Source organism: Paracoccaceae bacterium, assembly GCA_019454225.1.
GTDB lineage: Bacteria > Pseudomonadota > Alphaproteobacteria > Rhodobacterales > Rhodobacteraceae.
In genome coordinates this window covers 725,344-782,236 of record CP075370.1, presented here as the reverse complement: position 1 = coordinate 782,236, position 56,893 = coordinate 725,344, and the positions used below count along the sequence as shown (strand labels likewise).

General features: G+C 67.7%; 53 protein-coding genes (2 of these 53 running past the window's edge). 20 read left to right on the top strand and 33 right to left on the bottom strand.

Going from position 1 to position 56,893, the window contains the following annotated elements; translation table 11 throughout:
* The 5 genes from KF887_03730 to KF887_03710 form a co-directional block, all read right to left on the bottom strand.
* On the bottom strand, positions 1–454 hold the 5' portion of the coding sequence (locus KF887_03730; GenBank protein QYK42251.1) for a DUF3035 domain-containing protein. Its footprint begins 62 nt before the window's first position; 454 of the gene's 516 nt are visible here — the first part of the coding sequence; its start codon is at positions 452–454; its stop codon lies off the left edge, out of view.
* Positions 455–504: 50 nt separating this feature from the next.
* Positions 505–996 (bottom strand): signal peptidase II, encoded by a 492-nt coding sequence (locus KF887_03725; protein ID QYK42250.1) that lies wholly within the window; start codon positions 994–996, stop codon positions 505–507.
* 6 nt (positions 997–1,002) lie between these two features.
* On the bottom strand, positions 1,003–2,592 hold the full coding sequence (gene purH / locus KF887_03720; protein ID QYK42249.1) for a bifunctional phosphoribosylaminoimidazolecarboxamide formyltransferase/IMP cyclohydrolase: 1,590 nt from the start codon (positions 2,590–2,592) through the stop codon (positions 1,003–1,005).
* A 21-nt stretch (positions 2,593–2,613) separates the two neighbouring features.
* Complete coding sequence (locus KF887_03715) at positions 2,614–4,353, bottom strand: heparinase II/III family protein (protein ID QYK42248.1); 1,740 nt, start codon at positions 4,351–4,353, stop codon at positions 2,614–2,616.
* 97 nt (positions 4,354–4,450) lie between these two features.
* Positions 4,451–5,713 carry a methyltransferase domain-containing protein gene (locus KF887_03710; GenBank protein QYK42247.1) on the bottom strand — a complete coding sequence of 421 codons (1,263 nt, stop codon included), beginning with the start codon at positions 5,711–5,713 and terminating at the stop codon, positions 4,451–4,453.
* Between the two features lie 76 nt (positions 5,714–5,789).
* Between KF887_03710 and KF887_03705 the strand changes: the two genes are divergently transcribed.
* The gene (locus KF887_03705; protein QYK42246.1) at positions 5,790–5,969 is read left to right on the top strand and encodes a DUF1674 domain-containing protein; all 180 of its coding nucleotides are present in this window, start codon (positions 5,790–5,792) and stop codon (positions 5,967–5,969) included.
* Positions 5,970–5,976: 7 nt separating this feature from the next.
* Here KF887_03705 and KF887_03700 read toward each other — a convergent pair whose 3' ends face one another.
* Positions 5,977–6,873 (bottom strand): LysR family transcriptional regulator, encoded by an 897-nt coding sequence (locus KF887_03700; protein ID QYK42245.1) that lies wholly within the window; start codon positions 6,871–6,873, stop codon positions 5,977–5,979.
* An 86-nt stretch (positions 6,874–6,959) separates the two neighbouring features.
* Here KF887_03700 and KF887_03695 point away from each other — a divergent pair, with 86 nt between their 5' ends.
* From KF887_03695 to KF887_03675, 5 genes are all read left to right on the top strand, one after another.
* The gene (locus KF887_03695; GenBank protein QYK43419.1) at positions 6,960–7,781 is read left to right on the top strand and encodes a S49 family peptidase; all 822 of its coding nucleotides are present in this window, start codon (positions 6,960–6,962) and stop codon (positions 7,779–7,781) included.
* Positions 7,782–7,785: 4 nt separating this feature from the next.
* Positions 7,786–7,965, top strand: a complete 180-nt coding sequence (locus KF887_03690) for a hypothetical protein (GenBank protein ID QYK42244.1) — start codon at positions 7,786–7,788, stop codon at positions 7,963–7,965.
* A 91-nt stretch (positions 7,966–8,056) separates the two neighbouring features.
* The gene (locus tag KF887_03685; GenBank protein ID QYK42243.1) at positions 8,057–8,839 is read left to right on the top strand and encodes an SDR family oxidoreductase; all 783 of its coding nucleotides are present in this window, start codon (positions 8,057–8,059) and stop codon (positions 8,837–8,839) included.
* Positions 8,840–9,148: 309 nt separating this feature from the next.
* Positions 9,149–11,038 carry an excinuclease ABC subunit UvrC gene (gene uvrC, locus KF887_03680; GenBank protein ID QYK42242.1) on the top strand — a complete coding sequence of 630 codons (1,890 nt, stop codon included), beginning with the start codon at positions 9,149–9,151 and terminating at the stop codon, positions 11,036–11,038.
* A gap of 169 nt (positions 11,039–11,207) precedes the next feature.
* Positions 11,208–13,007, top strand: a complete 1,800-nt coding sequence (locus KF887_03675) for an NAD(P)/FAD-dependent oxidoreductase (protein ID QYK42241.1) — start codon at positions 11,208–11,210, stop codon at positions 13,005–13,007.
* On the opposite strand, the gene KF887_03670 is transcribed toward KF887_03675, so the two are convergent.
* Positions 12,995–13,699 (bottom strand): hemolysin III family protein, encoded by a 705-nt coding sequence (locus tag KF887_03670; protein ID QYK42240.1) that lies wholly within the window; start codon positions 13,697–13,699, stop codon positions 12,995–12,997. The genes KF887_03675 and KF887_03670 overlap by 13 nt on opposite strands.
* Positions 13,700–13,810: 111 nt before the next feature.
* Here KF887_03670 and ppk2 point away from each other — a divergent pair, with 111 nt between their 5' ends.
* The 3 genes from ppk2 (at position 13,811) to KF887_03655 (ending at position 16,456) form a co-directional block, all read left to right on the top strand.
* Positions 13,811–14,731, top strand: a complete 921-nt coding sequence (gene ppk2 / locus KF887_03665; protein ID QYK42239.1) for a polyphosphate kinase 2 — start codon at positions 13,811–13,813, stop codon at positions 14,729–14,731.
* A 302-nt stretch (positions 14,732–15,033) separates the two neighbouring features.
* Positions 15,034–15,351 (top strand): winged helix-turn-helix transcriptional regulator, encoded by a 318-nt coding sequence (locus tag KF887_03660; GenBank protein ID QYK42238.1) that lies wholly within the window; start codon positions 15,034–15,036, stop codon positions 15,349–15,351.
* Between the two features lie 55 nt (positions 15,352–15,406).
* Entirely contained in the window at positions 15,407–16,456 is a 1,050-nt protein-coding gene (locus KF887_03655) for a permease (protein ID QYK42237.1), read from the top strand.
* A gap of 229 nt (positions 16,457–16,685) precedes the next feature.
* Here KF887_03655 and KF887_03650 read toward each other — a convergent pair whose 3' ends face one another.
* Complete coding sequence (locus tag KF887_03650; GenBank protein QYK42236.1) at positions 16,686–17,378, bottom strand: hypothetical protein; 693 nt, start codon at positions 17,376–17,378, stop codon at positions 16,686–16,688.
* A 155-nt stretch (positions 17,379–17,533) separates the two neighbouring features.
* On the opposite strand from KF887_03650, the gene KF887_03645 reads away from it, so the two are divergent.
* Positions 17,534–18,916 (top strand): amidase, encoded by a 1,383-nt coding sequence (locus tag KF887_03645; GenBank protein QYK42235.1) that lies wholly within the window; start codon positions 17,534–17,536, stop codon positions 18,914–18,916.
* Positions 18,917–18,948: 32 nt separating this feature from the next.
* On the opposite strand, the gene KF887_03640 is transcribed toward KF887_03645, so the two are convergent.
* From KF887_03640 to KF887_03615, 6 genes are all read right to left on the bottom strand, one after another.
* A complete protein-coding gene (locus KF887_03640; GenBank protein QYK42234.1) occupies positions 18,949–20,112 on the bottom strand; it encodes a Gfo/Idh/MocA family oxidoreductase in 1,164 nt (387 codons plus the stop codon).
* A gap of 73 nt (positions 20,113–20,185) precedes the next feature.
* A complete protein-coding gene (locus KF887_03635; GenBank protein ID QYK42233.1) occupies positions 20,186–21,070 on the bottom strand; it encodes an SMP-30/gluconolactonase/LRE family protein in 885 nt (294 codons plus the stop codon).
* A gap of 31 nt (positions 21,071–21,101) precedes the next feature.
* Positions 21,102–22,478, bottom strand: a complete 1,377-nt coding sequence (locus KF887_03630) for an MmgE/PrpD family protein (GenBank protein ID QYK42232.1) — start codon at positions 22,476–22,478, stop codon at positions 21,102–21,104.
* A gap of 11 nt (positions 22,479–22,489) precedes the next feature.
* Positions 22,490–23,848 (bottom strand): MmgE/PrpD family protein, encoded by a 1,359-nt coding sequence (locus tag KF887_03625; GenBank protein QYK42231.1) that lies wholly within the window; start codon positions 23,846–23,848, stop codon positions 22,490–22,492.
* A 16-nt stretch (positions 23,849–23,864) separates the two neighbouring features.
* Positions 23,865–24,509, bottom strand: coding sequence for a GntR family transcriptional regulator (locus KF887_03620; GenBank protein QYK42230.1), 645 nt, complete (start codon positions 24,507–24,509; stop codon positions 23,865–23,867).
* 170 nt (positions 24,510–24,679) lie between these two features.
* Positions 24,680–25,282: a glutathione S-transferase N-terminal domain-containing protein gene (locus KF887_03615; GenBank protein ID QYK42229.1), complete on the bottom strand. Its 603-nt coding sequence runs from the start codon at positions 25,280–25,282 to the stop codon at positions 24,680–24,682.
* Between the two features lie 296 nt (positions 25,283–25,578).
* Here KF887_03615 and KF887_03610 point away from each other — a divergent pair, with 296 nt between their 5' ends.
* Positions 25,579–26,835, top strand: a complete 1,257-nt coding sequence (locus KF887_03610; protein QYK42228.1) for an MFS transporter — start codon at positions 25,579–25,581, stop codon at positions 26,833–26,835.
* 41 nt (positions 26,836–26,876) lie between these two features.
* On the opposite strand, the gene KF887_03605 is transcribed toward KF887_03610, so the two are convergent.
* Genes KF887_03605 through KF887_03595 form a run of 3 tightly spaced genes read right to left on the bottom strand, consistent with a single transcriptional unit; the run spans position 26,877 to position 29,374 of the window.
* Positions 26,877–27,818 (bottom strand): dihydrodipicolinate synthase family protein, encoded by a 942-nt coding sequence (locus tag KF887_03605; protein QYK42227.1) that lies wholly within the window; start codon positions 27,816–27,818, stop codon positions 26,877–26,879.
* A gap of 3 nt (positions 27,819–27,821) precedes the next feature.
* Positions 27,822–28,532: a ribonuclease activity regulator RraA gene (locus KF887_03600; GenBank protein ID QYK42226.1), complete on the bottom strand. Its 711-nt coding sequence runs from the start codon at positions 28,530–28,532 to the stop codon at positions 27,822–27,824.
* Between the two features lie 56 nt (positions 28,533–28,588).
* A complete protein-coding gene (locus KF887_03595; protein ID QYK42225.1) occupies positions 28,589–29,374 on the bottom strand; it encodes an SDR family oxidoreductase in 786 nt (261 codons plus the stop codon).
* 95 nt (positions 29,375–29,469) lie between these two features.
* On the opposite strand from KF887_03595, the gene KF887_03590 reads away from it, so the two are divergent.
* Positions 29,470–30,330: a LysR family transcriptional regulator gene (locus KF887_03590; GenBank protein QYK42224.1), complete on the top strand. Its 861-nt coding sequence runs from the start codon at positions 29,470–29,472 to the stop codon at positions 30,328–30,330.
* Positions 30,331–30,348: 18 nt separating this feature from the next.
* Here the strand turns inward: KF887_03590 and KF887_03585 are convergent, their stop codons facing one another.
* The 12 genes from KF887_03585 to KF887_03530 form a co-directional block, all read right to left on the bottom strand.
* Positions 30,349–30,960, bottom strand: a complete 612-nt coding sequence (locus KF887_03585) for a 4-carboxy-4-hydroxy-2-oxoadipate aldolase/oxaloacetate decarboxylase (protein ID QYK42223.1) — start codon at positions 30,958–30,960, stop codon at positions 30,349–30,351.
* A gap of 66 nt (positions 30,961–31,026) precedes the next feature.
* Entirely contained in the window at positions 31,027–32,826 is a 1,800-nt protein-coding gene (locus KF887_03580; GenBank protein ID QYK42222.1) for a thiamine pyrophosphate-binding protein, read from the bottom strand.
* Between the two features lie 47 nt (positions 32,827–32,873).
* Positions 32,874–34,334, bottom strand: a complete 1,461-nt coding sequence (locus KF887_03575; protein ID QYK42221.1) for an aldehyde dehydrogenase family protein — start codon at positions 34,332–34,334, stop codon at positions 32,874–32,876.
* A gap of 86 nt (positions 34,335–34,420) precedes the next feature.
* Positions 34,421–35,179 carry an SDR family NAD(P)-dependent oxidoreductase gene (locus tag KF887_03570; protein ID QYK42220.1) on the bottom strand — a complete coding sequence of 253 codons (759 nt, stop codon included), beginning with the start codon at positions 35,177–35,179 and terminating at the stop codon, positions 34,421–34,423.
* Between the two features lie 25 nt (positions 35,180–35,204).
* Entirely contained in the window at positions 35,205–36,269 is a 1,065-nt protein-coding gene (gene ugpC, locus KF887_03565; GenBank protein QYK42219.1) for a sn-glycerol-3-phosphate ABC transporter ATP-binding protein UgpC, read from the bottom strand.
* Between the two features lie 40 nt (positions 36,270–36,309).
* A complete protein-coding gene (locus KF887_03560; protein QYK42218.1) occupies positions 36,310–37,650 on the bottom strand; it encodes a hypothetical protein in 1,341 nt (446 codons plus the stop codon).
* Positions 37,647–38,498, bottom strand: coding sequence for an ABC transporter permease subunit (locus KF887_03555; GenBank protein QYK42217.1), 852 nt, complete (start codon positions 38,496–38,498; stop codon positions 37,647–37,649). Before KF887_03555 ends, KF887_03560 begins: the two co-directional genes overlap by 4 nt.
* Complete coding sequence (locus KF887_03550) at positions 38,495–39,229, bottom strand: ABC transporter ATP-binding protein (GenBank protein ID QYK42216.1); 735 nt, start codon at positions 39,227–39,229, stop codon at positions 38,495–38,497. Before KF887_03550 ends, KF887_03555 begins: the two co-directional genes overlap by 4 nt.
* Positions 39,230–39,254: 25 nt before the next feature.
* On the bottom strand, positions 39,255–40,205 hold the full coding sequence (locus KF887_03545; protein ID QYK42215.1) for a sugar ABC transporter permease: 951 nt from the start codon (positions 40,203–40,205) through the stop codon (positions 39,255–39,257).
* Positions 40,206–40,314: 109 nt separating this feature from the next.
* Positions 40,315–41,724, bottom strand: coding sequence for an extracellular solute-binding protein (locus tag KF887_03540; GenBank protein QYK42214.1), 1,410 nt, complete (start codon positions 41,722–41,724; stop codon positions 40,315–40,317).
* A gap of 64 nt (positions 41,725–41,788) precedes the next feature.
* Complete coding sequence (locus tag KF887_03535; GenBank protein ID QYK42213.1) at positions 41,789–42,619, bottom strand: carbohydrate ABC transporter permease; 831 nt, start codon at positions 42,617–42,619, stop codon at positions 41,789–41,791.
* A 559-nt stretch (positions 42,620–43,178) separates the two neighbouring features.
* Positions 43,179–43,493, bottom strand: coding sequence for a hypothetical protein (locus KF887_03530; GenBank protein ID QYK42212.1), 315 nt, complete (start codon positions 43,491–43,493; stop codon positions 43,179–43,181).
* Here KF887_03530 and KF887_03525 point away from each other — a divergent pair.
* Positions 43,492–45,210 (top strand): ABC transporter ATP-binding protein, encoded by a 1,719-nt coding sequence (locus KF887_03525; protein QYK42211.1) that lies wholly within the window; start codon positions 43,492–43,494, stop codon positions 45,208–45,210. The genes KF887_03530 and KF887_03525 overlap by 2 nt on opposite strands.
* On the opposite strand, the gene KF887_03520 is transcribed toward KF887_03525, so the two are convergent.
* Positions 45,207–46,130 carry a polysaccharide deacetylase family protein gene (locus tag KF887_03520; GenBank protein ID QYK42210.1) on the bottom strand — a complete coding sequence of 308 codons (924 nt, stop codon included), beginning with the start codon at positions 46,128–46,130 and terminating at the stop codon, positions 45,207–45,209. The genes KF887_03525 and KF887_03520 overlap by 4 nt on opposite strands.
* An 87-nt stretch (positions 46,131–46,217) precedes the next feature.
* Here KF887_03520 and KF887_03515 point away from each other — a divergent pair, with 87 nt between their 5' ends.
* From KF887_03515 to KF887_03490, 6 genes are all read left to right on the top strand, one after another.
* Positions 46,218–47,510 (top strand): hydantoinase/carbamoylase family amidase, encoded by a 1,293-nt coding sequence (locus KF887_03515; GenBank protein QYK42209.1) that lies wholly within the window; start codon positions 46,218–46,220, stop codon positions 47,508–47,510.
* A 124-nt stretch (positions 47,511–47,634) separates the two neighbouring features.
* Complete coding sequence (locus tag KF887_03510; GenBank protein QYK42208.1) at positions 47,635–49,269, top strand: ABC transporter substrate-binding protein; 1,635 nt, start codon at positions 47,635–47,637, stop codon at positions 49,267–49,269.
* A 37-nt stretch (positions 49,270–49,306) separates the two neighbouring features.
* Complete coding sequence (locus tag KF887_03505) at positions 49,307–50,260, top strand: ABC transporter permease (GenBank protein ID QYK42207.1); 954 nt, start codon at positions 49,307–49,309, stop codon at positions 50,258–50,260.
* Positions 50,257–51,141 (top strand): ABC transporter permease, encoded by an 885-nt coding sequence (locus KF887_03500; protein QYK42206.1) that lies wholly within the window; start codon positions 50,257–50,259, stop codon positions 51,139–51,141. The genes KF887_03505 and KF887_03500 overlap by 4 nt, the downstream gene beginning before the upstream one ends.
* A gap of 3 nt (positions 51,142–51,144) precedes the next feature.
* The gene (locus tag KF887_03495; protein QYK42205.1) at positions 51,145–52,200 is read left to right on the top strand and encodes an aminotransferase class I/II-fold pyridoxal phosphate-dependent enzyme; all 1,056 of its coding nucleotides are present in this window, start codon (positions 51,145–51,147) and stop codon (positions 52,198–52,200) included.
* The gene (locus tag KF887_03490; GenBank protein QYK43418.1) at positions 52,188–53,156 is read left to right on the top strand and encodes a D-2-hydroxyacid dehydrogenase; all 969 of its coding nucleotides are present in this window, start codon (positions 52,188–52,190) and stop codon (positions 53,154–53,156) included. Before KF887_03495 ends, KF887_03490 begins: the two co-directional genes overlap by 13 nt.
* Here KF887_03490 and KF887_03485 read toward each other — a convergent pair.
* Both KF887_03485 and KF887_03480 read right to left on the bottom strand, forming a co-directional pair.
* A complete protein-coding gene (locus KF887_03485) occupies positions 53,150–54,028 on the bottom strand; it encodes a 3-keto-5-aminohexanoate cleavage protein (protein ID QYK42204.1) in 879 nt (292 codons plus the stop codon). The two genes, KF887_03490 and KF887_03485, sit on opposite strands and share 7 nt — an antisense overlap.
* Positions 54,025–55,422: an amidohydrolase family protein gene (locus KF887_03480; protein ID QYK42203.1), complete on the bottom strand. Its 1,398-nt coding sequence runs from the start codon at positions 55,420–55,422 to the stop codon at positions 54,025–54,027. The genes KF887_03485 and KF887_03480 overlap by 4 nt, the downstream gene beginning before the upstream one ends.
* A 79-nt stretch (positions 55,423–55,501) precedes the next feature.
* Between KF887_03480 and KF887_03475 the strand changes: the two genes are divergently transcribed.
* Positions 55,502–56,431: a polysaccharide deacetylase family protein gene (locus tag KF887_03475; GenBank protein QYK42202.1), complete on the top strand. Its 930-nt coding sequence runs from the start codon at positions 55,502–55,504 to the stop codon at positions 56,429–56,431.
* A 10-nt stretch (positions 56,432–56,441) separates the two neighbouring features.
* Here the strand turns inward: KF887_03475 and KF887_03470 are convergent, their stop codons facing one another.
* Positions 56,442–56,893, bottom strand: partial view of an aminotransferase class V-fold PLP-dependent enzyme gene (locus tag KF887_03470; protein ID QYK42201.1) — the final stretch only. Its footprint extends 817 nt past the window's final position; only the last 452 of its 1,269 coding nucleotides appear in the window; its start codon lies beyond the right edge, outside the window; the stop codon is at positions 56,442–56,444.

Genomic DNA, 56,893 nt, shown 5'->3' with positions numbered 1-56,893 from the left:
GTTCGGCGTCCTGGTCCAGCGCCTGCGGCTGGTAGGCACGGATATAGACGTTCAGGCCGAACAGGCGTTCCAGCGGACGCCCGCGGTTCCTGCCACGAAACTCCAGATCCTCGGCGGCAAGCTGGTCGCGGATGCCGGCGCTGCGGCCATAGCGCCCGGCGTGCGACATCAGGCCGGCATCGCCGCCGACACCCGCGCCCGGGCGCCCGCCCAGGGCGGCGATGGCATCGTCGGTCGGGTTGGGATCGGTCAGGTTGGTGCCGCCGGGCGCCGGTTCCGGCAGTTCGGCAAAGGACGGCGGCAGGGACAGCGGCTTTGGCGGCAGGATGGCAAACTCATCCGGACCGCTGGTCGTGGAACGCAGGTTCATCAGGCGCGGTTCTCCGCCATCGCAGGCAGCAAGCAGCATCACTGCCCCGCCCGCCAGGCCCAAGCCGAACCGTCCTGCCCGCATCGTCCGCTCCTTGCCGTCCTGCCGTGTCTTAGCCTATCGCCCGGGCCGCGTCACGGGGTCTTTCGCCCTTCGGGCGGCGACCTGCCGCCATCCGCGAACAGGACAAGGCCGATCGCCCCGGCAAAGATCGCCGCATCGGCGACGTTGAAGGCAAAGGGATTGTCGATGCCGCAGCAGGACATGTTGAGGAAATCGGCGACCGCGCCGTACAGCACGCGGTCCACGACATTGCCCAGCGCACCGCCCACCAGAAGCCCGGCCGCAAGCTGCGCCCGCAGGCCATGCCCCCCCCGGCGCATCCACCAGACAACCCAGACGCAGATCGCCAGCGCCAGCAGGATCAGCCCCCAGCGCACCGCCTGGGCATCGTTGGCGAAGAGGCCGAAGTTGACCCCCCGGTTCCACGCCATGCGGAAGGTCAGGAAGGGTGGCCAGACGTCGATCACCAGCCGATCGGCAAGCCCCATCCACCAGACCACCGCGATCTTGGTGGCCTGGTCCAGTGCAAAGGTGGCGATGGCGACAAGCGCGAGAATCCGCATGGCGGGTCAGTGCCGGAAATGCCGCTGGCCCGCGAACACCATGGCCAGCCCGGCGGCATCCGCCGCTGCGATCACCTCGTCGTCGCGCATGCTGCCACCGGGCTGGATGACGGCCGTGGCGCCGGCCTCGGCCGCTGCCAGCAGGCCGTCCGCGAAGGGGAAGAACGCATCCGATGCCACCACGGACCCCTGCGTGGGCGGTGCCGCCAGACCCAGCGCATCGGCCATGTCCTGCGCCTTGCGGGCGGCGATGCGGGTCGAATCGACACGGCTCATCTGACCGGCACCGATCCCGACGGTGGCGCCGCCCCGGGCGTAGACGATGGCGTTCGACTTGACATGCTTGGCCACGGTGAAGGCGAACAGCAGATCGGCCATCTCGTCCTCGGACGGGGCGCGCCGCGTCACCAGCTTCAGATCGGCCCGGGCGATGCCCCGGGCGTCGCGGTCCTGCACCAGCAGGCCCCCCGCCACCTGCCGCAGCGACAGCCCGGGCGCACGCGGGTCGGGCAGCCCGCCCGTGGTCAGCAGGCGCAGGTTCTTTCGGGCCGCAAAGACCGCGCGCGCGTCATCGGTGGCCGAAGGCGCGATCACCACCTCGGTGAAGATCTCGGTGATCCGCTCGGCCGTCGCGGCATCAAGTTCACCGTTCAGCGCCACGATCCCGCCAAAGGCCGACACGCGGTCACAGTCGTAGGCGCGGGCATAGGCCTCGGCCAGGGTGGCGCCGCGGGCGACGCCGCAGGGGTTCGCGTGCTTGATGATGGCACAGGCCGGACCCTGCGCGGGGTCGAACTCGGCGGCCAGTTCAAAGGCTGCGTCGGTGTCGTTGATGTTGTTGTAGGACAGTTCCTTGCCCTGCCACTGCCGCGCCGTGGCGACACCCGGGCGGGCGCTGCCATCGGTGTAGAAGGCGGCCGTCTGGTGCGGGTTCTCGCCGTAGCGCAGGCTCTGCGCCAGTCGCCCGGCGAATGCCCGGCGGCGCGGCGCCGTCTCGGCCAATGCACCGGCCATCCAGTTCGACACCGCGGCGTCATAGGCTGCGGTGCGCCCGTAGGCGGTCAGCGCCAGCCTTTGCCGGAACGCCATCGTCGTGGCCCCCTGGTGCGCGCGCATCTCGTCAAGCAGCGCGCCATAGTCCTCGGGGTCGGTGACCACGGCCACGAAGGCATGGTTCTTGGCGGCCGCGCGGATCATCGCGGGGCCGCCGATATCGATGTTCTCGACGCAGTCAGCGTAAGAGGCGCCGCGTGCCGCCGTCGCCTCGAACGGATAGAGGTTCACCACAAGCAGGTCGATGGGCCGGATGCCGTGGGCCGCCATGGCCACCAGATGCTCGTCATCGTCGCGCAGTGCCAGAAGGCCGCCATGCACCATCGGATGCAGCGTCTTGACCCGGCCGTCCATCATCTCGGGGAACCCGGTCACCTCGGCCACGTCGACGACGGGCAGTTCGGCCATGCGCAGGGCCTTGGCGGTGCCGCCGGTCGAGATCAGTTCCACCCCCCGGGCGACCAGCGCCCGTGCCAGGTCGATTAGGCCGGTCTTGTCGGAAACCGATATCAGCGCACGGCCGACGGGAACGGGATGGGACATGGGCAATCTCCGGTGGCGCGGTCAGGCGGGGAACGGTGTGTCATCCCGTTCCAGGTCGCGGATGGCGAGCGGAGTATCCTGAGCCTTCGCCAAGGTCCAGCCGATCAGGACCTCGGTTCCGTCGGTTTCGCCCTGGATGACGATCTGCCGCGCCGGGCGCGGGTGAAGGCGCCCGCGCTCCAGATAGACCGAAGGTTCCAGCGCCAGCCCGCGCGCGTCGGCGGGCCGGAAGATCCACACCTCGCCGCTGCGCAGCGCGATCGAGACGGCGGTGCCGCCCATGTCCAGCGCGACATCGGCGTCGGGATGGAGGTGGAACCGCAGCGCAAAGGTCAGGGGCGCACCCTGCCTGCGCCGCAGCGCCGCCGACAGCGCGGCCCGTTCGGCAGCCGTGGTCGGGCCGAGCGAATCCTGCCCCACCAGCCGCCGCCCGTCGGACGAAAGCCACAGGTTGCGGCCATGCGTCAGACCATGGGTGCGCGACCAGCCGTCATGCGCAAGATAGACACCCGGACCCTCGGCGCCGGTCGTGTGGCGCGCCATCACCACATGCGCGCGTTCGGTCAGCGCGTCGCCCAGCCCCCGGCCGAAACGGGATGACGAATACCCCTCCAGCGCCAGGGTCGAATGGCTGGCCGTCGCGCGGCCCGCCCGCCGCCAGTCGCCGCCGAAGGCATCGCCCGAACCGCAGCTGACGATCACGGGGCGCCGACCCGAGGTCAGTTCGAAGGCCAGGGTCGAGGCGTGCGCCGAGGTGCCCGCGCGGCCGCCGGGCGGATCGGCCGCATCGACGATCACGCTGGTGCGCCCGCCCGACAGCCGCAGGAACCCCATGGCCGGGCCGCCGCCCGCCTGCCCCTTGATCCCCGAGGCGGCCAGCGCGGCATCGAGCCGCCCCTCGGCGCCGCGCCCGCCGCCGTGGAACCGCGCTAGCGATCCATCGGCATGGCGCAGCGTGCGCAGGCAGGGGGTGATGCGCGCCATCGCGTCGCCATGGGCGGCGGGCAACACGCGCCCCGCCTCGGTCAGGGCCTGGGCCGCCCATGTCAGGAGGCTCAGCACCTCGAGCAGGTGCTCGGGGTTGCGGGCCGGAATGCCGCCCTGCGCGTCGATGACCGCATCGCATTCGGCGGCCAGCGCGGTCAGGGCAGCGCCCACCTGCGCCTGCGTGCCGGTCAGGGCAAGCGCGGCATAGATCAGGCCGGTCAGCGCCTCGAACCGTGGCAGGCCCGGTGCCGTCGCGTCCCATCGCAGGTCGAGAAACGCCACCTGTGCCGACAGCGCGGCGAAGAACGTGCGCGCCTGGTCCGGGCTGCGCCCGGCCAAGAGGAAGATCGCGTGGTTGATCAGCCGGATCAGGCGCCGACCGGTCAGGTCGGGCACCCATCCCGGCCCCTGCCCGCGGCCGAAGCGATCGATCCAGTCCCATGTCCAGTCCTGGGCGCGGGCCCGTGCCAGCGCATCGCCGACCGCCGCGAGGTCGTCCAGCCAGGTGAAGCCATGCGCCTCGGCCTGCGCGGCGGGGTCTGGCGGGGCAGCATCCCAAAGGCTTTTCGCCGGCGCCTCGATCAGCCGGCCGGCGAGCAGGAAATGGCCGGAAATCAGGTGTCGGCCCCGTGCATGAAGGCCGATCGACCGGGGCTCGGGCTGGCTGACAAAGCCGGTCGCAGGTGTCACGCGGGCGGCGGCCCGGGCGGCGCGGCGGTTGGCGCGTGTCCAGGACCAGCGGGCGAAAGCCTCTGCCCATGCGTTGCCAGCCATGCCCTGATGCCCCTGCCTGCCCGGTTCCCGGATCGCGCGGCACGATAGCGGCATGCCGTGTCGCTGTCATGGCGGTTCTGTCCCGCCGATGCCCGTCTCAGTCCACACGTCGCAGCCGGACCATGTAGAAGCCGTCGATCCCGCCACGATCCGACCAGTGGTCGGGTCGCAGGCGCAACGCGCCGTCGCCGGTGAACCAGGCCGGTTCGAGGCCGGGCAAGTCGGGGGGCTCGACCCGCAGATGCGGGTGGCGGGCAAGGGCCGACGCCAGTTGCGCCTCGCCCTCGTCGGGCAGGAGCGAGCAGGTGCAGAACACCATCCGCCCGCCGGGGGCGAGCATTCCTGCCGCGCGGTCGATCAGCGCGGCCTGCAGCGCCACAAGGTCCGGCAGGTCGGAACCGTCCTTGACAAAGGGCAGGTCCGGATGGCGACGGATGGTTCCGGTGGCCGAGCACGGCGCATCCAGCAGCACCGCGTCGACCGGCGTGGCAGGCGACCAGTGCAGCGCATCGGCAACCACCACATCGGCAGAAAGCCCCGTGCGCGCCAGATTGTCGCGAAGACGCGCCAGACGCGGGCCCGAGATGTCGACCGACGTGACCTGCGCCCCCGCCGCCGCGAGTTGCAGGGTCTTGCCACCGGGGGCGGCGCAAAGATCGGCCACATGCTCGCCGGGCCGCACGGCCAGCAACCGGGCGGCCAGTGCCGCGCCCGCATCCTGCACCCAGAAGGCGCCGTCGGCATAGCCGGGCAAGGCGGTGACCTGTGTTCCCGCAGCCAGGCGCAGACTGCCGGTCGGCAGGGTCAGGGCGCCGGGGATCGCGGCAACCGCACCGGGGCGCAGCGTCAGGTCGATGGGCGGCGGCGCGGATTGAACGGCCTCCATCGCCTCGACCGCCTTGCGGCCCCAGGCAGCGACGAGCGGTCTGCGCAGCCAGGGCGGCAGCTTCTGCGGCGGGCCGAGGTCGGGCCCCACGGCCGCCACCTGCCGCAACACCGCATTCGCGAGCGCGGCAAAGGCCGACGTCCGCCGCCCGTGGCGCAGGCTGTCGACCAGCGCATTCACCACGCCATGCGGCGCGGCGCCCCCGGCGATCTCGATCACGCCCAGGCGAAGCGCGTTGCGCACGGTGCGGGGCGGCGCCTTGCGCAGATGCGGCGCCAGCACCGCATCCGCGCCCGCCAGATGCCGCAGCACCGTGGCGGCCAGCCTTTGTCCGCGCGCACGGTCGGCAGGCGAAAGCCCTGCCATCGGTCCGCCCGCCGCATCCACCGCCTCTTGCAGCATGCGGCCTTCGCCCAGTACCGCGTCGAGCAGCGCCACCGCCGCCGCCCGTGCCGCCATGCCTTCTGCCGCCATCCGCCGCACCGCCCGTGCTTGAGTGCCCGAGCGACCGGCGTATATCAGGGATGCGACCGGAACAAGGAATGCCCGCATGGCCGACGACCCCGACGCACCGCTGCCCGCCGCCGCGCAGCGCGCCCTGGCGGAAGCCGAGGAACGCCGCAGGACCGCCGCCGCACGCGACCTTCCGCCGGAACTGGGCGGACGGAAGGGCCCGGAACCCGTGCGCTATGGCGACTGGGAAAGGAAGGGCCTGGCTGTCGATTTCTGAGGCCGGCTCAGCCGCCAGCGACCTTCTGCGCCACATCGACCAGCGCCTTGACCATCGGAATGGCCGGATCGCGCGGCAGGGTGACAAGGCCGACCAGATGCTCGGCCTCGGGGTCGACAATCGGAACGGCGCGCAGGTCGCCACCGCCCGTGAACATCGCCGCCAGGCTTTGTGGCACGACCGATGACCATCGGCCGCTGCGCACATGGGTGACCAGCGCCATGGTCGAGTTCGATTCCACCCCGGCCGTTCCCCCCGCACCCGCCACGAACCCGGCGTCGGACAGCAGCGTGTCGACGATCCGTCGGTTCTGCATCTCGCCGGTCAGCAGACACAGCGACTGGCCCGCCACCTCGGCCCAGGTCACCCGGCGGCTCGCGGCAAGCGGATGGTCCGCGTGGCAGAGAAAGCGGTAGAACTCGGTATACAGCGGCACCTGCGCCACCCGGCCCAACGGTTCATTGTCCAGATAGGTCACGCCCGCGTCGGCCGAGCCATCGGCAAGGTCGGCCAGGATCTGCACGGAGGTGCGCGAAAGGATGCGCAGGCGCACCTGCGGATGGCGTTCCGCGAAGGGCAGCGTCAGCCGGGTCGCCATGGGAAGCGCCGTCGGGATGACCGAAAGCCGCAGCAGCCCCGACAGGCCCGACCTTGCGGCGCGCGCCTCTTCCTTCATCGCGCGGGCATCGGCCAGGATGCGCCGCGCCCAGAGCAGCGCCCGCTCGCCCTCGGGGGTCAGCCCGCGATAGCGCGACCCGCGCACCACAAGCTGCACGCCCAGTTGATCCTCGAGCGCACGGATCGCCGACGACAGGGTGGGCTGCGCCACGCCGCAGGCGATCGCGGCGCGGCCGAAATGGCCTTCGCGCGCAAGTTCGACGAACATCTCCAGACGATCCAGCATGGCAAAGCCATGGCAGGAACCGCGGCCCGGGGCAAGAAATGCGGGGCGGGCTTGTGGCGCAGGGCGGGGCGGCCTATGTCGCGCTGATGCGCATGACCCTGCCGTTCCTGTCCAGACCCCCGCTGGTGCCGGTGATCCGGCTGACCGGCACGATTGCCGCCGGTCGCAGCCTTTCGGGGGCGCAGCTGTCCGACGCGGCGCTGGCGCCGCTGATCGAGCGTGCCTTTGCGAGGGGCCGCGCCGCGGCGGTTGCGATCGTCGTCAATTCACCGGGCGGTTCGGCCGTCCAGTCCAGCCTGATCGCCGCCCGCATCCGCAGGCTTGCCGATCAGCACAAGACCCCCGTCCATGCCTTTGTCGAGGATGTCGCGGCCAGCGGCGGCTATTGGCTGGCCTGCGCGGGCGATGACATCTGGATCGACGAAAGCTCGATCGTCGGGTCGATCGGGGTGATATTCGCCTCGTTCGGGTTCCCCGAACTGATGAAGCGGCAGGGGATCGAGCGGCGCGTGGTCACCGCGGGGCGGTCGAAATCGCTGGCCGATCCGTTCCAGCCCGAAAAGCCCGAGGACGTCGAACGTCTGCGCGCCTTGCAGGCGCCGATCCACGCCGCCTTCATCGCCCATGTGAAGGCGCGACGCGGCACCCGCCTGGACCAGTCGGCCGACCTGTTCAACGCCGATGTCTGGGTCGGACAGCAGGCCGTGGACCTGGGGCTGGCCGATGGGCTTGGCCATGTGGTGCCGCGCCTGAAGTCGCTTTATGGCGACAAGGTGCGCATGGTGCCGATGGGCCAGCGACGCGGCCTGTTCCAGCGCCTGAGCGGCGCATCGTTCGGCGCGGCCGCCGCGCAGGGTGTTCTGGCCGAGGCCGAGGATCGCGCGCAATGGGCGCGGTTCGGGTTGTGACGCGGTGATCCAGGCGGTTGCGATCTTTCTGCTCGGCATGGGCGCACTGGCGGTCTGGTCGCGGTTCCGCCGCCCGCCCGCCCGTCGCGGCCCGCCCAGACTGTCGGCCCCTGCGCTGTGCGGACGCTGCGGGCGGCTGAACCCGCCGGGCAAGGCCTGCGCCTGCACCGGGCGAAAGGGCTGACGGGGCGGGTTGACGGGGCGGGTTGACGGGGCGGGTTGACGGGGCGAATGGGCGCCTATCTCTGGTGTTCCGGACGGCGGGGGGGGTCTACATGCAGCCCAGGGCATTGGTGACAGGCGCGGCACAGCGGCTGGGGCGGGCAATGGCACTGCACCTGGCGGGGCGCGGGTTCGACGTGGCGGTGCATTATGCCGGTTCGGCGGATGCGGCGGCAGATGCGGTGGCAGACATCGTGGCGACGGGGCGCCGTGCGGTGGCGTTGCAGGCCGACCTTCTGGACGAGGCGCAGGCCGATGCCCTGGTGCCCCGGGCGGCGGCCGCCCTGGGTGGTCCGTTGACCTGCCTCGTCAACAATGCCTCGATCTTCGAGCATGATACGCTGGCCAGCGCCACGCCGGAAAGCTGGCACCGGCACATCGGGTCGAACCTGCGCGCACCCTTCCTTTTGACCCAGGCCTTCGCCGCACAGGCGCCCGACGCGGACATCGACGAACAGGGCGAGCCGGTGGCCACCGGCCTGGTGATCAACATGGTTGACCAGCGGGTTCTGAAACCGACCCCGGAATTCATGACCTACACCATCGCCAAGATGGGCCTCTGGGCCTTTACCCGCACGGCCGCGCAGGCCCTTGCGCCGCGCATCCGCGTGAATGCCATTGGCCCCGGCCCCACCCTCCGGGGTGCGCGTCAGTCGGCCGGACATTTCGCCCGGCAGCGCGCCGCGACCGTGCTGGAACGCGGCGCGGACCCGGGCGACATCTGCGCGGCGCTGCAGTATTTCCTTGATGCGAAGGCGGTGACCGGACAGCTCCTGTGTGTCGATGGCGGGCAGCATCTGGCCTGGGCGACGCCCGATGTCCTTGGGGTTGAATGACCCCGCGTCAGTTGCGCTGCGCGAGTTGTCCACTTTTCGCATCTCGGTCACGCGGCCGTTACAAGACCGTTGATTTTCATGGATTTTCGGCTCCGCGCAAAAATCTTTTGTTTCTTTTCAGATGCTTGATAAATCGCTTAAAAAATGAGCAAGTCAGCGAAGCGGGCCGAATACAAGGGAAATCCGGACACGCGAAAAGGTTTCCAACATATTTATCCACAGGTTCCGTGGACAGCTTCGCGCTTGCGTCCGCGCACGGATCATTGCAGCGAAGACGGGAATCGATGACTCGGGCACGGAGGTTTGCAGATGAACGGCGACACCACGCCTGACCCGGCGGCAGGGCAGCAGACGGGTCTGACGGGGCACGCGCTGATCCAGTCGTATCTGCGGTCGCTGGACGGCTCGCCCGGGGTCTATCGCATGCTGAACGCAGCCTCCGAAGTTCTGTACGTCGGCAAGGCGCGGAACCTGAAGGCGCGTGTGTCGAACTATGCGCGGCCCTCGGGCCATTCCGGACGCATCGCGCGGATGATCCGCGAAACCGCCGGCATGATGTTCCTGACCACACGCAGCGAGACCGAGGCGCTGCTGCTGGAACAGAACCTGATCAAGCAGCTCAAGCCGCGCTACAACGTGCTGCTGCGCGACGACAAGTCTTTCCCGAACATCCTGATCGGCGGCGAACACCCGTTCCCGCAGATCAAGAAACACCGCGGCAAGCGGTCGGAAAAGGGCCACTACTTCGGCCCCTTCGCCAGCGCCGGCGCGGTGAACCGCACGCTGAACCAGTTGCAGAAGGTGTTCCTGCTGCGCAACTGCTCGGACGCGATGTTCGCCAGCCGCACACGCCCCTGCCTTCTGCACCAGATCAAGCGGTGCGCCGCCCCCTGCACCGGCCGGATCGACGAGGCGGGATATGCGGCGCTTGTCGCGGACGCCCGCCGGTTTCTGGAGGGCAAGACCACCTCGGTGCAGGCCGATCTGGCCAGAGAGATGGCCGAGGCCAGCGAGTCGATGGAATTCGAACGCGCCGCCGCGCTGCGCGACCGCATCCGCGCGCTGACCCAGGTGCAGCAGACGCAGGGCATCAACCCGCGCGGCGTGGCAGAGGCCGACGTGGTGGCCCTGCATCTGGAGGGCGGACAGGCCTGCGTTCAGGTGTTCTTCATCCGCGCGAACCAGAGCTGGGGGAACCGCGATTTCTATCCCCGCACCGGGGCCGGGGCCGAGGAGCCCGAGATCCTGCAGGCGTTCCTGGCGCAGTTCTACGACGACAAGGAACCACCCCGCCTGATCCTGCTGTCGCACGGGGTCGAGGACCCTGACCTGATGGGCGAAATCCTGTCCGACCGTGCCGGGCGCCGCGTCGAGATTGCCGTGCCGCAGCGGGGCGAAAAGGCCGAACTGGTGGAAAACGCCGCCCGCAACGCCCGCGAAAGCCTGGCGCGCAAGATGGCCGAAAGCGCCACGCAGAACACGCTGCTGGCCGGCCTTGCCGAGGCCTTCGACCTTGACGCCCCGCCACGCCGGATCGAGGTCTACGACAACAGCCACATCCAGGGATCGGATGCCGTGGGCGGCATGATCGTGGCCGAGACCGAGGGGTTCCTGAAATCGCAGTACCGAAAGTTCAACATCAAGGGTGCGGCGGGCAAGGCGGGCGACGATTTCGGCATGATGCGAGAGGTGCTGACGCGCCGCTTCGAACGCCTGCTGAAGGAGGATCCCGAGCGCAAGTCCGACGCCTGGCCCGACCTTCTGCTGATCGACGGCGGCGCGGGCCAGATCTCCGCCACCGCCGAGATCATGGCCGAGCTCGGGGTGGATGACATCGCCTTTGTCGGCGTCGCCAAGGGCATCGACCGCGATGCGGGCAAGGAAGAGTTCCACCGCCCGGGCGAGCCGCCCTTTGCCCTGCGGATGAACGACCCCGTCCTCTACTTCATCCAGCGCCTGCGGGACGAGGCGCACCGCTGGGCCATCGGTGCGCATCGCGCCAAGCGCGCGAAGGCGGTCAGCGCCACACCGCTGGACGACATCCCGGGGGTCGGGGCCGCACGCAAGAAGGCCCTGCTGGCCCATTTCGGCAGCGCCAAGGCGGTGTCGCGGGCGGGGCCGTCCGATCTGATCGCGGTGGAGGGGATCAGCGAATCCCTTGCCCGCACCATCCACGACTTCTTTCACACCCGCGGCTAGCGCGGCCGAGGGGCAACCCTACGCCCTTGGTCCTATTGCGTCGGCCCCGAAAGCCGGGGAACGCTGCGACGATCCGCACAACCAGCGCGCGCCAGGCATCCTGTCGATGCCGCCCGGCAGATGCGCGCGGAAGCCGCGGCCGCAGGGCACACCGGACAGGGAGGCATGGATGCTCGACACGACCGTTCAAGACGAGGTGACAACGCTGCTCGCCGAATTCGGCAAGACGCTCGAGGCAGGCGACATCGACCGTGCGCTGACCTTCTTCCAGGATGATTGCTACTGGCGCGATCTCGTCACCTTCACCTGGAACATCCATACGGCCGAAGGAAAGACGGGCATCGCCGAAATGCTGCGGGCGACGCTGGCGACCACCGCGCCGACCGGCTGGCGGGTGGCCGAGGGCGAGACGGCAACGGCGGATGGCGGGTTGACCACCGCCTGGATCGCGTTCGAGACAGCGGTGGCGCGCGGCTACGGGCTGATCCGGCTGAAGGACGGGCTGATCTGGACGCTGCTGACCACGATGGTCGAGCTCAAGGGCCATGAAGAGCCGAAGGGCTTTGCCCGCCCGCTGGGGGCCAAGCATGGCGCGGACAAGCACCGCCCGACCTGGAAGGAGGAACGCGAAGCCGAGGCACGCGAGCTGGGCTATACCCGGCAGCCCTATGTTGTGATCGTGGGCGGCGGCCAGGGGGCCATCGGCCTGGGCGCGCGGTTGCGGCAACTGGGGGTGCCGACGATCATCGTCGAGAAGAACGACCGTCCCGGCGACAGCTGGCGCAACCGCTACAAGTCGCTCTGCCTGCATGACCCGGTCTGGTACGATCACCTGCCCTATATCAAGTTCCCCGAGAACTGGCCGGTCTTCAGCCCCAAGGACAAGATCGGCGACTGGCTGGAGATGTACACGCGGGTCATGGAGTTGAACTACTGGACCCGCACCACCTGCAAGTCCGCGAAATACGACGAGACCACAGGGGAATGGACGGTGGTCGTTGACCGCGACGGCACCGAGGTTGTCTTGCGCCCGAAACAGCTGGTTCTGGCCACCGGCATGTCGGGCAAGGCCAACATGCCGACCTATCCGGGGATGCCGACGTTCAGGGGCGACCAGCACCATTCGTCAAGGCATCCCGGGCCCGATGCCTACAGGGGCAAGAAGGCGGTGGTGATCGGGTCGAACAACTCGGCCCACGACATCTGCGCGGCGCTTTGGGAAAACGACGTGGACGTGACGATGGTGCAGCGGTCGTCCACCCATATCGTGCGCTCGGACACGCTGATGGATATCGGGCTGGGCGCGCTCTATTCCGAGAAGGCCGTCCAGTCGGGCATGACCACCGAGAAGGCAGACCTGATCTTTGCCAGCCTGCCCTACCGGATCTTGCACGAGTTCCAGATCCCGCTCTACGAGAAGATGAAAGAGGTCGATGCAGACTTCTATGCGGGACTGGAGAAGGCCGGCTTCTGGCTGGACTGGGGCGCCGACGGTTCGGGCCTGTTCATGAAGTACCTGCGCCGGGGTTCAGGCTATTACATCGACATCGGGGCAAGCCAGCTGATCATCGACGGCAAGATCAAGCTGGCCCATGGCAACGTGCGGGAAATCGTGCCCGACGGCGTGGTGCTGGAGGACGGCACGCATCTGGCCGCCGATCTGATCGTCTATGCCACCGGCTACGGGTCGATGAACGGCTGGGCCGCCGACCTGATCGGGCAGGATGTGGCCGACAGGGTCGGCAAGTGCTGGGGCCTGGGGTCCGACACGCCCAAGGACCCGGGGCCCTGGGTCGGCGAGCAGCGCAACATGTGGAAGCCGACGCAGGTCGAGGCGCTGTGGTTCCACGGCGGGAACCTGCACCAGTCGCGCCACTATTCGCAATTCCTGTCGCTGCAACTCAAGGCCCGGATGGAGGGCATTCCGACGCCGGTGTTCGGCCTGCCGCCGACCCATCACAAGGGCTGAACCGCCCCCCGCACCATCCCGGCAGCACCGCCTGCCGGGGTGGCATCGGACACCACCGTCACCAAGACCGCGGCATAGAACACCGCCGTCGCCGCCAGCACGAAGACATGCCAGACCGTGTTGTGGAAGGGCAGCCGATCCCAGAGATAGAAGGCGACCCCGGCGGTGTAGATCAGTCCGCCCGCCACCATCAGCGTGACGGCGGCGGGCGGCAGGGCCGCCATCAGGTCGCCCCCCGCCACCACGCCGACCCAGCCCATCGCAAGGTAGAGGCCGATCGCCGTCCAGCGGAACCGCCGGGGCGACACGAGCTTCAGCGCGACCCCGGCCAGCGCCGCCGCCCAGACCCCCGCCAGCACCGTGGCCCCCTGCCCCGAGATCAGCGCAAAGGTGGTATAAGTTCCTGCAATCTTGAGATAAATCGCCGAGTGATCGAGGCGTTGCAGCAACCAGGCCCAGTCTGGCCGTGGGATCATGTTGTAGAGCGCCGAACACAGGATCATCAGGGCAAGCGTCGCGCCGTAGACCGCGGCGCCCAGCAGCGCGGGCGCATCGCCCCGCAGCATCGCCGTCAGGACGATCAGCACGGGCACAGCCCCCGCCACCAGCGCCAGCCCCGCCACATGCACCGCCGCGTCCGACATGTATTCGGCGCGGGCATGGGCGGAACGGGGTGCGGGGGGTTGGGTCATGCGGCCACGTTAGCGGCGGTTTCCGGCAGGGCAATGACACCCGCGGGGCGGGACGTTGCGGCAGCGTCACAATTCCGTGCTGTGGTCGCCACGATGACCGGAGGGACTGCGATGGACGAGACGACAGGCGGCGGGGACTGGAGCGACTGGCTGGCGGCCGAGCTGGCCGACCTGCTGGACGAGGACCACGAGATCGAACTGGAAGATGCGACGCTGTCGCGCGAGATCTCCAGGCTTTACAAGGACAGCCATCCCGATGCGATGGACCGCCGCAGCTATCTGGCGAACCTGATCCGGCTTCAGTCCGAGCTGATCAAGCTGCAGGACTGGGTGGTGCATCACCGCAAGAAGATCGTGATCATCTTCGAGGGCCGTGACAGCGCCGGAAAAGGTGGCGTGATCAAGCGGATAACGCAGCGGCTGAACCCCCGGGTGGTGCGCACGGTGGCCCTGCCCGCGCCATCCGACCGCGAGCGCACGCAGTGGTATTTCCAGCGCTATGTCCCGCATCTGCCGGCCGGCGGCGAGATCGTGCTGTTCGACCGGTCCTGGTATAACCGGGCCGGTGTGGAGCGGGTGATGGGATTTGCCGACGAGACGCAGGTGGAACAGTTCTTCCGCGACGCGCCCGAGTTCGAGCGGATGCTGGTGCGTTCTGGCGTAACCCTTGTAAAGTATTGGTTTTCCATCACCGACGCGGAACAGCAGATGCGGTTCCTGATGCGCATCCACGATCCGATGAAGCAGTGGAAGCTGTCGCCCATGGACCTGCAGAGCCGCGTCCGGTGGGAGGGCTATACCAAGGCGAAGGAAGAGATGTTCGCCCGCACCAACATCCCCGAGGCGCCCTGGTACATCGTCGAGGGCAACGACAAGAAGCGCGCGCGGCTGAACTGCATCGACCATTTCCTGGGGCTGATCCCCTATGCCCCGGTGCCGCATGACGAGATCACCCTGCCTGACCGGGTGTTCAACCCCGACTATGAACGGGCCGTCCTGCCGCCGGAACTTTACGTTCCGTCGAAGTACTGACCGCACCGCGCAGCCTGGGCAACCCCCGGAATCGGCGGGAATTTTCCTGCCATCCGGCGTCTGGCACGCGTCTGGCACGCGTCTGGCATCTGTCTGGCACCCGCCTGACAGCTGCCGGGTGCGCGGCGGGGGTGGCGGGCGTCACCCTGGCGCCGCCGATGGCGCGGTCTGACACCAGACCTTTCCTTCGCCGGACCCGGTGCGGGGAGCGGCCGCGACCCGTGCTGCCACCCGGATGCCTTTCGCCGGCCGACCGGAGAAGGAATCATTTACAAAACCGGAATTGTGGTTATTTTGACGCCATGACCACAACCAGCCCCAACGCCCGCGCGCTTGCCGCCCTTGGCCACGATGCCCGCCTGTCGATCTTTCGCCTGCTCGTCAGGGCCGGGGACGAGGGGCTGCGGGTCGGCGATATCGGCGATCATCTGGGCCTCGCGCCGTCGACGCTCGCCCATCATCTGTCGGCGCTGGTGGATGCGGGGCTTGTGGTGCAGGCCAAGCAGGGCCGCGAGGTGTTCAACCGGGTCGACTTTCCCGTGATGCGCGGCCTTGTCGGGTTCCTGACCGCCGAATGCTGCGCCGGTGTCGCCCTGCGGCCGTCGGAGGATGCCGCATGACAAGACCGCCGCTTTTTTCTTGCCCTGAAACAACCGCAATTCCGGAGATTTGGTGATGACTGTCACAACCCTTCCGACACCCGGCCTTCGGTCCGCGCTGCGCCATCTGTGGCAGGACCAGCGCGTCTGGCTGGTCTCGGTGCTGATCCTTGCGGCGCTGGCGGTGTTCGATGCGCCCCAGGCCGTCGACTCGGCACTCTTCGCGGGCCGGGCGCTGCTTGGCACGGCGCCGTTCCTGATCCTGTCCATCGCCATCGCGGCCTGGGCCAATGCAACCGGCGCCGACAACCTGATCGCCAAGGCGTTCACCGGCGCACCGCTGCTGATGATCGGGCTGGGGGCGCTGGCGGGCGGCATCTCGCCCTTCTGTTCCTGCGGGGTGATCCCGCTGATCGCCGCGCTGCTGGCGATGGGTGTGCCGCTGTCGGCGGTGATGGCGTTCTGGCTGGCATCGCCGATCATGGACCCGTCGATGTTCGTGCTGACGGCGGGTGTTCTGGACCTTGAGTTCGCGGTGGCCAAGACGCTTGCCGCCATCGGGCTGGGCCTGTTCGGCGGCACGGTGGTGCACCTGATGATGAAGGGCGGGGCCTTCGCCGATCCGCTGCGCGAGGGGATCGGCAATGGCGGTTGCGGGGGCGCCAGGATCCGGGCGCCCAAGCCCGTCATCTGGCGATTCTGGACCGACGCGGACCGCCGCGCCAAGTTCGGCAGGACGGCGCTGACCACGACCCTGTTCCTGGCCAAATGGCTGGTGCTGGCCTTCATTCTGGAAAGCCTGATGCTGGCCTGGATCCCGGCGGAGACCGTGACCGCCGCGCTCGGCGGCGAGGGGCTGCTGCCGATCGTGACGGCGACGCTGGTCGGGGTGCCGGCCTACCTGAACGGGTATGCGGCGCTGCCGCTGGTCGGCGGGCTGATCGATCAGGGCATGGCGCCGGGCGCCGGCATGGCCTTTCTTGTCGCCGGTGGCGTCACCTCGATCCCGGCGGCGATGGCGGTCTGGGCGCTGGCGCGGCCGCAGGTCTTTGCCCTCTACATCGGCCTGTCGCTGACCGGGGCCTTCGCGTCGGGGCTGTTGTTCCAGCTCTGGAGCATGGCATGAGGCTGCTGACGGTCACCGTCATGCCCCCGCTGACCGGGCCTCTGCTCGTCCCGGCGGGGATCGCGACGCCGCATGGATGCGTCGGCGGGCTGGACAACACTCATCGCGGCGCTGACGCCCCTCGGCACGGCAGCCTGAACGATCCCCGGCAGTCCCCCGCTCCGAACCGCACATCGCCCTGGCGGGGCCGCTGCGGGCCGACATCGCAGCGCCGCGACTGCGCAAGCGGTCAGAGCGGCGGCGCGTCGGTGGCCATGTCGCTGGCGGAGACCGACGAGCGGAAGATGTAGCGCCCGATCATGACGGGAGGTTCCGCGAGAGGCAGCGCCGCCAGTGCCGCGTCAAGCCCGGCACCGCCGGCATTGCCGATGATGTCTGCCATCACAAACCAGTCGCTGCCCCGGACCGGAGAGGCGGCGACCGGCGGGTATTCGGCCACCGGGCGCGACAGGACCGGGTCGCTGGCATAGAGCCCGACGGCGACCACCGAAGGATCGTTTTCGCGCAGTTCCGTGGCGCTGCGTGAGAATGCGGAGACCAGCGCATCCTCCTGCCCCTCGGCGGGGCGCAGGGCGGCGAGGATGGTCGACGAGCCGATGCCTTCGCCGACCTGCGCGCGACGCAGGGCGATGTTGCGCTGCGGATCGACGAAGACCGGCAGCATGCGGCGCGACCAGTCGGACTGGTTGGCCAGCCGCTCCTTGTAGGGCGCACTGGAAAAGACCGAGATGTCGGCGGTCTCGTACAGCGCCAGATAGGGCCACAGCGCGCCTTCCGCGGCGGCGTGGCGGCGCGCGGTGATGAAGCCGGGCACCGTTACCCGGTCGGGCAGGTGTTCGCGGTCATACCAGAGGTTGAACTCGTCCTCGAACTCGGGGCGGACGCCCGCCAGAATGAAAAGCATGGCGCGGGGATTGGTCACTGACGCATCTCCTCTCGGGGTGGTGGGCTGTATGTCAGGCAGTATCCGGCCCGGTCCGGACCGGACTTTTCGCGGCGGGGATGCCCGGCGTTCTGGCTTTTCCCGGCGTCGTGGCATACAGGTCGGACGGCAGGCAGGACGCACAGGAGCAGGGCATGACGGGACTTCCCGACGATCCGATGGAGGGGCAGGATATCGCCGGGCTGGCGCAGGCCATCCGCAGCGGCCGGACGACGGCAGAACGGGTCACCCGGGCCTATCTGGACCGCATCGCGCGGCTTGATCCGGCATTGGGGGCCTATGAGCATGTGGCCGGGGATCAGGCGATGGCGACCGCCCGCGCCGTCGACGCGGCGATTGCCGCCGGGCGCGATCCCGGGCCGCTGGGCGGGGTGCCGGTTGCGGTGAAGGATCTGCTGGCGGTCGACGGCATGCCGACGACCGGCGGTTCGCTGGTCGATGTGACCGGTCTTTGCGGTGCCGAGGGCCCGTTTGTCCGCAGGCTGCGGGCCACGGGCGCGGTTATACTCGGCAAGGCGCGCACCGTGGAGTTCGCATTCGGCGCCACCGGTATCAATCTGGTACAGGGCACGCCCTGGAACCCCGCCGACGCGGCGGTGCACCGCATTCCGGGCGGGTCGAGCAGCGGCCCCGCCGTTGCGGTCGCGGCCGGGCTGGCGGCCTTTGCGATCGGATCGGATACCGGCGGATCGGTGCGCAACCCGGCGGCGCTGTGCGGTATCTTCGGGCTGAAGACCACGCATGGCCTGTGGCCGCTCGACGGCGTCGTGCCGCTGGCACCCAGCTTCGACTCGATCGGGTTGCTGACCCGCACGGCAGGGGATGCCGGGGCGGTGTTCGTGGCGTTGCAGGGCGCCGGACTGCCCGCCACGCGCGATGTATCGACCCTGCGGCTGGCGCGTCCGACCGGATATGCCGGGCCGATCGATGCCGAGGTCTCCGATGCCTTCGAGACCGCAGTCGCGCGGCTGATGCAGCACGGCGTCACGATCACCGAGGTTGCGGTGCCCGAGGCGGCCGAGCGCGAGACGATCTTTCCGCTGACCTTTGCCGTCGAACTCATGGAGCGTTTTGGCCTGGCACGGTTCGAGGCGGAACGCGACCGGCTGGACCCGGTGGTCGCCACCCGGCTGGCCCGCGCCATCGGGGCCGACATGCAGGCCTATCACGCCGGGCTTGCCCGGCATAAGGCGCTTGTGGGGATCATGCAGGATCGGATGGCCGGGCTGGACGGCTGGGTCCTGCCCACGACCATGATCACCGCGCCGAAGGTCGAGGATTTCACCGATCCGGAACGTGGCCTGCAACTGACCATGGGCATCACGCGCAACACCCAGCCCGCCAACCTGTTCGGGCAATGCGCGGTATCGCTGCCCCTGCCGGGGACGAAACTGCCCGTGGGCCTGCAGATCGTCGCCGCCCCGGGCCGCGACGCGGACCTGATGGCGATGGCCTGTGCGGTCGAGCGGGTGATCGGGCGCCCGCCGCTGCCCGATGTTCGCGCCTTCGCGCGGTAGGTCCGCGCAACGGGCGGTGCCGCGCAGGCCGGTCACGGCGCGGCATCCCCCGCAGGCAGGTCGATCCAGCGTCTTTCGCGGGCACTGAGGTAGCAGGCGTCGATCAGTTGCAGCGCTTTCGCCCCTTCGGCCAGCGTCGCGGAAAAGGGTGCGCCCTCGGCAACGTGGCGCAGGAACATCTCCCACCCCGCGCGATAGCCGTTCCGGACCGGTTCGACATCGGGCAGACGTTGCCAGTGGTCGCGCAGGTCGGTGCTGTGGCGGGTGCGGTCCTCGATGTGCCAGGTGGTCAGCGGTGTTGCGGCGGCAGGCTGAATCCAGCAGTCGTGCACCCCGACGACGGCAGATCCGGCCGAGCCATCCACCTGGATCTGCAGCGTGTCGTCCAGCCGCACCCGGGTTGCCCAGGAGTTCGAGATCTGCATGAAGGCGCCGCCGTCCAGTTCGACCGTGGCCAGAACCTGGTCTTCCACGTCAACGTCGTAGGGCTGGCCGTTCTCGTCGCGGCGGCGGGGAGTGCGCGTGGCCATCACGCAGGACACCGCGCGCATCCGGCCGATCAGCGTGTCCGTCAGATAGCGCCAGTGCGTGAACATATCCAGCACGATGCCGCCGCCTTCGGCGCGCTTGTAGTTCCAGCTTGACCGCTGCGTGCGCTGAATGTCGCCGTCGAACACCCAGAAGCCGAAATCGAGCCTGGCCGCGTGGATACGACCGAAGAACCCCGACTGCCGCAACGCGGCCAGCTTGCGCATCCCGGGCAGGAACAGCTTGTCCTGCACGACGCCGTGGCGCAGGCCCGCACGGTCCGCCTGCCGGGCAACGTCCAGTGCCTGCCCCGCCGAGGATGCGACCGGCTTTTCCGTGTAGACATGCTTGCCCGCACGAAGCGCCTGCATCAGGCGGTCATGCCGTCCGCCGGTCGCAGAGGCGTCAAAGTAGATTTGGCTGTCAGGGTCGGCGAGAGCGGCGGCGCGATCCGTCGTCCAGCGCAGACCGCCATGCGCGGCGGAAAGGGCGCGCAGTTTTCCCGCGTCGCGGCCCAGCAGCACCGGCACCGGTACCAGCGCGGTGCCATCGGCAAGACGCAGGCCACCGTCGCGGGCGATGGCCAGGACCGAGGCGACCAGATGCTGCTGCGTCCCCAGGCGACCCGTCACGCCATCAAGGATCACACCGATGGTCCGCGTGGCCATGCGCACACCCCTTCTGCCCCCGCCCGCTTCCGGGGCGGGGCTGTGTTGAACCGTGCCCGCCGCGGGCGACCGATCAGAACGTCGCCAGGCCCGGCACCTCGACGCGGATGCGGTAGAGCGATTTGGACGCGGTGATGAACAGCGACTTCAGGTCGTCCTCGCCCCAGCAGAAGTTGGCGGTGTTCTCGGGCACGAGGATCACGCCCAGCCGTTCTGCCTGGGGGCTGAACACATGGATGCCGCCCGGTCCGACACAATAGACATTGCCCTGCGTGTCGATCTTCATCCCGTCGGGGGTGCGCTCGCCCTCGACACCGCCGAGTTCGGCCCAGATGTCGCCGCCGCTGATCCGGTCGCCCTCGACCTTGAAGCTGCGGATATGCCGGCGCGGTGTGTCGTTGATGTAGAGCGTCTTTTCGTCGAGCGAGAAGCAGAGCCCGTTGGGTTGCGCGAAGTCGTCCACCAGCAGGATCAGTTCGCCATCCCTGGTCAGGTGGTACACGCCCTGGAACGCCAGTTCCTTTTCGCGCGGGATGCCGAAATAGGGTCGGCGGCCGAAATCCGGATCGGAAAAGAAGATGCCGCCATCGCTGCGCACGACGATGTCGTTGGGGCTGTTCAGTTCCTTGCCCTGCCAGTGCGAGGCCAGAGTGACGATGGTGCCGTCCGGTTCGGTGCGCGTGACCCTGCTGGACGCATGCTCGCAGGTGACGAGCCGGCCCTGGCGGTCATAGGTATTGCCGTTCGACATGTAGCAGGGCTTGCGGAATGTCGTGATGCCTTCGGCAGCGGTCCACTTGCGCATGTGGTCGCCCGGCATGTCGCTGAAGATCACGTGCTTTTCGTGGGGATGCCAGACCGGGCCCTCGGTAAAGTCGAACCCGGTGCCAAGCTGTTCCATCACCGCATCCTTGCTGACGATGGAGGTGAAGCGGGGGTCGCGGACGTCGATGCTCATGCTGTGTTCCTCGATGTTCAGGTTCGGGGCGTCATGCTGCGGCCCGGCGGGTGCCGGGCTTGCGCAGCAGCGAGAAGAAGCGCGAAAGATCCGCCTGGTCCTCGATGCCGACGATGATGTCCAGCAGGTCCGATGCATCCCCGGCCGACAGGCGACCGGCAGCGCAGTGGTGGAACTTGCCCCGGAGATCCTCGATGGTCGCGGGATTCCCGCGGGTTCCCTTTGCCGCATCGGCACGGGCGGTCAGGCGGCGACCGTCGGTCATGTCAAGCGTGACGATGCTGGTCTGCCGGGTGATCGCGGGATTGGCGACGATCTGCATCTGGTCCGCCATGAAGCGGACCATGGCGGCGTCACCCACGGCCGCCGGCGACAGCGAGGTCAGCCAGAAACTGCGGTCGCGCAGCGCCGAGGCGACGGCGAAGTGGAAGGACAGCAGCGCCTCGAACGTGCCTTTCGGCTGCACGAAGCGCGCGTGCGCCTCGTGCACATCGGGCGAAACCTCCATCGTCACCCTTGCGATCGCGCCGAAATCCGGCTGGGCCGACCTGACCAGATCGAAGGCCGCTGTCAGCGTGGGTTGCAGGGGTGTGCCGCCCGGCCAGATGCGCAGGGCGATTTCTTCGAACTCCCAGTCATGGCCGAGGTTCCGGGTGATTGCCCCGGGGTGTCCGCCATCGGAATAGGCGTTCAGGATCCCGCCGTCCTTGTGCGTCAGGATGTCGGCCGACGCGGTGAAACCCGTCTGCGCCAGAAGGCCCGCCATCAGGCCGGACCCCGCGCCGCGCGACTGGTGGAATTTCACCGTCGGGGTGCCCCAGGAAGCCCAGGTTCCGGCCGACTGGCTGCCGGCGAGGCCCATCGCGTTGCGCATCTGGAGCGGTGTCAGCCCCAGCAGGCGCCCCACGGCGGCGGCCGCGCCGAAGGGGCCGACGATGCCCGGCATGTGCCAGCCGCGCGGGCCCGCGACGGCATAGTTGATACCCGCCGCCACGCGAACCGCCACCTCGGACCCGACCGCGATGGCCGCCAGCAGCGCCTGGCCGCTGGCCCCGTCGCGTTCCGCGAGCGCCAGTGCCGGGGGAACGATTTCGGGGGTTATGTGCACATGCGCGGGCACATAGGTATCGCAGACCGTTGCGGCCGTGATCTGATAGGCGTTCAGAAGCGATGCGCCGAGCGGCGACAGGCGTTCCCCGCTGCCGATGACCGTGCTGCTGCCGGTGCCGCCCGCAGCGCGGGCAAAGCCCGCATAGACGGCGGTTTCGTCGCCGAAATCGGCCGCAAGCGCGCAGGCGACGCTGTCGAGCAGCAGGTTGCGCGCGGCGTCGCGGGCCGAGGCGGGCAGGTCGGCGGGGGCGAAACCGGCGGCAAAGTGGGCGAGTATCTCGGTCGATGTCTGCTCCACGGTCATCTCCTTCAGGCGCTCTTCGGTGCGGCAAGCACGGCGCAAAGTTCGGCCATGTCGGGCAGGTTCTCGATGTCGATCAGCATCGCGATGGCGCGTTCGGTGTTGTCATGGCTCAGCAGTCCCGTGGCAGAGCGGCGGAACTTGTCGACGATCTCGGCCCGGGTCAGCCGGTCGGCGGCGTCGCCACGCGGATGGTCGCGCCGGTCGGTCAGGGACCTGCCGTCCCTGGTGCGGATGGTCACGGCAGCGCCCGTGCCCTTGACCGTCTCGTCGATGCCGACGCGGACCCGGGCGCGGATGAAGGCGTCAAGATCGGGATCGGTGATCCGTTCCGGGCGGAACTGTTCGAACCAGCAGGCACGATCATGCAGCACGACGCCCACCACATAGGGGGTGGACAGCAGCGCCCTGAACTTGTTGTCCCAGGGCAGGGTGCCGTGCATGTCATGGACGGTCTTGGACAGGCCGACCTCGACCTGATCGACCTGATCGGGGGTCAGGTCATGCGCCTCGATGAGTGCGAACATCGCGGTGATCACCGACTGGATCGAGCTTGCCGCAGGCCAGAGGCGCAGCGAGATCGTGTCGAGCATCCAGGTTTCACCCAGCCCCGCGACGGCGGCGGCCGGGTTCCCGCCATCCGAGTAGAGGTGGAACAACCCGCCATGGGCCGCCGTCAGCACCTCTGGTCCGGCCTTGAATCCGGTTTGCGCCAGCAGCGCCGCCATCAGGCCGGACAGGGCACCGCGCGACTGGTGGAACTTGATGGTCGGCGTGCCCCAATGGGCGAATGTTCCGGCCGATTGCGTGCCGGCCAGCGACAGCGCGTTCTGCATCCGCGCGGCGTCGAGGCCCATCAGGCGACCGACCGCCGCCGCGCCCCCGAAAGGTCCGATCACGCCCGGCGAATGCCAGCCGTTCGCCCGCATGGCCGGATAGTTCATGCCGGTGCCCACGCGCACCACGGACTCGAGCCCGGCGGTCACCGCCACCAGGAAATCGCGGCCGCTGCAATGATGCGCCTCGGCGTAGGCAAGGGCGGGGGGGATGACCTCGGGCGTGACGTGACAGAGCGTCGGGCGATGGATGTCGCAGACGGTCACCGCGGTGACCTGATAGCCGTTCACCAGTGTCGCCCCCGCGAGCGAGTTCGCCGGGCCCGCGATCACCGTGGAGGTGGCGGGGCCGCCCACGGCAGAGGCCAGCGTCTCGATCTGCCCGGTTTCGTCGCCCAGCCGCCCGGCGATCGCACTCGCGACCGTGTCGAGGATGATGTCGGTCACCTGTTCGCGAACGATCGGCGGGATGCCTTCGCGGGTCATTCCCGCGAAGAACGCCGCAAGATCCTTGGTTGGCTGCGCTGTCACTGGACGAAGGCTCCTCTCAGGTTTGGCTGCGCTGGTCGGCGAGGCTGGATATCTGCCCGCTTGCCGCCGCCCAGAAGGTTTCCCCCTTGAAGCGGATGTGGTGATCCAGCAGCTCCACGGCGGAATTGACCTTGTCGTCCTCAAGCAGCCGCAGAAGGTTCTCGTGCTCGCTGAAGGAGTGTTTCATGTGCTCGGGGTTGGACCCCAGGCGGTTGCGCACCGTGGCGATCTTGGTGGCGAAGGATTGCGTCGCCTCCAGCAGATGCGGATTGTCGGCCAGCGCGAAGAGCTGGTGATGGAACTCGCCGTCAAGCTGGCAGTATGCAAGCCCGTCGCCGCGTTCCATGGCCGCCTGCATCGACTTGACGATGCGCCGCCACTTGCGCAGCAGCATCTTTCGGTTGCGTTCGATCGACAGCCGGAAGGCCGCGCATTCGAGGATCGAGCGGGTCTCGCTCAACTGGTTGAACTGTGCGCGGGTGATGGTGAACACATAGGTTCCCTGCTGCGGTTCGGTCCGCACCAGACCCTCGAGCCCGAGGAAGGCAAATGCCTCGCGCACCGGGGTCCGGCTGACGCCGTAGCGCGCGGCCACCATCGATTCCGACAGCGCATCGCCCAGTTGAAGATGGCCATCGACGATCTCGGTGCGCAGACGCATCGTCACTTCCTCGGAAAGCGACTTCGGTCGCTGAAAACCCATCATTTGACACCTCACATGACGTTGCCTGACTGTATGCAAGCTACAGGAAAGCCGTCGTTTGGCGCAAAGGCTAATCAGCGGGGCGCGCCGACGATCCGGCGCGGGCGCGCGGGATGTCGGCAGGGTGGTCAAGACGGAAACCGCGTCAGATTCATGCCGGGGCGTGTCTCGATCTCGGCCAGCCAGGCGGCCAGCCTGGGCCGACCGGCACGCCAGCCGTCATCGGGAAATCGGAAGTCGAGGTATGCCAGGCCACAGGCCAGGGTGATCGTGTCGATGGCAACGACATGCCCGAACTCACCAATCGTCTGCTCGAACCGATCCAGCACGCGGTGGACCGTCTGCTTCTGGCGTTCCATCCATTCAAGGCGGTCCGGAACGGGCGACTTGAGCGTTTCCATGCGCCGCGTCACCGACGCGTCAAGCAGGCCGTTGGCCTGGACATGGCGCTGCAGGACGGTCAGACCGTAGACACCGCCAAGCGGCACGAGCGGCGGCAGGTTTCCCAGCGTGTCAAGATAGATGCAGATCGCCAGGCTGTCGCAGTGAACGCTGCCGTCATCGGCCACGAGCGTGGGAACCTTGCTGAGCGGGTTGGCGCCAACGAGTTCCGGAGCGCGGTCATGCGGGTTCAGAAGGACGCGCTCGATACGGTCATCGAGGCCACGCTCGATGGCGGCGAACCTGACCTTGCGCGCGAATGGCGACGCCTCAGACATGTAGAGCCGCATGCGACCTCCGACAGATTTCATGTTGTTGACAGCGGGAAGACTTGATCACTAGTATGCCAGTATGTCAAACAATTAGTGGGTTTGCACCATGCTCCGGCAGTCTGCGCGATGATCGGGGTCAAGCTTCCGCGCCCTGTTCCATTGTCCGGGGCAGCACCGACACCGCGAAGCCCGGGCAGCACAGCTGCAGCCATCGCGATGCTCATGCGGACAGATGACCGCACCGCACGGCGCCCCGGCGCGAGATGCCGCTGCGCGTCGGCCCCGTGCCGCCCCATGGCAGGGTGGCACCGCGGATGACCAGGGAAGGCGGAGAGCGGAACGTGAACGACGGTGGCAGTCTGGCGTCGTTTCGCAGCAGAGGTTTCCTGTTTTACTGGCTGGCCCTGTTGTTTGCCGGTTTTTCTGTTCAGATACAGACTGTTGCGATTGGCTGGCAGATCTATGACATGACGCGCGACCCGCTGAACCTGGGTTTTGTGGGCCTGTCGCAGTTCTTGCCCGCGCTGCTTCTGGTGCTGGTCACCGGGGCGGTGTCCGACCGCTTTTCGCGCCGCACCATCCTTGCCGTCTGCCTGTTCGCGGAATGCGCCTGTGCGCTCGGCCTGCTGCTTTTCACCGTCAGCGGGACGCGCGACCTTTGGCCGGTCTTCATGATCCTTGTCGCGCTTGGCACGGCGCGCGCCTTCTACAATCCGGCCCGGCAGTCGATCGTGCCCAACCTCGTGCCGGACCAGCATGTCCCCAACGCCATCACGCTGAGCGTGACCGCCGGACAGTTCGCCACCATCGCCGGCCCCGTTGCGGGCGGGCTGCTGTACGCGATCCGGCCGGAACTGGCATACGGGTTGGCCATGGCCCTGCTGTTTGCGGCGGGCGGGCTGGTCCTGCTCATCCACCTGCCGCGGCGCATCGGCACCGCAGGATATCCCACCTGGGAAACGCTGAGCGCGGGATTCCGTTATATCTGGACCGAGAAGGTGGTGCTGGGCGCCATCACGCTTGACCTGTTTGCGGTGCTTCTGGGCGGTGCCGTCGCGCTTCTGCCGGTCTACGCGCTCGACGTGCTGGATGTCGGGCCGACCGGCCTTGGCCTGCTCAAGGCGGGGCCCGCCATCGGCGCGATAGCGGTCGGATTCTATCTGATGGCGAACCCGATCCGCGATCACGCCGGGCTGATCATGTTCGCGGCCGTCGCAGGGTTCGGCACCTTCACGGCGATCTTCGCCCTGTCCGAAACCGTCTGGATCTCGGTTCTGGCACTGGTGCTGATGGGCGGCTGTGACATGGTCAGCGTGTTCGTCCGCAACACGCTGGTGCAGGTCTGGACGCCGGACACGCTGCGCGGACGTGTCAACGCGGTCAATCAGGTCTTTGTGGGGGCGTCGAATGAACTCGGTGCGTTCCGGGCCGGCACTTCGGCCGCGCTGATCGGCGCGGTGCCCGCCGTGCTGGTGGGCGGCATAGGCACCGTCGCGGTCGCGGGCCTGTGGCTGCACTGGTTTCCGGGATTGCGCCGCACGCGGCATCTGGGACCCCCATCCTTGCGTTGACGGCGGGCGGCCCTCGGTGCCGCCACCTGACAGGCGTGGCATCAGCCCGGCACGGGCAGCCGCGCACGCGGGTCGTGCAGGGCCAGCCGGGCCAGCAGGTAATCGACCTCGGCCCGGGCCTTTGCGGAAAGCGCCGAGCCAGGCATGCGCTGGGTGTCATGGCGGATCGCGCCACGCCGCCACAGCACGTATTTCCGGGCGGCAAGGCCGACGCCCGGCTGCTGCTCATAGCGCAGCAGCGGCAGGTGTGCGTCGAACAGGTCATGCGCCGCGTCGCGGTTCCCGGCCTGCGCCAGACGGACCAGATCGGCCAGCATGTCGGGGAAGGCATAGCCGGTCATCGCACCATCGGCGCCGCGATCCATCTCGAAATCCAGGAACACGCCGCCGTTGCCGCACAGGATCGAAACCGGCTTCAGTTCGCCCCGTGCCTGCATGTCACGAAGGGCGCTGATCTTTTCGAGGCCCGGCCAGTCTTCGTGCTTCAGCATCACGCAACTGTCGTGATCGGTCAGGATTCGCCGGATCACGGCGTTCGACATCTGGACATTGGTCGCCAGCGGGTGATCCTGCACGCAGACCGGCACATCTTCGCCAATCGCCCTGACGGCCTGGGCGTAATAGCCGACGATCTGGTCATCCATCCGCAGCGTGTTCGGCGGCGCGATCATCACCCCTGCCGCGCCCAGATCCATCGACTCGCGCGCGATGCGACGCATCGCGGCAAAACCCGGGGCCGACGCGCCCACCACGACGGGAATGCCGCGCGCGCGGGCGACGACCCTGCGGACGACGGTCAGCGATTCCTCGGGTTCAAGCTTTTGCGCCTCGCCCAGTATGCCAAGGATCGTCAGCCCGGTGGCGCCGCACGCCAGGTAGAAATCCGTCAGGCTGTCGAGCGAGTCGAGATCAAGCCCGCCGTCGGGCGTGAACGGCGTGGCGGCGATGACATAGACGCCACGGGCCGTGTGATCGAGTTTCATGCCTCAGTTCCCCGAACGGGTCTTGGCGGCGGTATAGCGCGCCCTGGTCGCATCGTTCATCGGATAGAGGCCCGGCAGGGGCACGCCGTTCTCGACCTCGGTCATGATCCAGGCCTCCATCGCCTCCTGCTCGGGCGCCTCGGCCAACACCTGATCCAGATAGGCCTGCGGGATCAGCACGGCGCCGTCGGCATCAACCACGACGATGTCATCCGGAAACACGGCGACGCCGCCGCAGCCAATCGGCTCCTGCCACCCGACGAAGGTAAGGCCGGCGACGGAAGGGGGGGCTGCGACACCGTCGCACCACACCGGCAGGCCAGTTCCCAGAACCCCTGCCAGATCGCGCATCACGCCATCGGTCACCAAGCCGGCCACGCCACGCTTGACCATGCGGGCGCAAAGGATGTCGCCGAAGATCCCGGCATCCGTCACACCCATCGCATCGGCCACCGCGATGCAACCCTCGGGCATCGCCTCGATCGCGGCGCGGGTCGAGATCGGCGACGCCCATGACGCAGGCGTGGCCAGGTCTTCGCGCGCAGGAACGAAACGCAAGGTGAAGGCGGGGCCGACGATGCGGGGCTGCCCCGGAGCAATCGGCCGGGTGCCACGCATCCAGACGTTGCGCAGGCCCTTCTTCAGCAAGATCGTGGTCAGCGTGGCGGTCGAAACCTGGCTGAGAATTTCTTTGGCCTCTTGCGTCAGTGCCATGGTCGGTCCTTCGTCCTTGTTGGTACCGGCCGCGCGGGGCCGGCCGGTGTGCGGGATCAGATGCTGGGGATCAACCCGCCATCAATGCGGATGACGCTGCCCGTGATATAGGAGGCGCGTTCGCTGGCAAGGAAAGCCACCACATCGCCGTATTCCTGGGGGTTCCCATAGCGGCCGACGGGGATCGCAGCGGTGCTTTCGCGCGAGACATCCTCGACCGTGCGGCCTTCGCGCTTTGCCTTCTGCTCGTCAAGAAAGCTGATGCGCGGCGTCGCGATGCGGCCGGGCAGCACGATGTTGGCCGTGATGCCGTCGCCGCCCACCTCTTTCGCGAGCGTCTTGGACCAGCCGACCAGCGACAGCCGCAGGGCATTCGACAGCCCGAGGTTCGGGATCGGGGCAACGACGCCCGACGATGTGGAGGTGATGATCCGGCCCCACTTCCGCGCCCGCATCCCGGGCAGCACGCGGTCGGTGATCGCGATGACGGAAAGCACCATCGCCTCGAAATGCCTTGACCACAGGGTCGGATCCTGCCCCGCAACAGGCGTGGGCGGCGGGCCGCCGGTGTTGTTGACCAAGACGTCGACGGGCCCCAGTTCTGCCTCGACCCGCGCGACATGGCCGTCGATTGACGCGAGGTCCGCGAGATCCCAGGTCATTGCGATGGCCTGACCACCCCTGGCCGCAATGGCGGCCACCGTCCGCGCCGCCGCCGCGCCGTCCAGATCCGCCACGGCGACCTTTGCACCCTCGGCAGCCAGCGTCGCGGCAATCGCGCCGCCAAGGCCGCCCCCGGCCCCCAGGACAAGAGCGGTGCGGTTGTTCAATCCAAGATCCACGGCGTGTTCCCATGTGTTGCCGTTTCAGATTTATGCCCTGCTAAACATCAAGAAAACTGTCTTCTTGTTTATTCACGAGTGACATATGCTTTGGTATGGACACCCGATTCCTGGAAACGTTCGTCGCCGTAGTCGATCATGGCTCGCTCGCCGAAGCGGCACGACGGCTGAACATCACATCGGCCGCGGTGGCCCAGCGGCTTCGCGCGCTCGAGGCAGAGATCGGAACAGCGCTGATCGCGCGCTCGGGTCGGGTGGTTCGTCCCACGGCGGCGGGAATGGCAATCCTCGAACGCGCGCGCGGCTTTCTGGGAGAGGTGCGCGATATCAAGTCGATTGCCACCGACAACCGCATTGCAGGAGAGCTGCGGATCGGGGCGATCGGCACGGCATTAACCGGTGTGATGCCCGAGATACTGAAGCGGCTGCTCGACAGCTATCCGGATCTGGATTTCTACCTGGAACCGGCCACCTCGGCCGACCTCTACGGCAGGGTTGCCGATGGAACCCTGGACGCGGCGGTGATGGTGAAGCCGCAGTTCAGCCTGCCGAAGGCGCTTTCGGTCAAGACGTTGCGCAGCGAGGAGCTGATCGTGCTTGCGCCGCAGGCCTTCGCAGGGCAGGACCCTTTCACGCTGCTGCGCACACAACCTTTCATCCGCTATGACCGGAAGAACTGGGGCGGGCGGCTGGCCAATGATTTCCTGCGCAGTCACGGCATCGAACCGAACGAACGGTTTGAGCTGGATGCCCTTGACGCCATCGCGGTGATGGTGGGCCTGGGCCTTGGCGTCTCGCTGGTTCCGGACTGGAGCCAGCCATGGCCCGTGACCGCGCCGCTTGTGAAGATGCCGCTGGGCGACGCGAGGTTCACGCGCGACATTGTTCTGGTTTGGCTGACGCGCACGCCCCGGGCGCGGCTTCTGGATGTGCTGATCCGGGCGTCGCTGCCCTGACCGGACGGCGGCAGAAGTTCATTGCGGCAGATACCGGCGCAACCCCAGCAGGTCGACGGTCAGGGCGCCCTCGCGCAGGTGCTGGCGCTTGATCTCTTCGTCGCTGTCGCGCTTCTCGGCTGCCATCAGGATCTCGGCGGCGCGATCGGCCGGCACAACGACAACACCGTCGTCATCGCCGATCACGATATCGCCCGGCGCGACCTGCACCCCCGCGCAGACGATCGGCTGGCCCAGCGTGCCAAAGGCGGTCTTGGTCGTGCCCTTCATGTTCAGCCCGCGCGCGAAGACGGGAAATCCCAAGTCGCGCAGGCCGGTCCCGTCGCGCACGCAGCCGTCGATGACAAGCCCCGTGATCCCGCGTGCCATGCAGGCGGTGGCAAGGATGTCGCCGAACGGCCCGGCCTCCAGTTCGCCGTTGAAATCCACCACCATGACGTCACCGGGCCGGGCATGCTCGATGGCCGCATGAATGGTCAGGTTGTCGCCGGGCGGGCAGGAGACAGTCAGGGCAGGGCCTGCAAGCCGCATGCCGGGGTAGATCGGCTTGATGGCATGCGGCATCGCGCCGGTCCTGCCCAACGCCTCGTGCAGCGTGGCGGTCTGGAACGCCCCCAGCGCCAGGATCATGCTGGCCGGCGGGCGTGGTCTGGTATCCGGCATGTCGGTGATCCCCTGTCCGATGACTGCCCGCCCCTATCCTGGCACATAGCGCGACCCGATGATCGGCTTTCCGACGCCCAGTCCGGGCAGTTCCCACACGCCCGCACCGCCGGGGTTCTGGTCGGCGCCGATGAATGCGTCGATCAGGTAGGGGCGGTTGGTCGAGATCGCGTGGCGGATCGCATCGCCAAGGTCGGCGGCACGGTCGATGGTCACGGCCTCGACGCCAGCCGAGCGCGCCATGGCAGCGAAGTCCGGGTTGTACGGCTGGCCGGTTTCCGGATGGCGGAAATCGGTCGCAAGCTCTCGCCCGCCCAGATAGCCGCGCTGCAGACCCCGGATCGAGGCATAGGCGAAGTTGTTCCAGACCACCCAGACGGCCGGGATGTTGTACTCGACCGCGGTGCTGAGAACGTTGGGATACATGTAGAAGGCTCCGTCGCCACAGACGGACACGCAAGGCCGGTGGGGAGCGGCCAGCTTGGCCCCCAGAACGCCCGCCACGCCAAACCCCATCGGCCCGAACCCCATCGATCCGATCAGCGACTCCGGCCCGCGCGGACGGCAGTACTGGATCAGCCAGTTGTGGTGGATGCCGATGTCGCTGACCAGAATGGCATCGGGCGGCAGGGCACGGTCGATCTCGTAGGCGGCGCGCTGCGGGTGGATCGGGCTTGAATCGTCCAGGAAACCGGGCGCGATCAGCGCGTTCCACTCCTTGCGGTAGCCGTCGATCTGGTCCAGCCACTTGCGGCGCGCCGGGGTCTCGCCGCGGCCGTCGGGGCGGCGGTCAAGTTCTTCATGCAACTGCCGCAGGAAGGTCGCCGGTTCGGCCATGAGTCCCAGCGCAACCGGATAGTTGCGCCCGATTTCCTCGGGGTCGATATCGACATGGATCAGCCGCGTCGGCGGGATGGTGAAGGAATAGCCAGGAATCCAGGAGCTTGACGTGCGGTCGTCGAACTGAACGCCAATCGCCAGCAGGACATCGGCCTGACGGGTCGCGTGGTTTGCCTGATAGTGGCCATTGCGCGCCACCAGCCCGAGGCACAGCGGATGTTCACTGTCGATGGCACCCTGACCGCTGGCGGAAAACGCCACCGGAATTTGCAGCCGCTCCGCCAATTCCACCAGCGCCCGCGTGGCGCGGGCGTATTTCACGTCCTGCCCCACCATGATCACCGGCTTTTCGGCGGCAAGCAGCATGTCCACCGCCTTGACCACGCCATCCGGATCGGCGCCGAACCTGGGCGAAATGTTCGCGCTCCAGTCGATCGCCTGCGGCGGTTCGGAGGTGGCGGATTCCTTGAAGATGTCGAAGGGCACATCCAGCACCACCGGCCCCGGCCGCCCGGTCACCATCGTCTTCCATGCCTGGCGCACGGCGGTCGGCACCATCTCGCCCCGCGTGGGCTGGAACACACGCTTGCAGACGGCCTTCACGGTCGAGGGAAAATCGGCCTGGTAGTGGCGATAGAGTTCCTGGAATGCGCCCTTGTTGAACTGGGTTGTGGGCACATTGCCGGTGATCGCCAGGAACGGAACGGAATCGAGGAAGGCATTGGCCAGGCAGATCGGCATGTTCGCCGATCCGGGCCCACAGGAGGTGAAGGTGGCCGTGGGCTGGCCCGACACACGGTAGAAGACATCCGCCATGAACCCGCTGACAGCCTCATGGTGAACCGAGATCGTCTTGATCTCCGCCGAGCGTTCATAAAGCGCGTCGATGAAGCCGATGTTTCCGTGTCCGCACAGGCCGAAGGCGTAGGGCACCTTTTCCTGGATCAGGTAGTCGACGATGACCTGTCCGCCGTTGAGCGTGTTGGTGTTCATGTGTTCCCCGTTCGGTTGTGGGATTTCGCGGCCGGCGTGGCGGCCTCCTAGAGGTTGAAGACGATCAGCCGTTCCTCGGTCATTTCGCGGATGGCGTAATGCGGCCCCTCGCGACCGATCCCGCTGCCCTTGACGCCGCCGTAAGGCATCTGGTCGGTGCGCCACGTGGAAGTGCCGTTGATGATGACCGCGCCGCTGCGCATCCGACGCGCCGCGCGCATCGCGACGGCCAGCGAGCGCGTGTAGATTCCGCACTGCAGGCCAAGCGGCACATCCGACACCAGATCGAACACCGCTTCGATGTCGGTGAAACGCTGCACGGTTGCCAAGGGGCCGAAAACCTCGCTGTTGACCACCTGCATCGCGGGTGTCACGTCAACCAGAAGCGTCGGATCAAGCTGCGCGCCGCGGCGCATTCCCCCCGTCAGCCGACGCGCGCCCATGGCAACGGCCTGCTCTGCCCAGGATTCCACGCGGCAGGCGGCATTCTCGTCAATCAGGGTGCCGACGTCGGTCTCGGGGTCGAGCGGATCGCCGGTCTTCAGTTTGGCGACCTCGGCGGCCATCCGCGCCACGAATTCGTCGTGGCGACTGTCGTGCACATAGATGTTCTGCACCGAGGCGCAGCTTTGTCCCGCCAGCCGCATCGCGTTGCGTGCGCAGACCGGCGCCGCAGCCGCGATGTCTGCATCCTCGTGGATGATCGTCTGGCCAGTGCCGCCCAGTTCCAGTGCCACCCGCCGCAGGCCCGAGGCGGCCTTGATCTCTTCCCCGACCTTGCCGGAGCCGGTGAAGGTGATGAAGTCCACGCGTGGGTCGCGCACCATCAGCGGCCCGGCCGAATGCCCGTAGACGACATTCAGAAAACCGGGCGGAAGGCCGGCATCCACCATGATCTCGGCCAGCATGTGCACCGTGCGCGGCGCCTGCGGGGGCGGTTTCAGAACCACGGTGTTGCCGGAGGCGAAGGCCGGGGCCACCTTGTGCGCAGCCAGGTTGAACGGCGCGTTGAAGGGCGTGATGGCGGCGATCACCCCGACAGGAAAGCGCAGCATCATGGCGATCTTGCCGGCGCCCATGGCCGTTGCATCCAGCGGCACATGTTCGCCCTGGATGCGGACTGCCTCTTCCGCCGACAGGCGCAGGGTGTCGCGCGACCGCTCGACTTCGGCGCGGCAGTCGCGGATCGCCTTGCCGGTCTCGCGCGTCATGACCTCGGCGATCGCATCCGCGCGCTTCGACAGGATGTCGCCCGCGCGGTGCAGGATCTCGGCACGGACATGGCCGGCCATCGCGGCCGCAGCGGAACGGGCGGCGTGGGCCGCTGCAATGGCGCGGTCCAGCTCATCCGGCGTTGTCTGCGGGGCGCGCGAGACCGGACCCCCGCGATAGGGGTCCGAAACGTCGTACTCGGCACTGCCGAATACCCATTCGCCATTGATCAGCATCGGAACCCGGACGGGTTCGGCAAGAGCCGGATGGGTTGCCTTGGGGGATGAAGCCGTCATGTCGGAAGCCTGCGGTCGGACATTTTCAGTATTCTAGCATACAGACCGGATCGTGAAAACATAGAGGAATTCGTGGTCCCGGTCGGTCATTTTCCGGTAAAGACCAGTGGGCCGAAGGATTGGTCCACCGACATGAACTGGATCAGGTTCACATTCACATGCGCGGGCCGATCCACCACCCACAGCACTGTTTCGGCCACGTCACGCGGCGTCAGAAGGCGGCTTGGGCCATACATGCTGTTCGCCCGCACCTCATCGCCGCGTTCGCGGACCAGGGTGAACTCGGTGTCGCCACCCTGACCGGGCTCCACGGTCGTCACCCGGACCATGGTCCCGAACAGGTCGGCCCGCAGACAGAGCGCGAACTGGCGCGCAAATGCCTTCGTCCCTGCATAGATCGCATTGCGTGGCGTCGGAAACTGTGCGGCAATCGACCCGATGTTGACGATGTGCCCCCGGTTCCGCCGCACCATTCCCGGCAAGAGCGCTTGGGTCCCGGCGATCAGCCCGGTGACATTGGTCTCTAGCATCGCCAACCAGTCGCCCAGCGCAGCCTCCTGCGCCCTGTCCCGGCCAAGTCCGATGCCCGCGTTGTTGATCAGCACATCCACATCGTGAAACGCCGAAGGCAGGTCGCCCAGGGCGGCCGCATAGCCCGACGCATCGCGGACATCGCAGCACAGGGCATGCGCGTTCTGCGCACCGAATTCGGCCACCAGCGCGTCGAGCCGATCCTGCCGCCGCCCGATCAGCACAAGGGCGGAACCCCGGGCCGCAAACATCCGCGCCAATTCAAGGCCAAAGCCTGACGTCGCCCCGGTGATGGCTATGGTCTGGCGTGTCACGCGAACCGTCCTGCCATCCGGAACCTCATGTCAGCCTCTGGCTGGTCTTGGGGTCGAACAGGTGCGCAAGATGCGCCTGCGGCAGCACGCGGATCTTGCCGCCCGGCCGCACGTTCAGACGTTCGCGGAACACGCCGGTTATCTCCTGCCCGTCCAGCCGCAACTGCGCCTGGGTTTCCGATCCGGTGGGTTCCAGAACGATCACCTCGACCTCGACGCCGGCATCCGACAGCAGGAAATGCTCCGGCCGCACGCCATAGATCACCGGCTGCCCGTCGACTGCCCGTGGTTTGCCAGAGATCGGCAGCCGCGTGCCCCCGGCCGTGCGGACATGCGGCTCGCCATCGGCATGCAGCGTGCCATTGATGAAGTTCATCGAGGGCGAGCCGATGAAGCTGGCGACGAACAGGTTGTTCGGCTGGTCGTAGAGCTCCAGCGGAGTGCCGATCTGTTCGATCACGCCAGCATGCATGACGACGATCTTGTCGGCCATGGTCATGGCCTCGATCTGGTCATGCGTCACATAGACCGTCGTGGTGCGCAACCGTTGGTGCAGTTCCTTGACCTCGGCGCGCATGGCCACCCGAAGCTTGGCGTCGAGGTTCGACAGCGGTTCGTCGAACAGGAACACCTGCGGGTCACGCACGATCGCCCGACCCATCGCAACCCGCTGCCGCTGCCCGCCTGAAAGCGCGCGGGGCTGTCGGTCAAGCAGTTCGGTGAGGCCCAGGATTTCGGCCGCAGGCTTCACGCGCGCCTCGATCTCGGCGCGCGACGCACCCTTGAGTTTCAGCGAGAACGCCATGTTGTCGCGCACCGTCATATGCGGGTAGAGCGCATAGTTCTGGAACACCATGGCAATGTCGCGGTCCTTCGGCGCCACGTCATTGACCACACGGTCGCCGATGCGGATCTCGCCGGACGTTACATCCTCGAGACCCGCAATCATCCGCAGAAGCGTGGACTTGCCGCAGCCGGACGGGCCGACCAGGATCACGAACTGGCCTTCCTCGATGTCGAAGGTCAGCCCGTGGATGACTTCCAGCGCACCGTAGGCCTTACGGACATCGCGAATTTCTACCGAAGCCATCTTTCCTCCAATCTGAATTTCAGGGGCGGGCAGGCATGCGTCACGCGGCGCCTGCGCGGGGTATGGGTGGGGCCGGGATGCGGTTCGGCCTGTGGCGGCGCCTGCGCAGGTGGAACAGCACGCCGATAAGGATCGGCAGAAGCGCAGGCAGGAACAGCACGTGATCGGCAGGCGGATCGACCTGCCGCACACGCCGTTCGCTGGCAGGCAGGGCATCGGCCGCGATCAGGCTGATGGATGTGGGGGCAACACCCTGCGGTATCTCCATGGCGAAGAAGTCCGGCTTCACCATCACCCCGGCAGCAGGCTCGAATTCCTCGATCACATAGCCGCGGGCCACACCCGGGCGTTGCACCACGCGGAACCCGGTGGTCGGCAGCGATTGCAGCCGATCGCCGCCATCCCAAAGCACCAGTTCGGCCTGCGGGCTGCTGGCCAGTTCCACGCCTTGTGGAACCCATATCGACAGGAAGGGGTCAGCCTGCTCGACCGACTGCGGCTGGAACAGGCGGGCGAAGTGCTGCGCCCCGAATTCGGCCACCGGCACGGGCTGGATGTACAATGCGCTGCGCCCGGTGGTGTAGATGGTTTCCTGCGGGCTGAAGCTGATCGCAGGCTGCGTCCAGCGGTCGCCCGGCCGCACCACGTAGCCGACGCCAGCCGACCGCGCAGCAAAGCTGACCAGCCGCCTTTCGCTGCCGGCAATCACCCCGCCCGCCGCGTCACGCATGCGCAGCGTGTAGCTTCCCGCCGGCAGCGCCACGATGGTCGCGGTTTCGGGTGCTGTCGCATAGGCGTGATAGGGTTCGGGTTCGGCGACGGTGAATTCCGGCGGCGGAGGTGGCAGTTGCGCAGGCTTGCGGGCCGCCAGCTTCAGCCAGGCCTCGACGGCCGCATGGTGCTCGGCCACAAGCCGTTGATGCAGCTGAGCGGCCTCGGCTGCCGCACGCCCGTTGAGCACATAGGTCTCGTAGACCTCTGCCGCCTGGGCGCCCCGCACGATTTCGGCACGGCCCGCGCCCACGCCGTCGGGATGCCAGACCAGATAGGGTTCGGGCGCAACCGGAACGACGCGGCCCGCCGCATCCAGGATCTCGAGCGTGCCCTCGATCACCGGCGCAGACCGCGACACGTCGCTGAGGTATTCGCGCGTGATCGGCCACCAGGACACCGCGGCCGCGCGCGCCTCCAGCACCACCGTCGTGTCGGCCATGATCACGAGATCGCCCGCCTCGGCAGGATAGGCCACGCGACGGTATTCCAGGCCATCCGTCACAAGCGGCCAGTACACGACCTGCCGCTCCTGCGCCGCCACAGGCGGGGCCAGCGCCAGCAGCGCCAGGGCCATGAACCGCCGCAGGAATGATCGCAGGGCGGTCATTCGCCCGCCCTCTGCACGCCGCGCCAGCGCAGCCACCGTGCGGCCAGCACGATCATCACACCCGATGCGGCCAGCGCGAACCCCGCGCCCACCGCCGCGTTGCGCCAGGCCCCGATGGCCACGCCCTCGGCAACGATGCGCTGCAGATAGGCGAAGGGCGACACCCAGCGCAGCACGGCATTCACCGTCGCCAGCACGTCACGCAGGGCGACGACCGGGCTCGACGGATTGTCGATGGGCACCAGCAGCACGATCGAATAGGCGGCCGTCCCGCCCAGCAGCAGCAGCGCCACACCGCCAAGGATCAGCACGGCCGAACGGACCCGCCGCGTACCGATCGAAAGGATCAATCCCAGGCTCAGCACCATCGCCGCCGGTATCAGTGAAAACACAAGGCTGGCCGCCAGCGAACCGGGCAATGCGAAGCCCGAAAGCAAGGACAGCGCCACGAGCGACAGCGCCAGAAGCGGCATCATGAGGGCATATGCCGCAAGCAGCCCCAGAACCTTGCCCAGGCAATAGGTGATCTCGTCCACGGGCCCGAAGAACAGCACTTCCAGCGTGCCGGATTCCCGGTCGCGCGCTGTGGATACCGCAGCACTGACCGCGAAGTAGAATGCCAGAACCAGAAGCGCGACATCCAGCGGCGCGCGGTAGGGATCGGCCGGTATCAGCAGCCTCGCAACCCGCAGCGCCCGCACGTCGATCAGCAGCAGCCAGATTGCCGCGACCAGGGCTATCGACGTCGCGACATAGACCCCGAACCCCGACAGGGCCGCCCGCGCCTCGCGCCGGGCGAGGGTGGCGATCGTGTTCAGCGCCGGAACATGGGGCACGCGCACGGTCATTCCGCGGCCGCGTCCAGCAGCGCGCCTTCGTACCGGGTCACCGCGACAAAGGCCTGTTCCAGCGTGGAATACTTGGCCACCGCGCCAGCCACCGTATCGGCATAGACCAGATGGCCACGCTGCATGATGCCCACGCGGTCGGCGACCAGCGAGATCTCGGCCAGGATGTGCGACGAAATAAAGACAAGCCGTCCCTTGTCACGCTCTCGGCAGATGATCTCGCGCACCTCACGCACGCCATGCGGATCAAGGCCCGATACCGGTTCGTCCAGCAGCAGGACCGGCGGATCGTGCAGCATCGCGCGGGCCAGCCCCAGTTTCTGCTGAAGGCCCTTGGAAAGATCCTGCGCCTTGTCCGACCAGCGATCCGACAGGCCGACATCCGCCAGCACCTCGTCAACGCGGCCAGCCGCGTTGCGCAGCCCGTAGAGCGCGGCAAAGAACATCAGGTACTCGCCGCAGGTCATGTCGCTGTAAAGATGCTGGGTCTCGCCCACGGCACCGACCAGCATCCTGCCGTCCCGGTCACCTCGCCGGACCGGGCGGCCGCAAACGCGCAATTCGCCCTCGTCAGGGGCCAGAATGCCAAGCAGCATCCGGATCGTCGTGGTCTTGCCCGCGCCGTTGGCACCGAGAAAGCCGTAGACCTCACCCGCGTTCACCGTCAGCGAAAGCCGGTTCACCGCGACGCGTGCGCCGAAACGCTTGGTCAGGCCCTCGATCTCGATCACGGTTGCGCCCCCCTGTCTTCCCGGCTCAGCCAAGATGCCGTTCGGCGCGGCGATAGACCCAGAAATACACGTTGGTCAGCACGCCGACCATCGCCAGCATCACCATCGCCACCGCAGCGGCATGGCCGATGTCGCCGATCTCGAAGGCGATGCTGCGGATGTAGACCGGAACGGTGGTGGTATAGCCCAGTGGCCCCCCGCCCGCTGGCAGATAGACCATGTCGAACTCGTTGAACGCCCAGATCGTGCGCAGCACCAGCAGGACGATGACCACCGGAAGAATCCACGGCAGCGTGATGTAGCGGAACTTCTGCCAGGCCGTCGCGCCGTCGATCTCGGCCGCCTCGTGCAACTCGGTCGGCAAGGTCTGCAGCCTGGCCAGAACGAACAGTGCCCAGTAGGGAAGGTACTTCCACAGCGACATGATGATGACGGACAGCATCACCCAGTCCGGATCGAACCAGCCTATCGGACGGCTGGAAAGGTGCAGCACGTCTATGATCAGCCAGTTGGCAACCCCGACTGTGTCGCTGAAGATCCAGCGCCACACCAGCACCGCAACGATGGCCGGCACCAGGTAGGGAAACAGCACCAGACCCCGCACGAAGGACCGGCCGCGCACCTGCTTGTGCAGCACCAGCGCCAGCGCGATGCCGCACACCATCTGGCTCAGCATCGCGCCGCCGGTCCACAACAGGCTGCGGTAGAACGCATCCCAGAAATCGGCTGAGGCCAGCACCTTCTCGTAGTTCGAGATTCCGACATAGGTTTCGCGGCGCGTCAGCGTGTTGATGCGGAAAAAGCTCGACTGGAAGGCAACGATCGCCGGGTAGACCATCACGAACAGCAGCACCATCACGGCCGGTGCGATCATCAGCAGGGCAAAGCCGTTGCCCGACTTGCGCCAGGACTTTGCCTTCGGGCGTGCCGCAGGCCCCGTCTGTGGCGGTTTTTGCTGTGCGCTCGCGTTCGACATCAACCTGGTGTCCTATGGTTCGATCCGGCAAGTTCGGAAGTTCCGGCGGCCGCTGTCACCCCTTGCGGGATGACAGCCGTGTCGTCGGTGCGTCAGCACCCTTCGGGGATCATTCCATCCCGGGCGCGCGCCAGTTCGGATCGGGCGGGGTGAACCAGGTGTTGTCGGCCTTCCACTCTTCCATGCCGACGCGATGCGCCTCGACGGCACGGGCATAGGCTTCTTCCACCGGCGCGTTCTCCAGGGCGATCTCCTGCAGCATCCGTGACACCTTGGGCTCGCCCACCATCACGCGCGACGCCCAGGGCATCGGCACCAGCGATTTCTGGTACGAACAGTCTTCCCTGATCGACCCCATGTTCTGCGCCTCGGCGTTGAAGTAGGTGGTCGCTTCCAGGATCGTCTCGACCCAGGGACGGTATTCCTTGATGTAGGGGTTGTCCTGCTCCAGCATCTTGGCCTGCACGTCCTTGATCGCCGGGGCGATGTGGCCCGGAACGCTCATCGAGTATTCGAGCAGCCGGTCGCCGGTGAACAGGAATTCGAGGAACTTCTTCGCTTCCTCGGGGTGACGGACAGTCGACCCGATGGCAAAGCTCGTGACCGCGCCATAGACCACGCGCGGCCCCTGCCCGCCGCGCGCCACGCGGGCCTCGCGGTTGCCGGTGACCTTGGCGATATCGGGCGCATTTGTCGCGACCTGATAGCCCAGGCGCCCCGGGAAGAGCGCCATCGCAACCCGACCCGCAACATAGGAATTGATCGGGTCGAGGCTGCCCCACGAATGGTTGCCGCTGGGCGCGAAGGCGTTCAACGCTGCATAGTCCTCGGCCGCCTGCTTGGCGCCCGCACGGTCGAAGGCAAGCGTGCCGTCGGCATTGTAGAAATCCCCGCAGTTCTGCCAGAGGAAGGTCACGAAGCGCTGAACCGCACCGCGGTTCGAGGACTCGAACGCGTTGCCGGAAACACCGTTCTGTCCGTCCAGCTTCTGCGAGGCCTCCAGCAGGCGCTCATAGCTGTCGGGCTCGCCGAGACCGGCCGCCTCGAACAGGTCCTTGCGCCAGTAGAGGGTTCCGGCCGAAAGGTCCGAGGTGAACTGGTACAGATGCCCGTCCCAGGGCCAGTACAGCAGCGACCCGGGGATGAAGTTCTCGATCCCCACGTTCTCGACGATGCTGTCAAGCTGCAGCAGATACCCGGCCTGGGTGAAGTCCGGCACCAGACGGCGCTCGATCTCGAAGATCCCCAGCTCGTCGCCCACCGACACCGAGTTGATGATCCGCGAGGCGCGGTTGTCGTTCGACGTCAGCTGCAGTTCGATCCCGATGTCCGGGTTGGCCTCCTCGAACTGCTTGATCAGCGACTGCATCTGGCCGACGGCCTCGGGCGAACTTTCTGCGGTCAGGAACGGCACGATCTTGCGGCCCTGCGCATCGGCGCCTCCGGCAAGAACCATCGACAGGGCAAGCGTCAGGGCCGATACCGAACCCAAGGCATAACCCTTTGATCTCTTAGGCATACGTCTTCCTCCCTAGTTTGTTCTTCGTTCGATCCGGCACAATAGGCACGGCACCGGCTGCGCGTTATCCCTTCAGGGCTCCGGCCCCCCATCCGGCGACAAGGTGCTTCTGCATGAAGCCCGAGAGAATGATCAGGGGGCCGGTCACCGCCAGCGCACCGGCCATGAGCCAGCCCCAGTTGTACAGGCCGCGCCCCATGAAGCTTTCCAGCCGCGGGCTGATCGTCATGTTGTCAGGGCTGGTCAACAGGGTGGCCGCGAACAGGTACTCGCTCCAGCCGATGTTGATGGCGACGATCCCCGTCGCGATCATGCCGGGCACGGCCTGCGGCAGAACGACCTTCCAGAATGCCTGGAACCTGGTCGCGCCGTCGATCATAGCCGCCTCTTCCAGCTCGATCGGGATCCCCGCGAAGAACGAGCGCAGCGTCCACAGGATCAGCGGCAGCACCAGCGCGGTATAGATCGGCGCCAGTCCCCAAAGGTTGTTGGCAAGGCCGAGGTTGAAGAAGATCTTGTACATCGGCAGCACAAGCAGGATCGGCGGGATCATGTAGATGTAGATGAAGGCCCGCGCGATCCCCTCGAACAGCGGCGACTTGTAGCGCGCGAGCACATAGGCCGCCGGGGCCGCCACCGCCATTGCCAGCAGCGTGGTCGCAGCGGCGATCATGCCCGAGTTGAACATGGCGATATGGAACTGTGTCGCCCCGAAGAACTGCGTGAAGTTCGCGGTCGTCCAAGTCTGCGGCAGCAATGTCGGCGGATACCGCAGAAGCTCGGCCTCCGATTTGAATGCCGACAGCACGATCCACAGGAACGGCAGCAGGATGACGAAGGCCACACCATAGACAAGCAGATGTCGCCCAAGAATGCGGAACTGTTTGATGGTCATCAGGCATTCCCCCATGCGCCACTGGCGTATTCGGCCAAACGGGCCTCCCTGCTGGCAGGGGCCCGGCGCATACTGCACCCTTCACGCGTCGAGTAGATCATCGGTATGCCAGTATGTCAATTGCCATCTCCCCTACGAAGGCAGCGGCGTTGTCCTTGCGCTTCTTCGAACCCGAAATCCCTTGCTGATCCATGCCGCACGGACCCGTCGTCCATGCGGGCAGTGCAGAGCCGCACTGTTTGCCCGGTCGCGCGCGTCATTCTGTGTGGCACACGCGGCAAACCCGTCCGATATCCACTGGCATTCCGTGACCATCCATATTCCGGCAGAAGTGACGGTAACGCCGAACAAAGGATAGGAAAAATGTCTTCTTGTTTGTTCAGGATTTACTATTTATTGTTCCCGAATGCGGGGCGTGCGACCGCCGGGCGTCTCCCCGATGCGTATCCTTGACCGCGGAGACGGGGACTGCGGCGACGGGCGCGACCCTGCACGTCTGGCCCCGGGCCGGCGCCGGTCCACCGGCTGATATCAGGGAAACAGCATCGCGAAATCGGGTTCATGTCCCGAGCGCCGCGAGGCCCTTCAGGACGGCGACACGCACCCGGACCTCGGCAAGCTGACAGTCGAACCGGCGCAGCAGGCCGATGGTCAGCGCGCTGGCCGGGCCTGGCAGGTCCGGCCAGCTAAGGGGGTCAGATGCCTCGGACCTCATGACAAACGCGATGGACCCGGCATCCGGCCACAGACAGATACCCGAACAGGCGGCGGTCATGTCGGCGCAACGGTGCACGATCGGAAAGATGCCCGCCGGTTGGGCAGTTGCCTCGCCCCGGTCGAAATCCGGCAGCCGGAGCGCTTGACCCTCACGCATGAAGCTGAAAACACTCGGTCAGTTCAACGCAGTCCTGAAAGGCGTCACATTGTCCGACACTTCCCTGCCGGGCCTGCCACTGCTGGAAATCCGCGGACTGACGATCGAAGGGCAGTCCGACGGCGATTGGTCGGAAATCGTGCGCGGCATCGACCTGACCCTGCACCGGGGCGAGATCCTTGGGCTGATCGGCGAATCCGGCGCAGGCAAATCCACCCTCGGCCTCGCCGCCATGGGACATGTCCGCGACGGATGCCGCATCACCGGCGGGCAGATCCTTTTCGATGGCATCGACCTTGTCACCGCGTCCGAGCCGACGCGCCGCGGGCTGCGGGGTGCGCGCATCGCCTATGTCGCGCAATCGGCGGCCGCTGCCTTCAACCCGGCGCATCGCCTGATCGACCAGCATGTCGAGGCGCCCGTGCTGCATGGCGTGCGCTCGACCCGTGACAGCAGCGAGGACGCGATCGAACTCTATCGCCGCCTGCGCCTGCCCAACCCCGAGGAGATCGGCTTTCGCTATCCGCACCAGGTGTCAGGTGGCCAGCTTCAACGCTGCATGACGGCCATGGCGATGTCTTGCCGCCCCGATCTGATCATCTTTGACGAACCGACCACCGCACTGGACGTGACCACGCAGATCGAGGTGCTTGCCGCGATCCGCGACGTGGTGCGGCAGTTCGGTACTGCCGCGATCTACATCAGCCATGACCTCGCCGTGGTGGCGCAGATGGCCGACCGCATCAAGGTGATGCTGCGCGGGTCCGAGGTGGAAGAGGCCGGTACCCGCGACATGCTTTCCGCCCCGCGCGAGGATTATACCCGCAGTCTCTGGGCGGTCCGCCATTTCGCCCGCCCGCTGCGGGCGCGCCCGCTGGCCGGGGTCGTGCCGGTGGTGGCGCTCGAGGATGTGACGGCAGCCTACGGCACGACCAAGGTGCTGCAGGATGTATCCTTCGCCGTGCATGCCGGGCAAACCGTGGCGGTGGTGGGTGAATCCGGATCGGGCAAATCCACCGCCGCGCGGGTCATCACGGGGCTTCTGCCGCCGGTGTCCGGCCGCGTCATGTTTGACGGCAGGCCCTTGCCCGCCGGTTTCCGCCAGCGGTCGCGGGACCAGCTGCGCCAGATCCAGATGATCTATCAGATGGCCGATACCGCGCTGAATCCGCGCCAGACCGTTGCCGAGATCATCGGGCGGCCGGTGGAGTTCTACCTTGGCCTGCGGGGCGAGGCGCGGCGGCGGCGCGTGGACGACCTGTTGCGCCAGATCGAGATGGAGCCCGCCGATTTCCGCGACCGCCTGCCGGGCGAACTGTCGGGGGGCCAGAAACAGCGCATCGGCATCGCGCGCGCCCTCGGTGCCGAACCCCGCTTCATCATCTGCGACGAGGTAACGAGCGCGCTGGACCAGCTGGTGGCCGAAGGCATCCTGCGCCTGCTGGATCGGCTGCAGCGTGAACTGGACCTTGCGCTGATGTTCATCACGCATGACATCGCGACGGTGCGCGCGATCGCCGACGAAGTGGTGGTGATGCAATCGGGCCGCGTGGTCGAGGCCGGGCCAAAGGCCGAGATCTTCGCGCCCCCGCATCACCCCTACACCGAACTTCTGCTGTCTTCGGTCCCCGAGATGGACCCCGACTGGCTTGCGCATGTGCTGGCCGCACGCGGGGCCGACGGGCTGGGAGAGGCGGCGACGGCGCGGATGCGCTAACCGCCCCCGACCCGCGGGTCGGGATACGCCGCGGCCCAGTGCCGCGCCAGATCACCCCGGCGACAGACCCAGGCTCCGCCCCGGGCGGCGATGTGATCGAGGAACCGATGCAGCGCCGCGATCCGCCCGGGTCGTCCGATCAGCCGGGCATGCAGCCCCACGGTCATCATCTGCGGACGGGTGGCGCCCTCGGCGTGCAGGCAGTCGAAGGTGTCGCGCAGATAGGTCGCGAACTCCTCGGCCACCTGATACCCGCCATTCGACCGCGAGAACCGGCTGTCGTTGGTGTCCAGCGAATAGGGCACCAGCAGATGTCCGGGATGGTCGGGTGACCAATAGGGCAGGTCGTCGTTGTAGACGTCGCTGTCATACAGGAACCCGCCATGTTCCACGACCAGCCGCCGCGTATGCATCGACGGCATCCCGGCGTAGTACCCGATGGGCGCCTGCCCGGTCAGGTCCTCGACCTGCCGCACGGCACGGGCGATCATGGCGCGTTCATCCTCAACCCGGACCTGAGAGAAATCCAGCCACCGCCAGCCGTGCAGCTGGATATCCATGCCCGCCGCCACCATCGCGCGCAGGGCGATGGGGTTCATCTCGGCTGCACGGCCGACAAGGTTGACCGTCGCCGTCAAGCCCCGGTCCGTGAAGGTTCTGAGCAGCCGCCAGTAGCCCACCCGCGCGCCATATTCGTAGCTGGATTCGATGTTCAGGTCGCGCGCGCCCATCCGCGCCTCGACAGCCACATCCGAAATGCGCGCCTCCGAGCGGTCGTCGCCCTCCAACACGTTCAGCTCGCCCCCCTCCTCGTAGTTGATCACGAAGTTGACGGCGACGCGCGCGTCGCCCGGCCACGCCACGCGCGGGGGTTCACCGGCATAGCCGATCAGGTCACGGGTCGGGATGGCGTTGACCATGGGCGCCCTCGGGTGCAAGCCTGCTGGAACTGGCGTGACCCTGCGCAGGGCGGGGCGTCGCGTCAACACCTGTCTGGCGGGGCGATCATGACACAGGCAGAGCGGCTGGTGCGGCGGATGCTGGCGGCGCTATTGCAGGCAAGCGCGGATCACCCCGGGGTCACCCGCGATGCCTATGGGGCGGGCGAGGCCATCGCCCATGCGATTGCCGAAGCCGAAGCAAGGGCGCTCGAGGCCGAGGTCGCGACCGATGCTGCGGGCAACCTGTACATGACCCTGCCCGGGGCCGATCGGATGCGCCCGGCGTTCCTGACGGGGTCGCATCTCGATTCCGTGCCCCATGGAGGCAACTTCGACGGCGCGGCGGGCGTGGTGGCAGGACTGGCCGCCATGGCCGACCTGCGCGAAAGGGGCATCACCCCGCCGCAGGACCTGACGGTCGTGGCCTTTCGCGCCGAGGAAGCGGCCTGGTTCCCGCTGTCCTATCCCGGCAGCCTGGCCGCCCTTGGCCTGCTGCCGCCGGGCGCGCTTCAGGCGCGGCGGTCAGATACCGGGCGGACGCTGGCCGATCACATGGCGGCGGCCGGCTTCGACCCCGACGCGGTGGCCCGGGGCGAGGCGCGGATCACCCCGGACCGCGTGGCGGCATTTGTCGAGGTGCATATCGAACAGGGGCCGGTGCTGGTGGGCCGCGGCCTGCCGCTGGGGCTGGTGACGGCGATCAACGGCGGCTTCCGCCACATGACGGCCCGCATCACGGGTGACTGGGCGCACTCGGGGGCGACGCCCTATGGCTATCGGCGCGACGCGGCACTAGCGGCCGCCGATCTGATCATGCGGCTGCAAGGCTGGTGGGCCGAACGCGAAGCGGCGGGCGAGGCGCTGACGGTCACATTCGGCTGTCTTGCGACGGACCCCGCCCTGCATGGTGGCAGCCGGGTTGCCGGAGACATGTCCTTCGCCCTGGACATCCGCGCCGGCACGCAGGCGACCCTGGACCGGGCCGCGCAAGCCCTGCGCCGCATTGCGGATGAGGTGGCGCGGGCGCAGGAAGTGGCGATCGACCTTGGCCCCCGCTTCGACTGGGATGCTGCGGCCTGCGACCCGGCCCTTGTCGGTCGGATGGCCGATGTCGCGACCCACCTGCAACTGCCGCACCTGCGGATGCCAAGCGGCGCGGGTCATGACACCGCCGCGCTGGCGGGGGCGGGCATCCCCTCGGCCATGATCTTTGTGCGCAATGCCAACGGCAGCCACAACCCCGACGAAGCGATGGACGAGGCCGATCTGGACCTTGCCGTCCGTCTGCTTGCGCGACTTGCCGAAACGGCGTGCGAGTTGCCGTCAGATGCGGCAGGGGATGGCAAGGCTGCGGTCTAGATCGCCTATGGGGTGTCAGTTCTACTGGCTAAGACCCCATTTTATTTATGGATGGCTGCCTTGACGCAAAGGACGGACGATCCGTAGTCTCGATCAGTCCCACCTTCTTTTTCAAGGAGCGCACATGGCCGACAAGCATGATGGAACGTCCTCACCGTTCGCAGACCTTCGCCCGTCCGACCGCCAGGCACTCCTGACGATGCTGCGGCGGGGTGCAAGTCGCCGCGACGTGCTGGGCTGGATGATGGGCGCGGGCGCCTCCGCCGCCTTCGCCGGGTCGATCTTTGCCGGAGCGTCGATGGCCCATGCCCAGACGCCAAAGCGCGGCGGCAAGCTTACCTTTGGCGAGGTTGTGCATGGCCCCGACGACTCGCTCGATCCGCTGCTCGTGTCGTCCTCGACCGATTTCCACCGGATGCGGATGTTCTATTCGTCGCTCACCCGGCTGACCGACAACCTGACGGCCTCGCCCGAGATCGCGGAGGAATTCGTCCCGAACGCCGATGCGACGGAATGGACGTTCAAGCTGAAGCAGGGGGTCGAGTTCCACGACGGCAAGACCCTGACGGCCGACGATGTGATCTATTCGATGAACCGGCACCTTGGCGAGGGCACCGCGTCGCGGGCCAAGTCGCTGGTGGCCGACATCGAACGCTGGGAAAAGGTCGGACCCTACGAGGTGAAGGCGATCCTCAAGACGCCGAACGCCGACCTGCCCATCGTCCTGGGGACATTCCACTTCAAGATCGTGCAGGACGGCGCCACCGATTTCAGCAAGCCCATCGGCAGCGGGCCGTTCCGGGTGGCCGAATTCGTGCCGGGCGTGCGGGCGCGCGGAACGGCCTTCGAGAATTACTGGGGTGACGGCCCCTATATCGACGAGATCGAGAACTTCGGCATCCCCGATCCGGTCGCACGGATGAATGCCTTCCTCGCTGGCGATCTGGATGTGATCCAGGGCGTTCTGCCGAATGCGATGGCCAGCGTTTCGGGCACGCCGGGCAAGCGGATCATCGCCACGGAATCGGGGTCATACGTCACCATCGCCATGCGCCGCGACATGGCCCCGGGCAGCAACGACGATCTGGTGATGGCGTTCAAGTACCTGATGGACCGCGAGCGCCTGCTGAAGGGCACGCTGGCCGGACAGGGCACACTGGGCAACGACCAGCCGATCAACAAGGCCTATGCCGACTGGTCCCCCGACCTGCCGCAGCGCATGCTCGACCCGGAGAAGGCCAAGTTCCATTTCCAGAAGTCCGGAATCGGCAGCACCGTGATCCCGATCATCGCGTCCGAGGTGGCCCCGGCATCCCTGGAACAGGCGCTTGTCCTGCAGCGCGAGGCGCAGGCCATCGGCATGAACATCGAGGTTCAGCGCGTATCGACCGATGGCTACTGGAGCGCGGTCTGGCTTGTCGCACCGGTCTGCATCGCAAGCTGGAACATGCGGCCCACGGCCAACATCCAGCTGACCCTCGCCTACAAGTCGGACGCGAACTGGAACGAGTCGCACTGGAAGAACCCGATGTTCGACGACCTGCTAATCAAGTCGCGGGCCACCACGGATGCCACGGTGCGCAAGCAGATGTATCACGACATGCAGGAAATGGTGCACAACGAGGCCGGTTCGGTCATCCCGGTGCACCGCAACTTCATCGACGCGGCAAACGACTATGTGAAGGGCTTCACCAACGTGCCGCTGGCACCCTACGGCGGCGTCGAGGGGCCGGAATACTACTGGATCGACAAGGCATGACATCACCCGGCGGCAGTCGGCGCAGGGGGGATCGCAGGTGATCCCCGGTCTGATCCTGCGTCGGCTGCTGGTTGGCCTCGGCACGCTGTTCTTCGTGTCGCTCGTGGTGTTCCTGGGCACGCAGGTCCTGCCGGGAGATGCGGCGCAGATCCGCCTGGGGCAGGAGGCGACGCCCGAAAATGTCGCCGCCCTGCGCGCCCGGCTGGGTCTGGACCGGCCCCTGCACGTTCAGTACCTGTCCTGGCTGCAGGGCTTCGTGACCGGGGACCTCGGTCTGTCCCTGGCCAACGAGGCGCCCGTGGCCAACATGATCGGCGCGCGGTGGTACAACACCGTTGCCGTCGCCCTGCTGACAGCCTCCGTCTCGGTGCCCTTGTCTGTGGGGCTTGGCCTTCTGGCCGCGATGTGGCCGGGCAGCGCGTTTGACCGCAGCCTGACGATGTTCAATGTCGGCCTCGTGGCCGCGCCCGAATTCTTCGTTGCAACCTGCCTGGTCGCGGTGTTCGTGCTGGCGCTGAACCTCGGGTCGGCGGTGGTCATCGGCAGCGCCGAAGGCAAGGGGCTGTTCCAGTTGTATCAGCACTTTGCCTATCCCGTGCTGACGCTCGCGATCGTCACCTCGTCCCAGATGATCCGCATGACGCGCGCGGCGCTGCTGAACGTGCTGACGGCGCCCTATGTGGAAATGGCGATGCTGAAGGGTGTGCCCCGCCGCCGCCTGGTGCTGCGCCATGCACTGCCCAATGCCGTGGGTCCCATCGTCAATGTCATCGCGCTGAACCTGGCGTATCTGATCTCGGGCGTCGTGGTGGTCGAGGTGTATTTCAGCTATCCGGGTCTTGCCGTGCTGATGGTGCAGGCCGTCCAGACACGCGACTTCATCGTGGTGCAATCCATCGGCATGATGTTCTGCGCGGCCTATGTCGCGATCATCATGGTGGCGGACATCGTCGCGATCCTGTCCAACCCGCGCCTGAGGTATCCGAGATGACGGCCGCACCCGACCCGGCACTTCCCGCCGCGCGCCGCCGCAAGGGGCGGGGGCGGCTGACGTGGTTCGGCCGCGTCGGTGTCGCCATCCTGCTGCTGTGGGCGGCAATTGCGATCATCGGCCCCTTCGTGCTGCCGCTGGGCGAGAATGACCTGCCCTTCCCGCGCGACTACGGATCGTACCAGGCCCCGCGCCCCGGTGCCTGGCTGGGCACCGACAGCCAGGATCGCGACGTGATGACCCGCATCGTCTATGGCGCCAGCCGCACCCTGGGCATCGCGCTGCTGGCCACCATGCTGGGCTTTCTGATCGGCGTGGTTGCCGGCGTCGGGTCCGCCCTGATCGGCGGCATGGTCGACGTGCTGGTTGCCCGCTTCAACGACGCGATGATCAGCCTGCCCACCATCATGCTGGGCCTGATCGGCATCGCGGCCTTCGGATCATCCATACCGGTGCTGATCATCATCACCGGCTGCCTGTTCGCCCCCATCGCCTTCCGCCTGTCGCGCGCGCTGGGGATGGAGGTGATGACGCAGGATTTCGTCGAGGCCGCGCGCCTGCGGGGCGAGGGGCTTTGGTGGATCATCCGGGCCGAGATCTGGCCGAACATCTGGCTGCCGCTGCTGTCCGAGTTCGGCCTGCGGCTGATCTACGTGATCCTGTTCGTCTCCTCGCTCAGCTTCCTCGGGCTCGGCATCCAGCCGCCCCGCGCCGACTGGGGCTCGATGGTGCGCGAGAATATCGCGGCGTTGCAGTTCGGCGCCTCGGCGATGCCGGTGCTTGCCCCTGCCATGGCGATTGCCAGCGTGACCATGGCCATCAACTTCATCGTGGACGATTTCACCAACAGCGCCGGCCGCCGCCGCGCTCCGCGGCGCTGACCCATGGCTCCGCGGCCCGTGGCACAACTGGCCACCGTGGCCGCCTACCCGCTGGCCGACCTCGCGGCGGGCATGACCTCGCTTGCCCAGAACGAAAGCTGCTGCCCCCCCAGCCCCTCGGCACTGGCCGCCGCCCGGGCCGCACTGGCCGATGCGGCGCTTTATCCCGACCCCGATTGCACCGACCTCCGCGCCGCCATCGCAGACGTGCACGGTCTGCCGCCCCGCCGCATCCTGTGCGGGGCGGGGTCGATGGACCTGATCGCCGCCGTCGCGCGGGCCTATCTGGCGCCGGGCGACCGCGCGCTGATGCCCGCCCATGGATACCTGTATTTCGCCACCGCCGCACGGCTGGCAGGCGCAGTGGTGGACATGGCACCCGAGGCCGGGCTGACGGTGGATGTGGCGGCCCTGCTGGACCGGGTGACGCCGCAGACACGGGTGGTGTTCGTGGCCAACCCCGGCAACCCCACCGGCACGCGGATCGGACAAGGGCATATCGTGGCCCTGCGCGACGGCCTGCCGGGCGACGTGCTGCTGGTGGTGGATGAGGCTTATGCCGAATTCGCGCCCCCTGCCCCCGTGTTCGATCTTGTGGCCCGGGGGAATACCATCGTCCTGCGCAGCTTTTCCAAGGCCTACGGACTGGCAGGCCTGCGGGCCGGATGGGGCCTGTTCCCCGATGCCATCCGGGCCGAGGTGCAGAAATGCATGCCCCCGAACGGGCTGACCGCCCCCACACAGGCCGCCGCCGCCGCCGCGATGCGCGATCAGGCATGGATGGGCGCGACCGTGGCCGCCACCGCCGCGCGGCGTGATGCGTTCTGCGCCCGGCTGCGCGGCGCGGGGCTGGACGTGCCGCAAAGCCACACGAACTTTGCCCTGATCGGGTTCGGGTCGCCCGCTGCCGCCGCTCGCGCCGATGCGGCGCTGCGGGCGGGCGGCATCCTGCTGCGCGGGATGGCGGGCTACGGTCTGCCCGATCGCCTGCGCGCAACGATCGGCACGGAGGATGACATGCACCGTGCGGCCGTCCTGATCGAAGGATCGCTGGCATGACGCGGATACTGATCCACGCGGCCACCCCCGCGCCGCTGATGGCTCAGGTGCAGGCTGCGGTGCCGGGCGCCGTGGTTTCGGGTTGCGACAGCTATGCCGCCTTGCCCGGCATGGTGGCCGACACCGCGCCCGACATCGTGTTCACCATCCGCTTTGCAGGCACTCCGCGGTTTCCCGCCGCTGCCCTTACCGGGACGGGCGGCCCCGCCTGGATTTCCGTCGGCGGGTCCGGGGTGGACCATCTCGGCACATGGGACCCCACGCGCACCACCGTCACCAATGCCGCAGGCGTCGCGGCGGACCAGATGGCCGAATACGTCATCGCGGCCGCGCTGCATTTCCGGCTGGATGTCCCGGGCCTCATGTCCGACCAGACGGCGGGCCACTGGCGGCGGGAAAGGACGATGCGCCCCCTGCGGGGTGGCACGGCGCTGGTGGTGGGGCTGGGGCGCACGGGTCAGGCCGTGGCCGCCCGCGCGCGCGCCATGGGCATGCGGGTGGTGGGCGTGCGCAACACGCCTGCACCGATCGAGGGGGTCGATGTGCGCCCTCCCGCCGATCTGCCCCACCTTTGGCCGCTGGCCGATCTGGTGGCCGTCTGCACACCGCTGACCCCGGCGACGCGCGGGCTGCTGGGGGCCGAGGCGATTGCCGCTATGAAGCATGACGCGGTGATCGCCGACGTCTCGCGCGGGGGCGTGATCGACGGCGCGGCGCTGGCATCGGCGCTGAACGCCGGCCATCTGGCCGGGGCTGCGCTGGATGTGTTCGAGGAGGAACCCCTGCCCCCCGGCCACCCTCTGTGGACCGCGCCGCGCACGTTGATATCGCCGCATTGCTCATCGGTCTTCGACGGGTGGGAAGAAGCGTCCATCGCCATGTTCTGCGACAACGTCCACCGCTGGCGGCGGGGCGAGCCGCTGCGCAACCTGGTCCAGCCGGGGCGCGGCTATTGACGGGCCAGGCCCAGATGTCCGCGCACCTCGGGCGCCGTGGCGGGCGCGGCGCCGCCTCGGGCCATGGCCGCAACCGCCTGCTCCACCAGATACGCGTTGGTGACCGGTTCGCCGTGCCAGAGGTGATGATCCTCGATCCCCGTCCGCAGGCCGCCGCCACGTTCCACGATCAGGGGGGCCAGCGCGCGCTGGCCGTCGTCACCCTTGCTCGATGCCGTCCAGCGGGTGCCGGCGGGCATCAGATCCAGCATCGCCTCCAGTGCCAGGGGCCGGGCAGGGGCGCACCACAGCACGCCAAACCCGATGCAGACCGGCGTCCGGTCGGGCACGGCGCCATCGGCCATCATCCTGGCCGCCAGCGCCATCTGGCCCAGATCGAACACCGTCAGTTCGGGCCGCACCCCCATCGGCCCCAGCAGGGCCGCCGCCCGGTACAGCATGTCGGTCGGGGACAGGAACACCAACCCGCCGTCACCCCAGGAAAAACTGCCGCAATCCAGCCCCGTCATGTCGGCCCGCGCCGGTCCCAGATGCGCCAGCCTTCGGTCGGCCGACAGGATCGCGGCGGCATCGGCCGGCTGGATCACCGGGTCATGCAGGCCCACCGGCAAGGTGCCGCCACCGCCGCCGGTGAAGTGGATCAGAACCTGCGGGTCGCGTTCGCGGATGCGCTCGGCCACCTCGACGTAAAGGCCCACGTCATGCGCGCCCTGCCCGGTTGCCGGGTCGCGCACGTGGATATGCACCACCGCCGCCCCGGCCGCGGCCGCCGCCAGCGCATCGGCTGCAATCTCGGCCGGGGTGATCGCCAGATGGGGCGTGTCGGCGCGCGAAAGCGTGCCGCCGTTCACGGCGCAGGTGATCCATCTCATGTCGCGGGCGCCTCCTGCGCCAGTAGGCGGCCGTGGCCGGGGGATGTGTCGTCGATCGCGCCGTCCTGCATCACGATGCGGCCCCGGCTGACGGTCAGCACGGGGCGGCCTTGCAGGTCCACGCCGTCCCACGGGGTGAAATCCACGCGGCTGTGCATGTCGGCATGGCGCACGGTCCAGATGGCATCGGCATCCCACAGCGTCAGGTCGGCGTCATATCCGATGGCAAGCGCCCCCTTGCCCCGCAGGCCGAACAGCCGCGCGGGTGCGGCCGACGTCACCTCGGCAAAGCGTTCGGGCGTCAGCCGGCCCGGGACCACCCCACCCGAGAACACTGCCGGCAGCATGGTCTGCAACCCGGGGATGCCGCCGCCAAAACCGGTAAAGGGCATGTCGGCCCCGGCCAGCGCGCGGGCAATGGCTGGCATCCGGTGACTGGGCGAATGATCCGAGGATACGATCTGCAGCCCGCCGTCTGCCAGCGCCGCCCAGAGCGTTGCGCGGTCGTCGGCACCCCGCAGCGGCGGCGCGCAGAGGAACTTTGCCCCCTCGAACCCTGGCCGGGCAAGATCGGCATCCGTAAAGCTCAGGTAATGCGCGCAGGTTTCGGCCGTGATCGCCACACCGCGTGCCCGCGCCCGCGCAACCTCGGCCAGCGCAAGCGCCCCCGAGACGTGATAGACATGCAGCCGCGCGCCCGTCACCGCCGCGTAGTTGGCACCGCGGTGGATCATCTCGGCCTCGGCCATCTGCGGGCGGGCATGGGTGTGCCGGTCAAGGCCGCGCCGCCCCGCCGCCAGTTCGGCGGCGGTCGCATGGCGCACCAGCGCGTCATCCTCGGCATGCAGGATCGCGACCATTCCAAGCGCCGCAGTCGCCGACAGGATCGACAGCAATTCATCATCCGCCAGCGCATAGCCCTGGTAGGTCGAGAACATCTTGACCGCCCGGAACCCCCGCGCGGCCTGGCCCGGCAATGCAGCCAGCGAACCGGGCGAGGCATCGGGCATCTGCACGATCACCGCATGGTCGATCAGGGCCGCCCGCGACGCCGGGGCAAGGTAATCCGCCAGCCGCGCCGCGATGTCATCACCGCGCGCGGCCATGCTTTGCGGGATCACCGTCGTGGTGCCGCCGGCCGCCGCCGCCCGCGTCGCGGTTGCCCAGTCGTCGGGGCAGGGCGCCTCGCCCGCAACCGACGCCTGCGCCAGATGGCAGTGGCTGTCGATGCCGCCGGGCATCAGCATCCGGCCCTCTGCCGCGATCTCGCGGCGGCCCTGCGGCAGGTCGGGGCCGATGGCGGCGATGCGGCCGCCCGCAACCGCCAGATCGCCCCGCACCCGGCCCGCCGGCGTCACGATCACCGCGTCACGGATCACCAGATCAGGCCGCATGGCGGGCATCCTTCATGATTTCGCAGGCAACGCAGGTGCCTGCACGAAAAGCACCACACCGGCACAAGGGAACGCAAAGATGACGACGAGGGGACGCAACTTCACCGGATACGGCCGCCAGGCGCCGCGCATCACCTGGCCCGGCGGCGCACTGGTCGCCGTGAACCTCGTCATCGTCTATGAGGAGGGCTCGGAATACTCGCTGATCGAAGGGCATGGCCGGAACGAGGGCTGGGGCGAATATGCCTTTACCGTCGATCCGCCGATCCGCGACCTCGGCACCGAGACGCATTTCGAATTCGGCAGCCGGGTGGGCATCTGGCGGCTGGCGCGGATGCTCGACGACCTGGGCGTGAAGGCCAGCATCTCGGCCTGCGCCCTGGCACTGGAACGCAACCCCGAGGTGCCCGCCTGGATGAACGAGGCCGGGCACGACCTGCTGGGCCACGGGTGGCGGTGGTTCGAGGCCTTCGCGCAAAGCCGCGAAGAGGAACGCGATCACCTGCTCCGCGCCGTGGAAAGCTATCGGCGGACGCTGGGATATCGCCCGCTGGGCTGGAACCAGCGGTCCTATCCTTCGGTCAACACCTTCGATCTCCTGGTCGAGGAAGGCGGCTTCCTCTACACCTCCGACCCCTGCAACGACGAGATCCCCTATTTCGTGCCGGACGGACGCGGCGGGCGGTTTCTGGTGATGCCCTATTCCAAGACGTTCAACGACAGCCGCTTCCTCGTCTCGCCCGGCTATGCCAACCCCGGCGACTTCGCTGCAGACGTGATCTCGGGCATGGATTACCTGCTGGCCGACGCGCAGGCGATCGGGCCGCGCATGATGACGGTGGCGGTGCATGCCCGCTGGACCGGCCAGCCCAACCGCGCCTCGGGCCTGCGCCGGATCATCGAGCATGGGCTTGCGACCCCTGGCGTCGCCTTCCTGCGGCGGGATGACATGGCACGGCACTTCCTTGCGCATCATGCGGACCTGCCGATGATGTCGCCGCAGATCTGACCCGCCGGTCTCAGGCGGCGGCGGCATGCGCCACCGCCTCGTCCATCGCGGCCAGGAACCGCCGCACCTCGGCCAGCGTGTTGTAATGGCTGATCGAGACCCGCACGCAGGACGAAAGACCCAGCGGACCAAGGATGTTGCCGCTGTAGTGATCGTTCAGCCGGACATGCACGCGGATACCCCTGTCACGCAGGAAGGAGACGAGCGCACCCGACTCCATCCCCGCCAGCGTCAGCGAGACCACACCTTCGCGGTCGGCGTTCCGGGTGCCGCCGATCACCGTGACGCCAGGCATTTCGGCCAGACCGCGCAGGTTTCCCGTGCCATGCAGCATGGCACCCAGAACCGTTGCCTCCTGCCCGTGGATCGCATCGGCTGCGGCCTCGATCCGCGCGCGCCGGTTCTGGCTGGCGGTGAACCGGGCACCCAGCCAGTCGAGATAGTCCACGACATCGGAAAAGG

What these genes read in the sequence shown, in the direction of transcription:
- KF887_03715 (QYK42248.1), bottom strand. Translation starts at nt 4,353, where the DNA reads ATGGCTGGCAACGCATGGGCAGAGGCTTTCGCCCGCTGGTCCTGGACA.
- KF887_03725 (QYK42250.1), bottom strand. Translation starts at nt 996, where the DNA reads ATGCGGATTCTCGCGCTTGTCGCCATCGCCACCTTTGCACTGGACCAG.
- KF887_03600 (QYK42226.1), bottom strand. Translation starts at nt 28,532, where the DNA reads ATGGCACTGACGCAAGAGGCCAAAGAAATTCTCAGCCAGGTTTCGACC.
- KF887_03520 (QYK42210.1), bottom strand. Translation starts at nt 46,130, where the DNA reads ATGGTCAACGCCATCCCGACCCGTGACCTGATCGGCTATGCCGGTGAA.
- KF887_03510 (QYK42208.1), top strand. Translation starts at nt 47,635, where the DNA reads ATGGCCGACAAGCATGATGGAACGTCCTCACCGTTCGCAGACCTTCGC.
- KF887_03605 (QYK42227.1), bottom strand. Translation starts at nt 27,818, where the DNA reads ATGAAACTCGATCACACGGCCCGTGGCGTCTATGTCATCGCCGCCACG.
- KF887_03695 (QYK43419.1), top strand. Translation starts at nt 6,960, where the DNA reads ATGCGCATGACCCTGCCGTTCCTGTCCAGACCCCCGCTGGTGCCGGTG.
- KF887_03655 (QYK42237.1), top strand. Translation starts at nt 15,407, where the DNA reads ATGACTGTCACAACCCTTCCGACACCCGGCCTTCGGTCCGCGCTGCGC.
- KF887_03575 (QYK42221.1), bottom strand. Translation starts at nt 34,334, where the DNA reads ATGACGGCTTCATCCCCCAAGGCAACCCATCCGGCTCTTGCCGAACCC.
- purH (QYK42249.1), bottom strand. Translation starts at nt 2,592, where the DNA reads ATGTCCCATCCCGTTCCCGTCGGCCGTGCGCTGATATCGGTTTCCGAC.
- KF887_03640 (QYK42234.1), bottom strand. Translation starts at nt 20,112, where the DNA reads ATGGCCACGCGGACCATCGGTGTGATCCTTGATGGCGTGACGGGTCGC.
- KF887_03710 (QYK42247.1), bottom strand. Translation starts at nt 5,713, where the DNA reads ATGGCGGCAGAAGGCATGGCGGCACGGGCGGCGGCGGTGGCGCTGCTC.
- KF887_03515 (QYK42209.1), top strand. Translation starts at nt 46,218, where the DNA reads ATGACACAGGCAGAGCGGCTGGTGCGGCGGATGCTGGCGGCGCTATTG.
- KF887_03475 (QYK42202.1), top strand. Translation starts at nt 55,502, where the DNA reads ATGACGACGAGGGGACGCAACTTCACCGGATACGGCCGCCAGGCGCCG.
- KF887_03495 (QYK42205.1), top strand. Translation starts at nt 51,145, where the DNA reads ATGGCTCCGCGGCCCGTGGCACAACTGGCCACCGTGGCCGCCTACCCG.
- KF887_03480 (QYK42203.1), bottom strand. Translation starts at nt 55,422, where the DNA reads ATGCGGCCTGATCTGGTGATCCGTGACGCGGTGATCGTGACGCCGGCG.
- KF887_03610 (QYK42228.1), top strand. Translation starts at nt 25,579, where the DNA reads ATGACCAGGGAAGGCGGAGAGCGGAACGTGAACGACGGTGGCAGTCTG.
- KF887_03685 (QYK42243.1), top strand. Translation starts at nt 8,057, where the DNA reads ATGCAGCCCAGGGCATTGGTGACAGGCGCGGCACAGCGGCTGGGGCGG.
- KF887_03590 (QYK42224.1), top strand. Translation starts at nt 29,470, where the DNA reads ATGGACACCCGATTCCTGGAAACGTTCGTCGCCGTAGTCGATCATGGC.
- KF887_03660 (QYK42238.1), top strand. Translation starts at nt 15,034, where the DNA reads ATGACCACAACCAGCCCCAACGCCCGCGCGCTTGCCGCCCTTGGCCAC.
- KF887_03540 (QYK42214.1), bottom strand. Translation starts at nt 41,724, where the DNA reads ATGCCTAAGAGATCAAAGGGTTATGCCTTGGGTTCGGTATCGGCCCTG.
- KF887_03580 (QYK42222.1), bottom strand. Translation starts at nt 32,826, where the DNA reads ATGAACACCAACACGCTCAACGGCGGACAGGTCATCGTCGACTACCTG.
- KF887_03670 (QYK42240.1), bottom strand. Translation starts at nt 13,699, where the DNA reads ATGACCCAACCCCCCGCACCCCGTTCCGCCCATGCCCGCGCCGAATAC.
- KF887_03615 (QYK42229.1), bottom strand. Translation starts at nt 25,282, where the DNA reads ATGCGGCTCTACATGTCTGAGGCGTCGCCATTCGCGCGCAAGGTCAGG.
- KF887_03585 (QYK42223.1), bottom strand. Translation starts at nt 30,960, where the DNA reads ATGATCCTGGCGCTGGGGGCGTTCCAGACCGCCACGCTGCACGAGGCG.
- KF887_03555 (QYK42217.1), bottom strand. Translation starts at nt 38,498, where the DNA reads ATGACCGTGCGCGTGCCCCATGTTCCGGCGCTGAACACGATCGCCACC.
- KF887_03500 (QYK42206.1), top strand. Translation starts at nt 50,257, where the DNA reads ATGACGGCCGCACCCGACCCGGCACTTCCCGCCGCGCGCCGCCGCAAG.
- KF887_03705 (QYK42246.1), top strand. Translation starts at nt 5,790, where the DNA reads ATGGCCGACGACCCCGACGCACCGCTGCCCGCCGCCGCGCAGCGCGCC.
- KF887_03545 (QYK42215.1), bottom strand. Translation starts at nt 40,205, where the DNA reads ATGTCGAACGCGAGCGCACAGCAAAAACCGCCACAGACGGGGCCTGCG.
- KF887_03675 (QYK42241.1), top strand. Translation starts at nt 11,208, where the DNA reads ATGCTCGACACGACCGTTCAAGACGAGGTGACAACGCTGCTCGCCGAA.
- KF887_03485 (QYK42204.1), bottom strand. Translation starts at nt 54,028, where the DNA reads ATGAGATGGATCACCTGCGCCGTGAACGGCGGCACGCTTTCGCGCGCC.
- KF887_03560 (QYK42218.1), bottom strand. Translation starts at nt 37,650, where the DNA reads ATGACCGCCCTGCGATCATTCCTGCGGCGGTTCATGGCCCTGGCGCTG.
- uvrC (QYK42242.1), top strand. Translation starts at nt 9,149, where the DNA reads ATGAACGGCGACACCACGCCTGACCCGGCGGCAGGGCAGCAGACGGGT.
- KF887_03535 (QYK42213.1), bottom strand. Translation starts at nt 42,619, where the DNA reads ATGACCATCAAACAGTTCCGCATTCTTGGGCGACATCTGCTTGTCTAT.
- KF887_03525 (QYK42211.1), top strand. Translation starts at nt 43,492, where the DNA reads ATGAAGCTGAAAACACTCGGTCAGTTCAACGCAGTCCTGAAAGGCGTC.
- KF887_03635 (QYK42233.1), bottom strand. Translation starts at nt 21,070, where the DNA reads ATGAGCATCGACGTCCGCGACCCCCGCTTCACCTCCATCGTCAGCAAG.
- ugpC (QYK42219.1), bottom strand. Translation starts at nt 36,269, where the DNA reads ATGGCTTCGGTAGAAATTCGCGATGTCCGTAAGGCCTACGGTGCGCTG.
- KF887_03645 (QYK42235.1), top strand. Translation starts at nt 17,534, where the DNA reads ATGACGGGACTTCCCGACGATCCGATGGAGGGGCAGGATATCGCCGGG.
- KF887_03530 (QYK42212.1), bottom strand. Translation starts at nt 43,493, where the DNA reads ATGCGTGAGGGTCAAGCGCTCCGGCTGCCGGATTTCGACCGGGGCGAG.
- KF887_03700 (QYK42245.1), bottom strand. Translation starts at nt 6,873, where the DNA reads ATGCTGGATCGTCTGGAGATGTTCGTCGAACTTGCGCGCGAAGGCCAT.
- ppk2 (QYK42239.1), top strand. Translation starts at nt 13,811, where the DNA reads ATGGACGAGACGACAGGCGGCGGGGACTGGAGCGACTGGCTGGCGGCC.
- KF887_03620 (QYK42230.1), bottom strand. Translation starts at nt 24,509, where the DNA reads ATGCGTCTGCGCACCGAGATCGTCGATGGCCATCTTCAACTGGGCGAT.